This window comes from Cupriavidus sp. R6-3 (assembly GCF_059772245.1).
The window spans coordinates 1-52,448 of sequence record NZ_JCBAJO010000012.1 but is presented as its reverse complement, the minus strand read 5'-3'; the positions used below and the strand labels follow the sequence as shown (position 1 = coordinate 52,448).

Sequence of the window (52,448 nt, the reverse complement as noted above, 5' to 3'; positions counted from 1 at the left end):
GCGAAGGCGCGGGCCTGCGTCTGCATGCGGGCGAGCCGTTCGCGATCGGACAGCAGCACCGCGGCGGTATGCATCAGCTGCTCGGCGCTGTCGACGCGCAGGCAGGCGCCCGCGGCAATCGCATCGTCGGTGGCCTGGGCAAAGTTGAAGGTATGCGGGCCGATCAGCACCGGCGTGCCGACGGCGCAGGCCTCGATCAGGTTCTGGCCGCCCAGCGGCAGCAGGCTGCCGCCGATAAAGGCGACATCCGATGCCGCAAAATACATGGCCATTTCGCCCATCGAATCGCCCAGCAGCACGTCGGCCTCGATGGGCTGATCGAGCCCGTCCTCGCCCAGTGCACTGCGGCGCTGCAAGGTGAAGCCGGTCTGCGTGACCATCGCCGCCACCGCATCGAAGCGTTGCGGATGGCGCGGCACCAGCAGCAGCGCCGGCGGACGCGCCGTGTCCGAACCCTGGTCCCACACCTCGCCGCACAGCTTGCGCCAGCGCGACAGCGCGTCGAGCAGCATCGCCTCCTCGCCCTCGCGCGTGCTCGCCGCCGCCAGCACCGGCCGCGTGCCGAAGGCCCGGCGCAGCCGTCGTCCGCGTTCGATCTGCTCGTCCGATGGCTGCATGTCGAACTTCAGGTTGCCGGTCACGCGCACCGCCGCGACGCCCAGCGCGCGAAAGCGCTCGGCATCGGCCTGGGTCTGCGCCAGTACCTCGGTGAAGTCCGCATACATCGCCGCCGCGGCGCGACCGAAGCGGGCGGTACGGCGAAAGCTGCGCGGCGACAGCCGGGCATTGACCAGATACAGCGGCACGCCGGCCAGGCGCGCGCCGCGCACCAGGTTAGGCCAGACCTCGGTCTCCATCAGCATGCCGGCCTCCGGCCGGAAATGCGCCAGGAAACGCCGCACCAGCGCCGGCACGTCGTACGGCAGGTAGCACTGCACCAGCCGCGGCTCCTTGCCGAACAGTTCGGCGCCGGTCTGCCGGCCGGTCGGGGTCATATGGGTCAGCACGATGCGATGGCCGGGATAGGCGGCCAGCAGCCGCGCGATCAGCGGCTGCGCGGCGCGCGTTTCGCCAACGGAGACCGCATGGACCCAGATCCAGGGGCCTTGCCTCGGCAGCGCGTCGTAGCGTCCGAGCCGTTCGCCGACATGCTGCAGATAGCCGGGCTCCTTGCGCGCGCGCCATGCCAGCCGCGCCAGCGCGGCCGGCAGGATCAAACCCCAGGCCAGGTTGTACAGAACACGCAACAGCATCAGCCTTCCCGTCCGAGCCCACGCACGCGGCGCGCCGCCGCGTGGACTTCCTCGACCGTCGGCGCCTCGCCGTCGTCGCCGACATTGGCGATGCGCGGCGACCAATAGCCCTCGGTCTTCCAGCGCCAGGTCGCGGTATAGATTTCAACGGTCGGCCGGCACAGCGCCGCGGCGATATGCACGAGCCCCGTGTCGACGCCGACCACCAGTTCGGCGCGATTGATCAGGCCGAAGCCCTGCATCACCGTGAAGCGCGGCAGCACGCGCGAGCCCGGCACGCCCGCGGCGATGCGCTCGGCGGCATGCCGCTCGGCCTCGTTGCCCCAGGGCAGCATCACCGCCAGCCCCTCGGCGAACAGGCGCCGGCCCAGCTCATGCCAGTGCTCCAGCGGCCAGCGCTTCTTCGCGCCGGCGGTCGCATGGAAGCAGACCGCGTAGCGCGTCGGCAGGTCGGACCACAGCGGATCGTTGGCATGCAGCACGCGCGCCTCGTCGCCGAAGAAACGCGGCGGCTCGGCCGGGGCGACGCCGGTCAGCGCGGCACCGAGCAGGCGCGAGCGACGAACGGAATGGGTCTGCAGCGGGACCTGGATCGGATCGGTGTAGAACAGCCGCGCCGCCGGCTCGTACCCCGAGCCCTGCGTCGCATTGGCGAGTCCGATCACCGGCGCGCCCGCATGGCGGCGCGCGATGCGCGAGACCACCGCGGTCTTCAGCAGCCCCTGCGTCTCGATCACCGCGTCGTAGGCGTCCTCGCGCAGCGCGCGGCGGAACGCGCCCAGCTCGGTCCACACCGCGCCCGAGAACAGGCCCTTGCGCCAGCGCCGCAGCGCGAACGGAATCACGCGCCGCACCTGCGGCAGCAGGCGCACCAGTTCGACATAGCCCTCCTCGACCACCCAGTCGATCTCGCAACCGGGCCAGCGCGCGCGCAGATCGTGGATCAGCGGCATGTTGTGCACGACGTCGCCGAGGGAGGACACCTTGACCACCAGGATGCGCGGCCGCTCCGGCATGCGCACGCCCAGCGGGCGCGGCATGCCGGCGGTCTCGATCGCCTCGGGGGCGGCGCTGTCCTGCAACGGTACTGCCGGATCGACCGGCATCCGCTCAGAACGGCAGCTGGGCATCCGGCTTCTCGGCCAGGATCACGCGCTTGAACTCCGCCTGGATGCGGGCCAGCGCGGCGTCGTTATCGGCCTCGAAGCGCATCACCACCACGGGCGTGGTGTTCGACGGGCGGGCCAGCCCGAAACCGTCGGGGTATTCGACGCGCACGCCGTCGATCGTGATGACCTCGCGCGCGCCCTCGAACTTCGCATTGGCGCGGATCCTGTCCAGCAGCGTGAAGGGCTCGCCCTCGGCGCACTTGAGCTGCAGCTCGGGCGTGCAGATCGAATTGGGCAGCGCGTTCAGCACCGCGCTCGGATCGTCGTGCCGCGACAGGATCTCCAGCAGGCGCGCGCCGGTATAGAGGCCGTCGTCGAAGCCGTACCAGCGATCCTTGAAGAACACGTGGCCGCTCATCTCGCCGGCGATCGGCGCGCCGGTTTCCTTCAGCTTGGCCTTGACCAGCGAATGGCCGGTCTTCCACATCAGCGGCTCGCCGCCATGCTCGCGGATCCACGGGGCCAGCTTGCCGGTGCACTTGACGTCGTAGATGATCTGCTGGCCCGGATGGCGCGACAGGATCTCCTGCGCGAACAGCATCAGCTGGCGGTCGGGGAAGATGACCTGGCCGTCCTTGGTGACCACGCCGAGCCGGTCACCGTCGCCATCGAAGGCCAGGCCCAGCTCGTTGTCGGTCTCGCGCAGGCAGCGCATCAGGTCCTGCAGGTTTTCCAGATGCGCGGGGTCCGGATGGTGGTTGGGGAAGGTGCCATCGACGTCGCAGAACAGCTCGGTCACTTCGCAGCCCAGCGCGCGGAACAGATCGCCGACGAAGGCGCCGGCCACGCCGTTGCCCGCATCGAGCGCGATCTTCATCGGCCGCGCCAGCTTGACGTCGCTGACGATGCGGTCCAGATACAGCTGGCGGATGTCGACCTCTTGATAAGCGCCCGCGCCGCTGGCAAAGCGCTCGTCGACGATGCGCTGGCGCAGCCCCTGGATCTGCTCGCCGTAGATCGCCTTGCCGGCCAGCACCATCTTGAAGCCGTTGTAGTCGGGCGGGTTATGGCTGCCGGTGACCATGATGCCCGAGGTCGCGCGACGGCCGGCGAGTTCGATATTGGTGCCGAAGTACACCATCGGCGTGGCGACCATGCCGAGGTCGATCACGTCCATGCCGGCGGCGCGCAGGCCCTCGACCAGCGCCGACAGCAGATCCGGTCCGGACAGGCGCCCGTCGCGGCCGACGACTACCGCGGTCTCGCCGGCCTCGGCGGCAGCGGAACCGAAGGACAGGCCAATGGCACGGGCGACGTCGCGAGTCAGGGTCTTGCCGACGATGCCGCGGATGTCGTAAGCCTTGAAGATGGAGGAGTCGATTTGCATGCAGCTTCCTGGAAGTGAAGGGAGCGGGCGCCCCGCCGCGGGGCATGGAACCGCGGGACTTCGTGATCCCGCCATGTGCCCAGAACGGCGCGCCAAAACCTGTATTTTGCCGGATTGCGATCAGGCACGGCAGTTATAATCGGTTCGGCCGGGCAGTTCGGTGTCCTGACACACGCCATCGCACGCACGATTTGCTGCGCCGCCCGCCGCCATTCCCGCCGCCATTCCGATATCGCGCCCTCCTGCCACCGTGCCCCTGTCGCCGCGCTCGTTTCCCCATTCTCCGGCGCGCCGGTCTCAGCGCCGGTCCCTGCGTTGGTCCCTGCGTTGGTCCTTGCGTTGGTCCCCGCGTTGCGCCGAACCCGAGCGCTTGCCTGCCTCCGCCTCGGCGGCGGACCTGGGACAGGCCGAGCGGCCCCGCATCGCCTACCTGATCACCAATTCGGAGATCGGCGGCGCGCAGGCCCATGTGGCCACGCTGCTGGAGGCATTGGGCGAGCGCGTGGAAGCGATCGTGCTGGCCGGCGGCGACGGTCCGCTGCTGCCGGCCGCCGGGGCATTGGGCGCGCGCACGGTCCGGCTCTCCCGGCTCGACAACGCGTTGTCGCCGCTGCGCGCGATCGCGGCCTTGCGCGAGCTGATGAAGGCGCTGCGGCAGGCCGATCCGGACCTGATCCACGCGCACAGCGCCAAGGCCGGCGCCCTGGGCCGGCTCGCCGGCTGGCTGCTCGGCATCCCGGTCGTCTATACCGTGCACGGCTTCGGCTTCAAGGCGGCCGCGCCGCGCCGGCAGCGGATGGCGGCCCGCGTCGCGGAATGGCTTCTGGCCCCGCTGACCGCACGGCTGATCTGCGTGGCCCAGGCCGAGCGCGAACTGGCACGCAGCCTGCCGCTGCCGGCGCGGCGGATCGCCGTGATCCACAACGGCATTGCCGATGTGCCGGAACGCGCCGAGCCTGGCGCGCCAATGCATCGCATCGTGATGGTTGCGCGCTTTGCGGCCCCGAAGCGGCCCGATCTGCTGATCCGCGCCTTCGCCAAGCTGGTCGAGCTGGTCGAACGTGCCGAACGCGCCGGACGTGGCGATGGCGCGCTGGCCCGCTGCGAGCTGGTGATTGCGGGCGATGGCCCGCAACTGCCCGCCATGCGAGCGCTGGCACAACGCCTCGCACCCGGCCGAGTGGTGTTTACCGGCAACGTCGCCGCGGTGCCCGCGCTGCTGGCATCGGCGCAGGCCTTCGTGCTCGCCTCCGACCACGAGGGCTTTCCGCTGTCCATTCTCGAAGCGATGCGCGCCGGCCTGCCGGTCGTCGCCACCGACCTGCCCGGCATTCGCGAGCAACTCGACGACGGCCGTTGCGGACTGCTGTGCGCGGCCGGCAGCGTGCCGGCGTTGGCCGATGCGCTGGCGCGCCTGGCCGGCGATGCCACGCTGCGGACGTCGCTCGGCACGGCCGCACGCGAACGCTGGGCGCTGCAATATGGCGTGACGGCGATGGCCGATGCGACCTGGGCAATCTACCGCGAGCAGCTGCCCGCCGCCGCGCCTGCCAACGCGCCGCTCGCGCGGGACCGGGCCTGAGGGGATGCGCATGAACAAGGCATCGGGCACCGCCCGCCCCGCCCTGGCCATCCGCGCCCGTGGCTCCGAAACGATGCGCCGCGCCAGCCGGATGCTCGGCTGGGCCCTGCTCGGCCTGCTGCCGTTCGCGCTCAACATGGGACTGGCCGAGGCCGCCCATCAGGCCGGCTACGTGACGCACGTGTTCCCCCGCACGCTGCTGTGGTCGATCGCGCCGTATCTGCTCGCCTTCGTGCTGCTGCATCGCTCGCTGCATCTGCCGGCGATGGAAGGCAACAGCCTGGTCGGCCTGGCGGCGACCCTGCCCTTCGTCGCATTGCTGTTCGCCTTCGCCGCCTTCCAGATTCCCTATTCTCGCGGCGCGCTGCTGCTCGGCTACCTGACCACGCTCGCGTGGATCTGGGTCGGCTACCGGCGCTATGTGCAGAACTACGTGCCGGTGTTCGGCTACACCGATCCCGCCGCGCTTGCGCAGCTGCAGCAGCTGCTGGCGATGCCCGGCGCGCTGCCGCCGGGACGCACCCGCTTCGAGCAGATCGGCTCGATCGAGGAAGCGGTGCACTGCGACGGCCTGATGCTGGACCGCAGTGCCGCGGCCGATCCGGAACGGACCCGGCTGCTGGCGCGCTACAAGATGAGCCACGTGCGGATCTACTCGGTCGAGCGCGTGGGTGAGATGCTGACCGGCCGGCTGGGGCTCGACCATATCGACGAGAACTTCCTCGACGATCATGCCGCGCACTATTTCTACGGCTATCTGAAGCGAATGATCGATGTGGCCACGGTGCTGTGCCTCGCGCCGCTGGCCCTGCCCGCGGCGCTGGTGGTGGCGCTGGCGATCCGCCTCGATTCGCCCGGCCCGGCGCTGTTCCGGCAGGGTCGCGTCGGCCTGCTCGGCAAGCCGTTCACGATGCTGAAGTTCCGCAGCATGGAGACCGCGCCGCAGGACACCGCGCGCTTCGCCGCCCGGCGCGATCCGCGCGTGACCCGCGTCGGCCGCGTGATCCGCAAATACCGGCTCGACGAGATTCCGCAGCTGTGGAACGTGCTGACGGGCGACATGAGCCTGATCGGGCCACGACCCGAGCAGGTGCCGATGGTCGAGCGCTTCGCCGACACGATCCCCTATTACCCGTACCGGCATCTGGTGAGGCCGGGGCTGTCGGGCTGGGCGCAGGTCCAGCAGGGCTATGCGGGGACGCACGAGGAGACGGTTACCAAGCTCAGCTACGACCTGTATTACGTCAAGCATTGCAGCTTCGCGCTGGATTTGCTGGTGGCGGTGAAGACGGTGCGGACGCTGCTGACCGGGTACGGGGCGCGGTGATGCGGGCGCGTGGCCACGTTGTGGCGCCGGTGCCGCGGCTGTCGCCGGATGCGGCCCGTTCGTCGGGCTCGACTGACTCGCCGTTCGCGCCGGCCTCGTCCGCCTCGTCCGCCTCGTCCGCCTCGTCCGCCTCCACGGAATGGCCGCTGTTGCCGCGGTCGCCGATGCGCATTCTGCTGCTGACCACCGGCCTGCGCCTTGGCGGCGCCGAGCAGCAGGTCGCCGCGCTCGCGCGCCGCTTCGATGCACTGGGCCACGCGGTGGCGGTGGCCAGCCTGACGCCGGGATGCGAGGTCGCATTGCCGCCGGGCATCGAGACGTTGGATCTCGCCATGCGCAAGACGCCGTGGTCGATGGCGCGGGCCCTGCGGCAGATGCGCCGTTTCGTCCAGCACTGGCGGCCGGACGTCATCCACGCGCATATGGTCCATGCCAACCTGTTCGGCCGCGCCTTGATCGCGACCGGTCCGGCGCGCGCGATGCCGCCGCTGATCTGCACCGCGCACAGTGCCCGCGAGGGCGGCACGGCGCGCATGCTGGCCTATCGGCTGACCGATCGCTGGGCCGGCCTGACGACGCATGTCAGCGCCGAGGGCCGGGAAAGAATGATCACGGCTGGTGCGGTGCCGGCGGGGCGCATCGCGGTGATGCCCAATGGCATCGATACCGCACGGTTCCGGCCCGATGGCACGGCGCGGGCGCAGACGCGCTCGGCGCTGGGCCTCGATGCGGCCACCCCGCTGCTGCTTCATGTCGGACGACTCGTCCCCGAGAAGAACCAGGCTTTGCTGCTGGAGGCATTTGCCCGCCTGCCGTCGTCGCTTGCCTCCGCACAACTGCTGATCGCGGGCGACGGCCCCGAACGCGCCGCGCTGGAACGCCGCATTGCCGCCCTCTCGATCGGCGACCGCGTCCGTCTGCTCGGCACGCGCGCCGATATCCCGGCCCTGCTCAATGCGGCGGACGTGTTTGCGCTGTCGTCCGACATCGAGGGCATGCCGCTGGTCGTCGGCGAAGCGATGGCCTGCGGCTGCCCCGTAGTGGCGACCGATGCGGCCGGTGTCGCGCAGATGGTCGACGGCTTTGGCCAGGTCGTACCGCGCGGCGATGCCGACGCGCTGGCAGCCGCCCTCGCTCGCGCCCTGCGCGACGGACGCGGCGACATCGCACAGCAAGCGGCAAGGCATCGGCATATCGCGGATTCGCTCGGCCTCGAGGCCATCGCGGACCAATGGCTGGCCCGCTACGCCGCGCTTGCCGCTGCAAAGGCCCACGCACGCATGGGGACCGCCTGATGCGCAGACGGGTCGCCGGCAACCTGCTGTGGATGCTGACCGAGCGCGGGCTGCAGGTGGTCACCGGCATCGCCATCGTCGCGATGCTGGCGCGCGCGCTCGGCCCCGAAGGCTTCGCGCATTTCCAGTATGCCCAGGCCGTGGTCACGATCGCGGCGTCGGTCGCGCTGATCTGCGGCAGCGAAGTGGTGGTGCCGCGGCTGGTCGCCGATTCCGGCAGCACGGCGCAGCATCGCCTGCTGGCGCACGCCTTCGTGCTGCGCGCGTTCGGCGGCCTGCTCGGCTATGCGCTGATGTGCGGCTACCTGGCCGTGGCAGGCGCCGCCGCCGAGGTCTGGGCCGTGGCGCTGCTGCTCGGCATCGCCATCCTGCTGCGCGAACCGTTTGGCGTGGTCGGCGCCTGGATGCAGGCGCATACCAACAACCGGCCGGCCACCGTGTTCAGCCTGATTTCGCTGACCATCAAGGCCGGCATGGTGGCGCTGCTGTTCACCGCCGGCAGCCGCGCCGCACCGGCCTTCGCCAGCGCCTTCGCGGTCGAGGCGGTGGTGCTGGCGCTGCTGCTCGCCGGCTACTACCTGAGCCGCGTGCCGCACCGACGCATCGCGGTCGATTCCGCGCTGGCGGGTCAACTGCTGCGCGGCGGCACGCTGTTCTGGGCCAGCTTCATGATGATGATGGCCGCGCGCCGCGTCGATCAGCTGATCCTGCAGCCGCTGGTGCCGCTCGCAGACTTCGGCGCCTATGCCGCGACGATGCAGATCCTCGACAACTACGCGGCCGCGGCGACCATCATCGCGGCAGGCGCCGCGCCGGTCTATGTCTACGGGCAAGCGGATCCCGTGCTGGCACGACGCAATGTCGGACGCCTGGCGCTGCTGCTCGGCGCGGTGGGCCTGGCCGGCGCGGCGGTGATTGCCGCTGCCGCCGACTGGATCATCCATCTGCTCTACGGCGAACAGTTCGGCGCGGCCGTCGGGCTGCTGCGCGTCGCGGCATTCGCGACCGCGCTGGTGTTCGTCGATGTCGGCCTGACCCTGCTGCCGGTGTATCTGCGCAAGCCCGAATGGGTCGCGCTGAAATGGGCCGGCACGCTGGCGATGATCCTGATTTTCGACCTGATCGCGGTGCCGCGTTATGGCATCTGGGGTGCGGTCGCAGGGTATGCGTTGGCCAACGGATTCGCGGTCCTGATCGGGCTCGCGCTGTGGTGGCGCTGCCGGACGGCCACGTCGCTGCGGACGGCAAGGGCAGCGCATGAGCACTAAGCCGACCCTCTGCTTCCTGACCGGGACGCTGAACGCATTCGCCGGCGCCGAGCGCATGACCGCAGTGATCGCCAACGAGCTGGCGCGGCGCGGGTACACGGTGCATATCCTGAGCCTGTGGGACGCCGCGAGCTGCTTCGAACTCGAACCGGCGGTGCGACACGATGCGCTGTTCGCGCAGCGGCCTTCGTTCAAGACGCGGTATCTGTCGACGGTCCTCGGCATTCGGCGGTATCTGAAGCGGCATCGGATCGAGGTGCTGATCGAGGTCGATACGATGCTGACGTTGTTTACGCTGCCGGCATGCGTGGGCCTCGGCGTGCGCCGCATTGCCTGGGAGCACTGCAACTTCGACCAGGATCTCGGGCGACGGGCGCGACGGCTGGCGCGGCGGCTGGCGGTTCGCAGTTGCGAGCATGTGGTGGTGCTGACGCAGCGGGATCGGGAGAAGTGGGAACGGGCGCTCGGCGCGCGGAATGTGGTGGCGATTCCGAACGCGTTGCCGTTTGCGATGCCCGCCGAGCCGGCGCCGCGGACGTCGAAGGTGGCGTTGGCGGTCGGAAGGTTGACGTATGCGAAAGGCTTCGATGTGCTGTTGCGCGCCTGGAAAATCATTGCGCGGGAGCATCCGGATTGGCGGCTGGATATCGTCGGGGACGGGGAATTACGCGATGCGCTACTGCATTTGCGGGACCAACTGGACTTGTCGGAAAGCGTTCGACTCCTGCCGGCACGCCGCGATTTGCCGGCTCTGTACCGCGGCGCGTCGCTGTTCTGCCTGTCGTCCCGCTATGAGGGCTTCGGCCTGGTTCTGATCGAAGCCATGGCCCATGGCCTGCCCGTCGTGGCAACCGATTGCGAAACGGGACCCAGAGAGATACTGGGACCGGCGGCGCACGGGACATTGGTACCTGTCGACGACGCCGACGCACTGGCTCACGCCATTTGCCGAACCATCGCGAATCCGGACAACGCGACCCGAATGGCGGACCGTGCGATCGAGCGCGCCCGATATTACGAGGCAAACAGGATTGCGGAAACCTGGCTTTCGCTACTCGAACGTACCGAAATGGGCAGCGCGCACCAAAGCGGGGTCAAGCCTCAATCCTGATATTCGCGTGCTAACATTCGAGTCCAGAAAATAAGCAGTATCGAGTCCCTCGGCAATGCATTTGTTTAAATCTGCATTGCACGGCAATTAACACGGCAATATGGAGCGGCTGTCCCGGCGCGTTTTTATCCGAGCGTCCGACTCTCGGGCTGGCAGAACCATCCGCTCAGGCCGCACCGCGCAAGCTCCGCACGGTTTTTCCCGTGAGCCAGCGCCAATACCAACGATGACGAACGAAGCTCCCCCATCGTCCGATGCCAACGCGGTCGATGCTCCCCCGCCAATGCGTTCCTATCCGATCACGCTATGGCTGACCGGCCTGAGCGGCGCCGGCAAAACGACGCTGGCGAGGAATCTGCAGCGACGGCTCTACGACCGCGGCATCACGGCCTTGCGCGTGGACGGCGACGAACTGCGCGCCGGACTGACCAGCGATCTGGGCTTTTCCGCAGAAGAGCGTCATGCCAATGTCCGGCGTGCCGCTCATATGGCAAAGCTGCTGAACGATCAGGGCGTGCTGGTTCTCGCTTCATTGATTTCCCCCGCCGCGCGCGATCGCCAGGCGGCGCGGGAAATCGTCGGCACGGACCGCTTTGCCGAGGTGTACGTTCACGCGGACCTGGAGCGCTGCCGTCAGCGCGATCCCAAGGGTCTCTATCGCAAGGTCGCGAGTGGAGGCATTGCGCAATTCACCGGCATCAGCGCACCGTATGAGCCTCCCGCCGAGCCGGATTTGACCGTCGACACCACGACGACAAACGTCGAAGAATGCGTCGAAGTGCTCGCCGCCTTCCTGGACGGGCGTCTTTCCCGCTAGCGAAACGCTATCCACGCCTTTTCAATGACGAAAGGCGTTACCCATTTGCCAAGATTCAGCAATACCGGTTGCGGAAGGATCCATTTTCGCATCCCTGGATGAACGCCATGCACGCACCCATCTTTTTCATTCATCCGCCCAAGAGCGGGGGTTCCACCGTCATTTCCTTCTTCGAGCTGAATCGCGGCGAGCGCCAGTTTGTTCATTTCGAATGGGACCGTGAACCGGATTGGCGTACCAGCTTCGGCCGGCTGATGGAAACCGGAGTCGGCGGCGGCCATCATCCCTTCGGCATGCACCGGCTGCTGAAAAAACCGCTGGGCTACTGCACCATTCTCCGGGATCCGCTGGCGCGTCAGATTTCGCATTACTGGTACGCGTTCAATGGCAAGAATGGGGAGGTGGAACGCGGCGCCAGCGTATCCACGGTAGAGGCCATGGTCAGGCGCGGCGAAATTTCGCTCGACGAGTGGGTGGCAGGATCGTACGCCGGCAAGAACCTGTACGTTCACATGCTGAGCGGCGATCCGGCATTGAACGAGCACAGCCTCGACCTCGCCCGATATAACCTGCGGCAGCATATTCCCGTCGCGGGGCTGTGCGAGGACATGAGTGCATTTCTGTTGAGGCTGTGTGGAAAGACAGGGTATGGCCTTCCCTTCTACGCCGAAACCAACGTGACCAACCTGCCGGGCAGCCGCAAGCAACACCTCAGCGAGTCGGCGCGCGCAACATTCCTCGCCGACAATGCATGGGACTACGCGCTGTATCGGGAGGTCTGCGAGTCCAACGAGCGCGAGAAGGCAGCGGGTGGCGAGCTGTTCGACAAGGCGTTGGCCCTGGTCCGTACCGTACAGGCCGAGCTGAACAAGGTGGAAAACCCGCACGCGCATGCGTCGATGATCTTCGGCTACGACCACACGCATCTCGGCAAGCTGCGCGATATCGCGCAGGGTTTCGACCTTGGCCCGATCCGCGACTATATCGAGCATTGCCGGCAATCGAGTGCCGCGCCCGCCGACATGTACGAGGGCTTCGTCGATGCCGTGCGGGAAAACAGTGTCAGCGGCTGGGCGATCAATCTGACATGCCCCGAGCGACCGGTCTCCATCGAGGTGTGGAGCGCAGACGAAGTGGTGGCGACCGGAACGACCGGCCAGCCACGTCCGGATGTCGCTGCCGCTGGCTATGGCAGCAGCAATACCGGCTTTTCCATCCCGCTCCCCGAACTACACGGCACGACCTTCCACGTGACTATCGCGGGCGCTCTCGATCGCCTTCAGAACGCGGGACCCTGGCGCCAGGGATGGCATATCGGCTAGCAGCCCTGGGTTCCTGCGGGCCGCGACGCGGGCTCCGCAAGGAGCCGGCTCTCAGCCGGTCCGGTGCCAGGCCCGCTCGGGCACCGGCTGCAGCGTCGGCCGCACGCTGGGCGTGTATTCGACGATCCAGCGGCGCAGATCGCGCCGTACCTCGTCGTCGGAGGGAATGCGCCGTTGCATCAGCCACGGCAGCACCTCGCTGAGCAGATGCTCGGGCACCTCGCGCGCCCGGGCGACACGCAGCTTGTCGTGAGGCGTCGGACGGGTGGTCTCGTCATCCATCAGCAACTCCTCGTACAGCTTCTCGCCGGGCCGCAGGCCCGTATAGACGATCCGGATCTGGTTCTCGTCGAAGCCATACAGGCGGATCAGGTCCCGCGCCAGGTCGGCGATCTTGACGGGTTGTCCCATGTCCAGCAGGAAAATTTCCCCGCCCTCTCCCATGCTGGACGCCTGGAGCACCAACTGGGCCGCTTCAGGAATCGTCATGAAATAACGGATGATTTCCGGGTGCGTCACGGTAACGGGACCACCGCGCGCAATCTGCTGCTGGAATTTCGGAATCACGCTGCCAGCACTGCCGAGCACGTTGCCGAAACGGACCGTTTCCAGCTGGGTCGTCGTGGTCGTCTGCTGCAGCGCCTGGCAGACCATTTCGGCCAGGCGCTTGGACGCGCCCATCACATTGGTCGGATTGACGGCCTTGTCCGTGGAAATCAGTACGAAACGCCGGACTCCGTGATCGATGGCCGCGCGGGCCACCCGGTAGGTGCCGAGCGTGTTGTTTCTGACCGCCTGCCAGGTGTTGAGCTCCTCCATCATCGGAACGTGCTTGTACGCGGCAGCGTGGTAGACGATGTAGGGCGCAAAGCGCCGCATGGTCTGCTCGAGCAGTAGCGTGTCCTTGACGTCCCCCACCACCGAAATCACGTTCAGCCGCGGGAAGTGCTCGTGCAACTCCTCGGCCAGCCGATAACTGGCGAATTCGGAGATCTCGTAGGCGATCAGCGTCGCCGGGTGGAAGCGCGCGATCTGCCGGCACAGCTCCGAACCGATCGAGCCGCCTGCGCCCGTCACCATGACGGCTCGGCCCTCGAGCAACTGGGCGATGTGCGGCGTGTCGATGGTCACCTCTTCGCGGCCCAGCAGGTCTTCCAGATCGATCTGCCGCACGCGGGACATGAAAGGCTGGCCCTGCGTCAGCGGGGTCAGCGCCGGCAGTACCAGCGCACGGACATTGGCGCGCACGCACAGGCGCGCCACGCGTCGATGAATCGGCGCAGGCGCGGACGGCATCGCGATGATCACGTGCTCGATCTTGTGGCGCTCCGCCACCTCCTTCAGATCGCTGATGCGGCCGAGTACCTTGTAGCCGTGGATTTCGCGCCCGAGCTTGCGCTCGTCGTCGTCCAGCAAGCCGACCAGCCGCCATTGCGGCGAACGGCGCAACTCGCGGGCCAGACTGGCGCCCGCCTCGCCAGCGCCCAACAGCAACACCGGCTTTCCTTGGCCGATCAAGCCACCATAGCGATAGAACTCCTTGGTGGCGCGATATGCCGCCCGGCTTCCGCCCATGATGAAGAACAGCATCACCGGCATCAGCAGCAGCACCGAGCGCGGGATCGGCGGCGACGGCTGCAGCATCGTGGACGCGACCGTCACGACGATGGCACCCGCCACGATCGCCTTGGCGATGCGGAACAGGTCGGGCAGGCTGGCGAACAGCCACATTCCGAGATACAGCCCGAACACGCGGAACATCACCGCGTACACCGGCACAACCCAGGCGATCGCGGTCAATCCGCTCTCGCGGAAATCGGCCGGCGGCATGCCATTGAAACGGATCACATAGCAAAGGAGCCATGCGAAAGCCACGGAACCGACATCGAAGGCGAATGCGGCCAGGGACAACCAGCGCGCACCCACGCGTGAGGCTTTGAGAATCGGCATCTTGGACATCTCTCGGTAAATCTAACCGGACTTAAATTGACGCCAGCGACGATCGATCATCAGGCCAAGACCGATCAGCAGCAATCCCCATGTCACCATCACCGCACCTGCTTCCCACCCGGTCATGTCGACCGACATGACGGCAAGAATTGTACCGACGAGCATCAAGACATACCACCGCAGCACCACGCCGCGATGGCCGGCGGACATCTGCACCATCCGTTGATAGTAGTGCGTCCGATGGGCTTCCCAGAAGCGCTCCCCATTGACGAGGCGGCGCAACAGGGTGACGGTCGCATCGGCGACGAAGGGCCCGAACACGAAGGCGGGGAACCAGAACGGCCAGGCCTGTTCCTGCCAGCCCCAGTAGCCCAGCGCCGCCGCCAGAAAGCCGAGCGGCACGGAGCCGGCATCGCCGAGAAACATGCGGGCCGGCGGATAGTTGTAGACAAGAAACCCCGCGGCGGCGGCGGCCACGATGATCGAGGCGATCGCCAGGTCGACATGTGCCGGGCCGGCGCATACGGCGTAGGCGCCGAAGCCGATCACGGCCATGCCTCCAGCCAGGCCATCCGCTCCATCCATGAAGTTGTACAGATTCACCGCCCACACGACGGCGACCGCCAGCACCGGCGCGAGCATCCAGAGCCCGGGCGGCAGCGGCAGCAGCCAGAGCAAGGCGGCGGCGGCGGCCAGATGCGCGGCGAAGCGGTAGCGTGCCGGCATGCCCCATCGATCGTCGGCCAGGGACAGCATGCCGAGCGCCAGCGCGAGTCCCGCCAGGGCGCTCAACGCGGGCGCAAACACGGCGATCGATATCGCGCTGACAAGCGTCACGCCAACACCGCCAACCCGCGGCGTCGGACGCTGATGCAGCGAGCGTGCGTTCGGCACGTCGAGGGCCAGCCGCCACGCGAGGCCGGTACGAAGCAACAGATAGAGCAGTGCCGCGTTGGCGACGAAGGCGAGCGCCGCAGGCAGCAGCAAGTGGCTAGCGAACGGCATGCGCGATCTCGCTCCCCGTTTGTTCCCGATACCAATCCGCCGTCTGCTTCAGTGCCTCGCGCAATGTCAGTGGCGGGCGCCAGCCCAGTTCGCCGGCGATCTTGCCACTGTCGACCCGAAGCGGCTCGACCAGCCGGGCGACGGCATCGCGCCGGCCCGTCAAGGCCCCGGCGAGGTTGAGCAACGTCAGCGGCACCGGCACCAGGCGGGCAGGCCGGTCCAGCGCCTCGCCCATCAACCGGGCCAGTTGCGCTACCGTGACGTCCTCGCCATCGGTCACATGGAAAATCTGGCCTGCCGCGGCGGGGTGGCGCGCACAGGCCAGCAGCGCGTCGGCGAGGTTGTCGACAGCCACCAGGCTGCGCGGCGCATTGGCGTATGCCAGCGGCAGCGGTACGCCGCGTGCGACCGCGCCAAGCAGGCTGCGGAAGTTCGCGCTGACGCCCGGGCCGTAGACGAGCGGCGGGCGCACCACGGTCCATTCCATCCCATGGTCCTGGCACAGTGCAGCCAGGGCTTGCTCCGCTTCCCGCTTCGATATGCCGTAGGGATCGACCGGTTCCGGCGTGTCGCTCTCGCGGAGCGGACGTCCGGGATCCACCTCGGCCACCGCCTTGATGCTGCTGACATAGACAAAGCGCCGTACGCCGGCCCGCGCCGCGGCACGGGCAACACGCAACGTCCCTTCGACGTTGGTCGCGCGGAAAGCGGCCAGCGGATCGGGCGCACGATCGCGCATGACATGGACGCGTGCCGCCAGATGGATGACACAATCCGGCCGCAACGAGTCGGGCCATACGGCCTCGATATCGGCGAAGTCATCGGCGACGACGAGTTCGCGCCGCTGTTCTGCCGGCTGCCGTGCGACACCGCGGACGACGCAGGTGGTCCGCGCCTGAACGGCTGCCAGCGCACGCAATAACGCCGCGCCGACGAACCCGCCAGAGCCCGTCAATAGAACATGTTCCATCGCGCCTCCATGTTTGTCGTCCCTGCGTAGACGCGCGCTACGCCTGCTGCGTGGAGCGGCCGGCTGCGCGCGCTGCCACGACCTCTTGATAGAGATCGCTGTACGCGCGCCCGAGCGCCGCGCCCGAGAACAGCTGCTCGTAACGCGAGCGCGCGGCACGGCCCATGCGCTCGGCGAGCGCGTCGTCATCCAGCAACCGGGAAGCGGCGGCCGCCAGTTCGGACGGAGATTCCGGCGGCACCACGAAACCCGTCACACCATCGGCATTGACGTAGGAGGTCCCGGTACCGATCTCGCAGGAAACCATCGGCCTGGCGAACATGGATGCCTCCACCAGCACCATGCCGAATGCCTCCGATCGCAATTGCGACGCCAGCACCAGCGCGCGGCAGCCACGCAGCAGCGCAGCCTTCTCGGCATCGGAAACCTGGCCGGCAAAGACAACGTTGGTGGCGCCCTTCCGGGCCGCCAGCGTGCGCAGCCGCTCCATCTCCGGACCGGACCCCGCGATGACGATATCGCCGGCGATGGCCGGTGCCGCCTCGATCAGGGAATGCAGTCCCTTGTAGTAGCGCAGTACGCCGAGCGCGAGGAGAAACGGCCTTCCGCTCAGGCGGAAGCGCTGCAACAGGGACTCCGCCTCGCCGGCATTCGGCGCTGTCTCGGCAAGGTCAGCCATGCCGAGTGGAATGACGCGCAGCCGTTGCGGCGCGACGTTGGCCTTCAGCACCTCGCTGGTCTGGGCGTATGCGGGCGATGTCGCCACCACGGCGTCCATCGCCCGCAACGTGCGACGCATCAGCGGGCCGTAGACCTGGCCCAACAGGCGTTGCCGCACGATATCCGAGTGGTAGGTCATCACCGCGGGACGGCTGTTGTCGCCGAGCAGATGAAGGACATCGCCGAACGGCCACGGGAAGTGGAAATTGACCACATCGGCCCAGCTCGCCGCCTGCCGATAGCGCAGCACGGCCCCGATTCCCCCGAGATCGCACGACGCCGGCGCGGCCCAGGAGCGACTGCGCAGCACGGCCCCTTCCGGAAGAGCGATCCGCGAGGGCGCCGGATTTGGCGACAGCGTGAAGATGCGGCTCTCGACGCCGTAAGCCTGGCAACCGAGCGCGATCTGCCGGATGGCTTCCTGCAGCCCCCCGGGCGGATCCGGGAAATAGGTCCGATAGACGTGCAGCACCCGCAGCGGTCGCCGTTCTCCCTTTGCCACGGTGGTTGCGGCCATCATCGCTGGCCTCATAGCACGGCGGCGAGCGCCGCGGCGCTCGCTTCCACGTGATGGCTGCGCACGACGTCGTCGAACGCCGCATCGCGGATCCGGTGCCGCAGCTCACGGTCTCCGGCAAGGCGCTCGAGCGCGTCCACCCACTCCTGGAAGTCGTTGCCAACCAGCAGGCCGGTGCGTTCGGGTACCACGCAACCCTGGTAAATCGGTGCCGACGAATAGATGCCCGGCACGCGCGCGGTACCGTAGTTCAGATATTTGAACGGGTTCTTGCAGGCGTTGAACTCGGCAGCCTCGGCGTCCTCGCTTCCGCCCAGCGGCGTGATGGCGAACTGATAGCGGCCCGAAACCAGTGCGCGCATGTAGTCGGCGTACGGCATCCGGTTGGTGAAATGCAGGAACGGCAGCGAGAACATCTCCGGGAAAGGGTCGCCATAGAAGTCCAGGGCGTAGTCGGGATGGCGCAGGAAAAAGACCTGGAGCGCGGTCAGCAGCATGTCTTTCGCGCTCTGCATCTTCAGGAAGTCTGCGTTGGTGAAGACGATGCGCGGCGGCATGGCTTCCTCGACCGGGCCCGCCGCATATTTCTCCACCCACATTCCATTCGGCACCAGCACGGGTTCCGCGACATACGGACGGACCTTGTCGAGCAGGACGGCGTTCGCCACCGTCACGACATCGCACAGCCCCAGAATTTCGCGGATCAGCGCGACCTTGCTGTTGTGAGCCTGGGCGCCGCTGTAGCTCGGAAAGGAAAAGATCCAGTCGTCGATGTCGTAGATGACGCGCACGCCGCGGGCGCGGGCATGGCGAACGAGATCCAGAGCACGTTGAGAGCTGTGCTTGCTGAGAATCAGTACATCGGCCCAATCGACGCCGTTGCGCGCCGCTTCGTCGTTCTCGGAAATCGCCGTGAACACCAACTGGCCGCGCGATTCCATGAACTCGAGCACCTCGGTGATACGGGCCGCGACGGACAACGACGGTACGCCCTGCGCCACGTGCGACTCGCGATGCAATGCGACGACCTTCACGATGCCGCCCTCCCCCGACTCCCATGGATCGAGACCGGCAGGTTCTCCAGGGGCCCCAGCGCGAAGCCGAGCAGGCGGCCGTGCCACGCGTCGTCGCCGCGCACCATTTCGATCGCCGACAGGCTGGCATGGGCCGGCAGGAAGGCCGGAAAGCGCGCCATGTCCACACCGTGGATATGCTGCAGGATGCAGGAGATCGGGCCGGAATGAGCCACCACCATCAACGCATCGGCCGGCCGCGCCAGTTGATCGTCGAGCCAACCCAGCACGCGGCTGTTCAGCTCGAGATGCGACTCGCCGCCCGGATAGCGATTGCCCGGATCCGCGTAAAAGTCAGGCCATTGCGCAAGAAAGCGCGCGAGCTGCCAGTCGGCAACTTCGCCGGCATCGGTCTCACCCAGCCGGGCGTCGATCTCCCAATCCACGCTTGGCATCAGCCCGCGCGCGGTCTGCTGGGCTCGGCGCCACTGGCTTGTCATGTAACGATCGGCCACGATGCCGGCACGGGACAACCACGCCGCCATGCGCTCCACCTGCGCGAGCCCGATGGCGTCGAGCTCGTCGGCGGTGGTGCCGGTGACCAGCCCGGCATCGTTGGCCACGGAACGGCCATGGCGCACCAGATAGAGCATCATCTGGCGATGCTCCGCAGGATATCGATCAGCGGATTGATCGCGCCGGGAAGGCAGAAGCGGCGCATGTCATCGACCAGCGAAGTGGTATCGGTGGGCAACGCCAGCACCTGGTCCACGGCACCGGCGATCGCCTCGTCGCTGCCAGGATCGGCGTAGACCGCATGATCGCCGAAGTGCTCCCGCGACCAGGCCGAGTCGCTCAACAGCAGGCGGCAGCCGGACAGGCCCGCCTCGATGGCGGACAATCCCGGCGGCTCATGAGAAACCTCTATGTAGAACAGGGCCTCCTGCAGCGCGCTGCGGACGATTTCCGACTTTTGCGGCAGTCCCTTGATGAACAGCACGTTGTCACCGCCGGCGTCGCGGCACTGGCGGAAGTACGCTTCCTCGCGGCTACGTCCGACCAGCACCAGCGGGATGCCCTTTTCGCGCAGCACACGGATCGCGGCCAGCTGGTTCTTGTTCGGCTCGATCACGCCAAACCAGATCGCGTAGCGGTCCAGGCCGTACAGGCTGCGGAACAAGCCCTGCGGCGCCTGCTTGATGTAGGCCGCGTCGGCTCCGACCGTGACACGGCGCTCCTTTTCGGCGGGCAGCCTGAAGCGCTCGCGGAAGTGCGCGAGTTCCGCGTCCGACTTGAAAATCACCGCGTCGGCAAGATCAACATGCCGATTGACCAGATCGACCGGCGCATTGCCAATGTCCCTGACCCACAGGTTGGGCCACAGCGCGACGGGCTTGCCGGTAGCCTTCAATTCCTGCAACAGCTCGATGCCGCCACCGTGCACCGAAAAATGCAGCACGACATCGTAGTTCTCCATGTCCCGGGAATAGGGCCCATAGATATCCACGATCAGACCGCGCTGCTTCAGGCTGTCGGCCACCGAGAAGATTTCGTACTCGCCGCCGCCGCGCACCAAAAACGCTTGGTGATAGGTGGTGATCAATACACGAGGATCGGACAAGATGATATCCAGCTAGAAGTTGTTCGCCTGGCGCGGCACCGACAGCACCGCGGCGAGGGCCTTGTCGTCGGCCTGCGCCAGCACGGCCGCGGCGCGCCGTTTGCCCGCCTGGACCATGGCGGCGCGGCGTGCCGGGTCGCCATGCATCTGCAGGATCGCCGCGCGAGCCTGGTCCAGCGTGTCGAACGAGATGGTGGCTTCGGCCCCGACCTCGCTCGCGGCCGTGCCGGAGCGCACGAAGGTCGGCACGCCCAGATGCATGGCCTCGAGTACCGGCACGCAGAATCCTTCGTGCTGGCTGACGGACAACAACGCGCCAGCGCGGTCGAAGCGCGCGAACAGGCTCTCGTCGTCGATCATGCCCGTGATCTCGACATGCTCGGCCACGCGGCGCTGCAGCGCGCGCTCGCGCAGGAAAGCGAGATAGACGCCATTGGGCGCACCGCCGACGATTTCAAGCCTTGCGTCGACACCGGCTTCGCGGACCAGCGCCAGGATCTCGATGGCGTCCTCGACCCGCTTGTGCGGGACGACCCGCCCGACCACGAGCAACGTCAGCTGGCCGTCGCGCTCGGCCTGCTCGGCGGGGACATGGCGAAACAGAGGCATATCCGGCCATACCGGCGGAATCACCAGGATCTCGTCGGCCCGCAGATGCGGCGCCAGCGATGCCGCAGTGAGCCGGGAATTGGCCATGACCAGGTCGAACTGGCGCAGCAGCGGGTACTGCTCCAGCGAGCGGGCGCACAAATCTGCCGTAACGGGCTCGAACTCACGCAGCAGCTCCGGCTCCGTCACGCCATGGAAATAGCACAGCTTGCGATTTTCCAGCGCGAGCAGGCGCTCGAGCATCGGGTCGTAGATCGAATAGCTGACCAGCAGCGTATCTTGCGGCTGGATCTGCTCGAACAGCGCATCCAGCGGCTCGACGTCGCCAGTGAAGTGTTTCGCGCAGGCTCGCGCAGGCACGCCCAGCCGCTGCGCGGCACGGGCAATACCGAGGCAGTGATTGCCTACGGCGTCGCCGACGTGGATGTCCGGTGCGGCGATGAATAGCGTCATGCGGCCCCCTTGCTCGCGGCGTCCAATTGCTGCAGCCGTTCGAGATAGTTGCGCCCCACCGCTTCCGGCGAATAGTGAGCCAGCACGAAATGCTTGCCCGCCAGTGCGCGCTGCCGGCGCTCTGCCTCGTCCTCGACACAACGCCGCATCTGCGATGCCGCCGACGCGACGTCGGCATCCCACCAATGCTGGCCTTCCGCGAAGGCATACTCGCCGGCGCCAACCGCAACCGCTTCGCCACCGACCATGAACGCCGTCGTGTCGTTGGTGAAGTCCGTATTGCCGGAGAACGCCGATGCGATCACCGGCTTTTCCAGCAGCATGGCTTCGGCGATATTGCGACCAAAGCCCTCCGCCCGATGCAGCGACACGAAGCAATCGCAGACGGATTGCAGCCCGATCACCGCCTCGCGCTCAATCGCTTCGGAAATGATGGAAACACGCGGATCGTCTCGACAGAGCGACAGCACCTCGGCCCATTGGCCCGACGCATTCCCCATGTTCATGGTCTTGAACAGCAGGTGAACACCGGGCGTGCCGGGGGGGAACGCACGCTGGAACGCCTTGATCACTGCGAGGGGATTCTTGCGATGAACGCTGGAATTGCCGTCCAGAATATTGAGGAAGACAAACGCGTCCTCGGGCAGGCCGAACTCCGCCCTCGTGTAGGCGCGGCTCAACGGCGGCAGCGCGACCGCCATCGGCATCACCAGCACAGGCTTGTCGGTGGCACCGCGCATCGCCTCGGCGGTGAAGCGCGTGCTCGACCAGACCTCGTCGACCAGTTCAAGCGCCAGTTCCATGCCGCGCGGATAGGCGGGCAACTCCCACTGCCAACAGCCAATGTTGTAGCGGTCACCGAACATCGTCTCGCCGGTGGCGCCTACCAGCCGGATCGTCTCGTAATGCGGCAGAAACACGAGGTTGGTGTTGTACAGCGGCGCCTCCACCTCGTAGGCGCGCAGCGACAGATCCTGCTGGCGCGCCCCGATCGCCAGCGGGATGGCAGGCGCGCACAGGTCCATGTCGACGTGCCGCAGCGCCAGCGCCGCCATTCTGACGTCCTCGCCGATGCCGAGCTCGCCGCGGCCGAAACCGACGATATTGACGCCGCCGCGCAGGAACTTGCCGGCGGTCGCGCCATCCTGCGGACGCCGCGCTTCATGCATCGGCGGCGCTTCGTCCTCGATATGCAGGCGCAGCTCGTACTTGCCGAAGTTGAACAGCCACAAGTTGAGCGCGCGGCGGCCTTCGGCCGTGCTGGTGTCGAAGGCATCGCGCAGATCCGACCGCTGGGCATACGCGGCTGCGGCGAGCGGATGCACCGCGTCGCTTTCATTGCCCGGCTGCGTCGGATCGGAGATGCCGAGCGTCGCATCGGTGGGCAGCAACGCGCGGGGAACCGCGCCGCGCAACAGCTGCTCGCTCCACCACGCCACCAGTTCGGCGCGGCCTTCCGCTTTCTGCAAGGCCTTGTCGGTTCCCGGCCCGCCAGCGAGCGCCGTGTACATGGCTCGCATCGCCCGCGTAATGGGAACCTGCTGGTCCTGCGTCACCGTGGCGTCGGGCTGCTGCAGCTGGTCGCGGGAGATCAGTTGGGCAAGAAACGCGTTACCTGGCACCTCGCGGATCCACCACGACACGAACGCCGCGCGCCCTTCCGTACTCGACAGATCGGCGAACTCGCGCAGATCGTCCCGGGCCGCATGCAGGGCCTGGATGCCGCGCGTAATCGGCAGCGGCGCATCCTGCGCGATATTGCGCGCCAGTTCATGATAGAAGGCGATCGGCATGAAGCCGTCGAATGCCGGCGTGCCAGCGCCCTCGCGAATCCACCATTGGACCAGCCTGGCCCTGCCTTCGGATGTCGCCAGGTCGATCTGGCCGCGCAAATCCGAGCGCGCCATGCAGACGGCATGGACGCCCTTGGTGATGGGCAGCAACGCGTCCTGCACGATCGCCGGGTCGACCTCCGCATACTCCTCGGGCCGCACTATGGAGATGGGCCGGGATTCGTGGCGTCCGTCCAGTACCCACCACGACGCGAGCCGCTCGCGCCCTTCCTGCGTGGCCGGATCCATGCCACTCAGATCCTGCCGCGCAGCGCGAAGCGCGAGCAAACCGCGCGTCAGCGGAATGGCGGCATCCTGCGGGACCTGCGCGGACGGCTCGGCGTACAGCGCCGCGGGCATGCATGTCCTCAGTGCGGAATCATGGATGCCTTCGAGCATCCACCAGGAAAGCAGCGTTCGCCGGCCCGCCTCCGTCGAGAGATCGGCCTGCTCGCGCAAATCGTCACGAGCTTCGCACAGTGCGTGCAAGCCGCAGGTAATTGGCAAGGGCTGGTCCTGCACCACCGTTTCATCGACGCGCGCATACATGTCATCGCGCATGAAGCCAACGTAGCGCGCATCGCGCAGCCCTTCCAGCAACCACCATGACACCAGGCGGTGCCTGCCACCTCGGGTGGCCAGGTCGAACGACGCACGCAAGTCGTCGCGGGCCAGGTAGATTGCATGCAGGCCACGCGTCAGCGGCAGCCAACCATCCTGCGGCAGCGTGCTATCGGGGCGGGCCAGCCAGTCGCGCTGCTCGCCATCGATCGCGACCCCCTGGTTCAGGTGGATGGCAGCGCAATGAAGCGGGTCGTCGAGATCGAACTGCGACCGCAGCACACGGTTGCCCAGCCACAGCGCTTCGAGCACCGGCGTGCGGCCGAACGGCGTCTCGCTCTGCTGCCGGCGCTGGAACAGCGTCGCCAGGCTCCGGGGATGCCGATGATCCGAAAGATCCAGGCCGCGGTCGACGATGGGATTGTCGAACAGATACCGGTTGCGTTCCTGCACCTGCTGGATCTCGTCGGGGATGCTGCCGACATCCTGCTCGAGGCCGCGGGAATGCAACCACGTGTAGTCGACAATGCGAGCGCCGGTCTCGCGCAGCCGCATCGACAGAGCATGTTCGTCGAGAATCGAGATTGCCTTCGCCTGGAAGCGCTGCAGGTTCTGCGGCGAGAGCTCGAATACCGAATGCCATCTGCCGTGCGGCAGGCCGTCGCCCGTCAGCCATTCGAGCAGATAAGACTGGTAGTTCGCCGACAAGGGCGCGTCTTCGCGGAAGGGACGGTCGGACGACGGTGCGAACAGCGCCTCCGGGCCGAACCGGCCCACGAAGCTGCCCAGCCTGCGGATGCGCTCGGGCACCGCGATCAGGAACTTGGAACAGCCCCAGGTCTGGAACCTGCGGCCGAACTGCCGCACTGCGTCCGGATAGGCATCGATATGGGCGAGCACGACATCGTCGTGGCTCGCCGCGTAATCGAACATCTCCCGATTGATGTACGGATAGAAGCCGTTGTACTCGTTCTCAAACGCGGACGTCACGATATGGACGAGGTCGTACTCGTCCAGCAAACCGGGAAAGCGCGCCAGCGCCGTGTCCCAGCCGCTGAACTCACGGCGCGAGTTGTCGCCGCCGATCATGACGATGTTCGGGCCGAGGTTGACCGTGAGGTCCGTCGGCAGCGCCGTGTCGATCAGGACGGCATCGTAGTCCAGTCCTTCGATGCGCTGGTAGAGCTGGCACAGGCGCTTGAACGCGCCCTGGTAGTCGGCATCGCCATAGCGCACGAACAGGGTAAGCAGCTTCATTCTTCCATCTCCACTTCGAAGATGACCTTGTTCTGCGCCGCGTTGGCCCATCCGGCCCGCTCCACGTCGAATTGATCGATCCGATAGAAAAACTCGAGCCGCTGCAGGCAGCGCCCGGCATCCGCATCGCGCAGCGACGCGTCCACCAGCGACAGCACCTCGCGAGCGGCCGCCTCCCAACCGAAGACCTGGGCCGGCCGTTGCGGTTGCGTCCGGCAATTCCGCCAGTGTTCCTTGCGTTCCAGCACCTCGCTCACCGCCTGCAGCAGTTCCGTCCGCCGCGAGAACGGCACGATGCCATCGACCGGACTGACGCGCGACCGTATCTCGTCGATCAGCTGGCTTTGCCGCGCAATCACCGGCTTACCGAACGACAGCGCCTTCAGCACGGGAAGGCCGAACCCTTCATAGAACGAGGGGAAAACCAGGCAGGCGCATTCGCGGAACAGCGTATCGACCGCTTCGTTGGACAACATGCCGGAGGGCAGTTGCTCGACGTTGGGATACTGCTCGCCGACTTCGCCGAGAACACGAATCCGGGCCTCCGGGAAGCCCGCCGCGAGCACGCGCACGGCTTCGTGCAAGCCCTTGTGGTAATACTGGTTGCCGACCACCAGTACATACGGCTCGCCCTCCGGGGCAGCGTCCGCAGTTGGCGGTGCGTAGTATTCGGCCGGATCCAGCGAGCAGTACGAGATGGCGCTGGGCACATCGCGTGACGCCGGGAAGCGCTCTTGAAATGCGTTGCGCGTATAACCGCTGTTGAAGACGAAGCCATCGGCATAGCCGGCAGCCGCGCGCCATACGCCGTCGATATGCGGCATGCGGATGTAATGGCAATCCCAGGCGATGGCGTCCATGATCAGATACAGATTCACGGTCGAGCGGCGCGCCTGATCGCGCAGTTCGCTGAAGCTCCACGGTTGCGACAGACGGATGGCCGCGTCGAAGATGGCATCGTCGGGCATCGTGTGGATCAGTGCATCGGGCATGGTACGGTCCAGCCCATGGAACTGCGCGGCCTCGGGAAGCACCCAGAAACGCGGGGATACCGACACGCTGGCGGCAAGCCTGACGATCGGGTCAAGCAGGGAAAGGATGTGTTGCGCGGTGCCGTTGTAGCCCGGAGCGAGATTGCGAATGTCGAACAAGACGGTACGCGTCGCCTTCGGCTTGAGCCGTTGCCACAGCAGCGCCTCCCAGCGCTGCTCCGGGAACTCGGCACGGCGCGAGATCGCGCGCGCATAGTCGGCTGCCCGTTCGATCGAGGGCGGCTGGGCCGGGCCCGGATAGGGCGCGGACTCGGCGGCGAAGAACAACGCGCGGTTGCACACCACGGCGCTATAACCTCGGCGGTTGGCACGAATGAACAGCCTCCCGAGCGCATCGCTCAGTCGCTCGTCCTTGCCGTCGAGCCGGCCGAAGTGGTAGAGCATGTCGCCTCGTACGAGTACAGGGGCAGCCGTGACGATGCCTCCGCCCCAGCGTGACGGCAAGGCCTGCAGAAAAGGCGCGAGCGGTTCGCGGCTGGTGAGCGCTTCCTCGCCGCACTGGCGCGGAACGGGCGCCGAGCCGCCCGTATTGGTGCGCGGCACGGCAAAGCCGTATAGCGGATCCGCGGACAGCGTCTCGAGCAGCTGTGCGACCGCCTCGCCATCGAACTCGTAGTCGGGCGTGGTAAACAGGACCGGCGTGCCGGCTTCCGCCAGCGGATGCACGACGCGGTTCAACCGGGCAATGTAATCGCCGGCGTCGCGAACCGGGATCGTCTCGATCATCGGGTCGTCCGAGATCGGCGTGGCGCCCGCCGGCACGAAGACATGGACGCGCTCGACGAGCTGGCGCAACGGCGCAGCGGCCAGCGCGCCCAGGCAGGCGACGGCCTGCTGCTGCGGCTGCGCGGCGTCAGGCAGGGTAATGACGATGGCAATCTTGCTGGTCAAGCTGGCACCTGTTCGATGTCGTGGTTGCGGCATGCGTCGATCCGGCCGGTCAGGGCGGCATAAACGCTTTCGGAACCGAAATGTTGTTCGATGAAGGCGTGGGCGGCCTGCTGCAAGGCGATGCGCTCGGGCTCCCGGGCCAGCAGGCGCGCGATCTCGCGCGCGAACGCCACCGCGTCGTGGACGATTACCGCCGGCACGTCGCCGAGTTCCCGAAGACCATCCGCGGCGGAAGGCCAGGCGACATGCGCCTTGCCCCATGCCAGCGCCTCGATGGTCTTGATCTTCAGGCCGGTACCGACGCGGCAGGGATTCACCACTACCGCGGCCTGCTCGTACTCCGCCTCCAGGCTCTCCACAAAACCCAGCAGCGATACGGTCGGATCGTCGCAATGCACGAACTGGCAGACCTTGCCGATCACCCGCAGGCGCGCGCCGGGACGCGCCGCACGCACCAGCGGCCACGTATAGTCGAGGAAATCCTGCGTTCCCTTGACGTTGAATTCATTGCTCGATGCGACGATCAACACCTGGTCGGTCACCACCTCGGCGGGGTCGCCATGGTGGATGTCCAGATCGAACGACGTCAGCAACGCCTCGACTTCAGGCACCAATTGCCGGAGCTCGTCCTGTTCGGCCTTCTGGATCGCGAGCACGATGTCGGCGCGGCGAAGCAAGGTGCTTTCCTGCGCCTCGGTCAGACTCAGGCTGTAGTTCTTGATTCCGTACTGTTCGACGGTCTTCTGCTTGTGGCAGAACAGATCATGGGCGTCGATGATCTTCAGCGCATCCCCGCATTCCGGCAGCGCGAGGATCCGGCTCATGAAGACGTATTGGGCGATCACCACGTCGGGCCGTACGGCGGCGACGATCGGCGCCACCTCGGCGGCAAACCAGTCGGGACAGAAACCGTCCTGGATGCGGGACAGTTCGGCGTCGGCAACATCGGTGTCGACCTGCACCGGCTTGGCCATCGTGCCACCGGGCCGCGGGAGCACGATGCGGTTGTCGAACACATGCAGATCGTCGACCACATCGCGCAGGCCGAGAATGCATTGATTGCTGACCTCGGTGTCGCCCAGCGGCTTCAGAACCAGCGTCACCGCATATCCTTTGCGCCGGAACCACGACAGCATCTTGTAGATCCGGATCTCGTTGCCCGCCGCGGGCGGGTACGGCATCACATGCGTGACCATCAGGACACGAGGTCTGGCGCTGCTCTGGGGGATGGAAGCGAAACTCGGTTTCATCATCGTTCTAAAGGCGTATGGCCCTTCTTTTGTATGTGCGGCGTCGAGGCGGCGTCGGCAGTCAGGCGGCTACACGAGTTGCCGGTAGACATCGCGCAGCGCGGCCGTGGTCGACGACCAGGTGAACGCCTCCGGTCGGAAGGCGGACGCCGCAGCACCTTGCCGTCCCGGCGCACCCGCCCGCCCGCCAGTCGACAGCATGGCGCGCAGGGCGTCGGTGATCGCGTCCACCGATCCCGGATCGACATACATGGCCCGGTCGCCGAAATACTCCTGACAGGAACCTTCGCGCGTCAACAATAGCGGAGCTCCCTGCGCGGCCGCCTCCAGCGCCGCCAGGCCGGGCGTTTCGAGAGTACTGGGAAGCGCGAACAGTTCGCATGCGGTGTATGCGGACAGCAGCGTTTCGTCGTGCGGCATCGGTCCCAGGTAGCTGACCTGCGCACCGCCCTCTTCCAGCACCTGGCGAGCATATTCCGGATCGCGCTGATGACCGATCAGGACCAGCCGGCACTGCGGCAGCCGCTTCATGGCGCGCACGAGCGCCAGCTGGTTCTTGCGGGGCTCGATATTGCCGACGTTCAACACGAAGGGACCGTCGATCCCGAAGCGTTGCCTGAACCCTTCCGGGCCGACCTTCTGCAAGAAAAACTCGTCGATGCCGTTGTAGACGGTGGCGAACTTCGAGCGCGGCAGGTCCAGGACGCTGGCCAGCATGTCGCTCTCGATGTCCGAGTTGGTGACGGCCCGGTCCGCCAGCGCCAGCTGGGCACGAATCTCGTCCACCGGGTACAGATGCCGGGTGCTTTCGGTGATCCACAGGCTGGTCGACACCACCAGCGGCAAACCCAACTGCTTGACGAAATGGCAGAAGTGCACCGACCCACCGATGCACGAGAAGAAGTGCACCACATCGTGCTCGAGAAAACGCGGTGCCCATTGGTCGAACAGCGCGACTTCGACGCCATGCGCGGGCAGATGCTTGCGATAGGCGAGCAGCTGGATCTCCCCACCGCCCGGCGTATGGAACGCCATCGGATACGTGGCGAACATCACCTTCATGGTCTGGCCTCCAACGTCCGGATGCGTTCGAGCATGCGCGCGGTACGCGCCTGCCATGTGTTGTCGCCGACGAAGCGGCGTGCCTCGTCCTGGCTCAGCCGTCCGCGCCGCAGCTGACGCTCGATCGCAGCTTCGAACGCCGCCGCGTCGGCGCCGATTTCCAGGCCGGCCGGACCGCTCTCGGCGAACGCCAGCGGGGTGGACACCACCGGCAGGCCAGCCCCCAGATATTCGAAGAACTTCATTGGAAACATCGATCTGGTGTATTCGTTGATCAGTGTCGGCAGCAGGCCGACCTGCATGCCGCGCAGATAGTCCGGCAATTGCGCATAGCTGCGGTAGCCCAGCAGATGCACGTTGGGCAACGCTGCAAGTGCATCGACCAGCGGACTCTGCTGCCCCTCGCGCTGCTCGCCGATCAGCACCCATTGCCAATCCGGCCGCCGCCGGGCGACCTCCAGCAGCAGCGCAAAGTCGACCTTGAAGTCCGACAACACGCCGTGATAGACGAGGCGCGGGGTCGGAATCGCAGCGAGGTCACCGGGCAGCGGTCCGGCATTCATCGCCTTGCCGAAGTGGCGATCGTCCGCCACATTGGGAAGAAAATACGTGTTCGGATTGAAGGGGCGGCAGCGCTCCTCGAGCGCACGAGCCGTGACGAACACCGCATCGCATGCCTGCAGCAGGCTTCGCTCGGCGGCGTCGAACGCCGCCACATCGACGCCGGGCACCGCCGACAGATCGTCGACACAGTGATAGACCAGCGGACCGCGCGGCATGTGCGCGATCGCGTTCTGCATGTATGGGTGGTAGGTCCACACCAGAGGACGCGCGAAACGCCTGGCGCGCAGGAATCGGCCCAGCGCGTGCCGCAGCAATCCCTGGTTGATCCAGCGGACAACCGGCCAATGATGCTTGGCCGGCACGATCAGCGGCGACAGCACCCAGATATTGTCGCGCCGCCGCGGTGGGCCGATCACGACCGACTGCATGCCGCGCCAGAGCCGCCGCCAGAGCCGCTTCCAGTCTCTGCCGCTGGCCATGCGGGGCGTACGCAGGCCCACGCTTTCGACATACAGCACCCGCCAGCCGAGTCCCGCCAGCTCGCAGGCCATATGCTGCTTGTTGGTCCAGTAGGGCTCGTCCCAATCGGCGGTCGAGAACAGCACGCAATCGCCCGCTTCCGCGCGGGCTGCCGCCGGCGCGGACCGAGGGGCGTTCGCCGCTTGCTGCCTGTCGATCGCCTCAGCCACCGAAGTCCTCCAGCGGCCGACCGAGCAGGCTGGCCACCACGCGCGCCGAGGCTCGACCGTCGCCATACGGATTGGTGCGATCGCGCAACGCAACGACGCGCTCCGGATTATCGAGCCACTCCGCAGCCGCCTTGCAGATCGACTTCGGGTCCTGACCCGCCAGCGTGGCGAAGCCCGCATCGACGCCTTCGCGCCGCTCGGTATGGCTGCGCATCACCACCACCGGCACGCCGAAGGTCGGCGCCTCCTCCTGGATGCCGCCCGAATCGCTGACGACCAGGTCGCTGCGGCTGATCAGATAGAGACTGGTCGGATAGTCGACCGGCTCGATCAGCGACAGATTCGAAACGCCGGCCAGTTCGCGCAGCACCGGCTCGCGTACCGCCGGATTGAGGTGCACGGGAAAGATCCAGCGATGGTGCGGGTAGCGTTGGCACAGCTCGCGCAGCGCGGTGCAGATGCCGAGCATCACGTCGCCGAAGTTCTCGCGCCGGTGGCATGTGACCAGGACCTGCGGACCGCCATGGCGTAGTTCGGGGGGCAACTCCGGCGCTCGATGCGCCCAGCCGGCGCGGACCATCTCGATGGCATCCACGACCGTGTTGCCGGTCGTAACGACGGTATCGGTGCCGACGCCTTCGTTCAGCAGGTTGGCCCTGGCCGACCGGGTCGGCGCAAAGTTGCGGGTGGCGATGCGGCCCAGCAGGCTCCGGTTGGCTTCCTCGGGAAAGGGACTGGCCAGATCGCCGGTGCGCAAGCCCGCCTCGACATGGCCGACGCGTACGCCGCGATGAAATGCGGCAAGGCCCGCGCAGAAGGCCGTCGTCGTATCGCCCTGCACCAGCACCCAGTCGGGCCGCTGAGCGGCAATCGCCTCGTCCAGTTCCGCCAGCAGGCGCGATGCCAGACCGTTCAGCGATTGGCCGGGACGCATGCAGTCCACGCGGATATCCGGCGACAGCGCGAAGTACGACATGGCCTGCTCGAGCATCTCGCGATGCTGACCGCTGCTGCAGACCGTGACATCGACGGCCTCGCGCAAGGCCGCGACGACTGGCGCGAGCTTGATCACTTCGGGGCGGGTGCCCATCACCACCATGACTTTCACCGCGATGCCTCCCATCCGGCCGCGCACATCCGGCGGCCGTGATATTCGATCGCGAGCTGCAGTCCGTTGGACGTCCCGGCCGGCAAGGCAACATGATAGACACCGTCTTCGTCGCGCACCGACGCCTGGGCGCGATACCGGAGGAAGTCCATCGCCGCATCCTCATGCAGGAAAAGCGGCGCCTGGGCCCGCTCGCGTATATGCGCGATCAATTGCCGGTGGGCGTCGATGCGGGCCGCTTCATCGGCCCAGCCGTAGGCGTAGCGGGCGGAAAACGGATGATCGAGATAACCGAACAGCGTGCCGGTCGCGTGGGCATGGTCGAATGCCTGACGATAGACCGCCAGCGGATCACCATCCGCGAGCAGGCAGTCGCCGTGAAGCATGCATTGCTGGCTGTGGCCGACAAAGCCGGCCGGCAGATCGGCCAACTCGCCGCCCCGCGCGAGCACGAATTCGGGATCGTTGCGGATGATGCCGCCGATGCAGCCGGCGTAGCCAAGATCGGCCAATGCCTGCAGCGCGTAGTGCGGAGTCTGGTGAAACGGCGAGACCGCATAGCGGACCTCTCGCCCCGTCACCGCATGCAAGCGTTGCGCGGAGGCCCAGCCTTCGTGCAGCGCCGCTTCGTAACTCCCGCCCCATTGCGGGGCGTGAGTCGCCGTATGCGACAGCAAGGCGCCGCCTTCGGCAACCAACTCGCGCAGCAGCCCGTGCTGGCGCTCGTCCGCCAGCGTGCTGGTATGGACGGCCAGCGAAAACGGCACGCCGGCCTCCCGGTAGGCGCCCCACAAGGAGCGGGCCGACTCGACGTCTTCATCGCAATCGAGCCGCGACGTAATGGCGGCGTCATGCCCCCAAGGCACTTCGGACAGTACGGGATGGCAGGGAAGCGCCTCCGCGCCGTGCATCGACAGGAATTGCTCGACGATGCGCCATTCCCACGAATCGCATGGGCCGGCGGCGCGGTTGAACCACAGCACGCTGCCCTCGTCGCGCTGTGCGAGCGCAGCATAGCTGCCGTGGCGCTGGCCATCGATCTCGATGGCGGCCAGTTCGTCGGCGCCGGTCTCCATCCCGACCGCGATGCTCCAGCACGAACCGTCCGCGCGGATCGCGCCATAACCGAGGTTGTTCCACTCGTCGGCAAAATCGAAGCGCTCGAACGGGCGATGCCATGCCGGCACCCCAAGCGCCTGTGCCGCGGCCCCATAGCGCACTGCGGCACGGCTCGCAGCCATGCCCGAGCGCGGCGCCGGCTTGCTGCGGCTGGCGCTTTCGAGCCCGGCCGGCAACGCGTCCGGTTGCCAGCCCAAGTGGCGCGCCAGCACGTCGGAGAGACGGCCAAACACGATCAGTTTGCGCCTTCCCCGAGCCAGCCACGCGATCAGGTCGTCCGTCCAGGCGTCGGGCATATCGACCGCGACCAGCGTCGAGACGGATGCCAGCGCGCCGCGCGACAACGGCGCCGCTTGCGCGGCGCTGACGGAACGGCGCAGGGCCGCGAGCACCAGTTGCCCGACGGGCCGCGCGGGATAGGGAAAGGCGACGCCGATCATCCCGTCACCACATGCCTGAACTTGGCGCGGGAGCCGACACGCACGAAGTCGTCATGGCCGACGAACGCGACGGTGAACGCATCACCCCAGAACGCCTTGAGCTTGGCCATGGTGTCATCCGCACTGGCCCAGGGCTCCAGGACGATACGGAGCGTCGGCGGCGAAGTACGCAGATCGATCTGGAATTCCTGGATCCCGCCAACCCGGTGATCCAGCATGTCCTGGATATGGTGAGTGGGATGATCGACGCCGTTGATCGGCACGACGTCGTGGATGCGGCCAACCACATCGGTCAAATAGAAGCCGGTCGGACGCTCCTCCACCCGGGCCAGGTCACCGGTGGCATAGCGCACCAGCGGCATCAGCCGGTTGCGGAAACCGGTGAACACCAGTTCGTGCGCGCCGTCCGCGTTGTTCTCTACCGTGCGGGATTCCGGCCACCCTTCGGATTCCAATACCTGGAACCCGCCCTGTTCGCCGTCGAGCTCGTAGGCCATCACGCCAAGTTCGGCCAGGCCGTAGCGGTCGACCACCCGGCATTGCAGGGCGGCCGCAATGGTTTTCCGGGCGTGCGGCTCCAGCAGTTCTCCGCTGGATTCGAACACCTCGAAGGTCTTTCCGCCGCCGTATTGGCGTTGCACGTAGCAGGCCAGTGCATAGATGGTCGACGGATGTGCATGGACCAGGTACGGCCGGCGGCGCTGCAGGGTACGCCAGATCTCTTCCAGCCCAACATCGTCGATGCGGTCGAAGAAGATATTGCTCCGGTTATTGACGAAGCATTTGAAGTCTTCACGCGACGGCCATTGCGGAACCGCCATATCGGGAAAACGGCAGGCGAAATGCAGTTCCGATCGATGGCCCGACTTGCCGATACGCTCGCGCGCGTAACGCGTGACGGCCGACGAATAGTCGGCCGCTTCCTGATCGTAATAGATGGTGCACGACAAGCCGGTCGAGCCGCCGGTCTTGCAGGCATGGTGCCGCAGTTCCGCCAGCGGGCGGGAGAGCATGCGCTCGCCCTGCTCGCGGATGATGTCCTTGGTCAGGTAAGGCAGGGCCTCGAGGCGACGCGGGTCCTCGGCCGCACGTTGCGGATCGAAGCCGATCTGGCGGAACAGGTCGCGATAGTACGGCACATGGGTGCCCGCGAAGCCGAGGATATCTCCCAGCCGCTGCTGGGCGATGCGGCGCCTCTCGGCCATGGGCTTGGCGTAATAGCGGCGAAGCTCGGCCACCTTCGGTGTGACGCTGCGGCGCTCGCGCCGCTCCGCAATCGGATAGCCGATATACCCGCCGACCACGCCCTTCAGCGTACGCAGCGGCTGGCGAGCAAAAACGAGTTCGCCATAACGAAGCAGGGGATGATCAGCTCGCATAGTAAATGTCATGTCGCTCATAGGGCTGACCGCACTGTGTTCGGGAAAGCCGCCGATGGTGAAGCCGCGCTTTCCGTGGCGCCCGTCGATACGCGGGCGTCCTTGTTATCGATATCCGGCGAGCCTCAGCCGACCGAGCTGGCAGCGAGGCCGGCAACCGCCGTTGTCGCCGCCTCCTCCTTGGCCGGGGCCGCGGCCACCACCGGCTCGTCCGCGACGATCCGGCCGTGTTCCATCTTGATCTGCCGATTGCAGACCCGCGCCACCAGCTTCGGGTCGTGCGATGCCAACACCAGGATGGAAGCCTTGCCAACCAGCTCGTCGAGGCGTTTGGCCGCCTTCAGGCTGAAGTCGGCGTCGCCCACGCTGAGCCATTCGTCCATGATCAGGATGTCGGCCTCGACGCTGGTCGAGATGGCAAAGGCCAGCCGCAGCATCATCCCGCTCGAGTACGTGCGGACGGGCAGATTCAGGTAGTCGCCCAGTTCGCTGAACTCGGCGATCTCGTCGATCTTGCTTCGAATGCGTGCGGGCCGCAGGCCGTCGAGAATGCCTCGCAGATAGATGTTCTCGAATCCGGTCGCATCGGGGTCCAGCCCCATCGATACGTCAAGCAGCGAAGCGATCTTGCCACGCGTATGCAGTTCGCCGCTGACCGGCGCATAAACGCCCGAGAGGGTCCGCAACAGCGTGGTCTTGCCGGAGCCGTTGTGGCCCACCAGTGCAACGCGCTCACCATCCGAGAAGCGAAAGCTGAGCCGGTCCAGCGCGGTCACGATCGCGTGCTTGCCGGCATCCTGTCCAATCCGGCCGCCTGTCGTCAGGTTCAGCACGGCCTTCTTCAGAGAACGGTGCGAGTTCTCGTAGATCGGAAACGCGACGGAGATGTCTTTTGCAACGATGGATGAGGTCACGATGTTACAGCCAGTATGGAACGCGATTGCGGTATCGGCTCATCAGATACTGCGCAAACGCGAAACCCAGAATCAGCAGCCCGAACGACCAGCCCCACGATTCCCAATGCATGGGGCGGCCGGTAATGGGCGCGCGGATCGTTTCAATGAGGTGATAAAGCGGATTCATGTGGGCGATCCAGGAGCGATCCTTCAGGATCTCGGGCATCCACATCACCGGCGTGAAGAAAAAGATCACCTGAACCAGGTTGGTCACGATCGGCGGAATATCCCGGAAGCGGGCGCACAGCACGCCGAGCGCGACGCCGACCCAGATGCCATGCAGCAGCAGCATGACCAATCCGACCGGCACCAGCAGGAATTCCCATGTCGGCCAGTGGCCGAAGCCCACCATCAGGATGATCACCACCGGAAGGCTGTGCAGCAGGATGACGAAATTCCGCCAGGCAATGCGGCACACATGGACGGTCAACGGGATGCGTATCTGCTTGATCAGATAGGCCGAGCCGATGAACGCGGTACAGCCCTCGTTGGCAACCGAGGCGAGGTATTGCCAGACCACCAGACCGATCGCCAGATACGGCAGATAGTCCGAGATTTCCTGCTGCAGCAGCGTCGAGTACAGCGCGCCCAGCACGATCACCATGATGGCCGTGCTCAACGTGAACCAGAACGGCCCGATCACGGAGCGCCGATAGCGTTGGCGGATGTCATGCCAGCCCAGCGTGCCCCAAATGCGGGACGCACGCATGCCCACCAGCATGTCGTCGCTATGGCTATGCCGGGTAATGTCGTCGGTGTCGTAGCTGTGTTCAGCCGCTGCGGTATCAGCCATGTCACGCACGTCCGTAAATGTCCTCGAAGCGGACAATATCGTCCTCGCCGAGATACTCGCCGCTCTGCACTTCGATCATGACCAGATCGACCACGCCCGGATTTTCGAGCCGGTGCTTGTGGCCCGCCGGGATATAGGTCGATTCGTTGATCGCGACGAAGAACTCCTTGTCGCCGTTGACGACCTTCGCCATGCCGCTGACGACGATCCAGTGTTCGCTGCGATGGTGGTGCATCTGCAGACTGAGGCTGGCGCCCGGCTTCACTTCGATGCGCTTGATCTTGAAGCGCGGCCCTTCCTCCAGCACCGTATAGGTGCCCCAGGGCCGATGCACGGTCCGATGCAGGCGGTGAGCCTCATGGCCCTGCGCCTTGAGCTTCGCGAACACATGTTTGACGTCCTGCGCGCGTTCCCGGTTGGCGATCAGCAGCGCATCGGGCGTATCGATGACGATCAGGCCTTCCACGCCCACCGCCCCGATCAGCCGGTCGCGGCTCACCAGATAGCAGTCGCTGACGTCATGCAGCAGCGCCTCGCCTTCGACGCGGTTGCCCTTGTCGTCGGCCTTCGACAGTTCGCTCAGCGCGGCCCAGGAGCCGATGTCGCTCCAGCCGATCGAACACGGCACCACCGCGGCGCGCGTGCATTTCTCCATCACGGCGTAGTCAATCGAATCTTCCGGCACCGCGGCAAAGCTCTCCGGCTCCAGCTCCACCTGGGTCCAGCCCTTCGCCGTGGCGACACGCGACTTGGCAAGGCTGGCCTCGGTGGCCTGCAGGATATCCGGCGCATGCTCCTTCAGCTCCCGCAGCATCGCGCCCGCGGTGAAGCAAAACATGCCGGAGTTCCAAAGGAACCGCTGGGATGCCAGATACTCGCGCGCCTTTTCCAGCGACGGCTTCTCGACGAAGCGCAGCACGGTATTGCCATCGGCCTCGATATAGCCATATCCCGTTTCCGGCGACTCCGGATGGATGCCGAAGGTCACGATGCGGCCCTCGCGAGCCAGCGCTTCCGCCTGTTGAACGGCATCGCGGAATGCGTCCTGATCGGCGATCAGATGGTCGGCGGCCAACACCAGCATCACGGTGTCGTCGCCATGGGTCTGCGCGACGCGCAGCGACGCTGCCGCGACCGCGGCGGCGGTATTCCGGCCGAGCGGCTCGAGGATGTAGGAGGTGGCGCAATGTTGTTCATTGACGGCACGGAATTCGTCCTCCGTCTTGAAGAACAGCTCCCGGTTCGTGACCGTGAGGATTTCCGCCACGCCCGGTAGAGCCGCCGCCCGCAAGAATGCTTTCTGCAGAAGGCTCTGACCATCCGACAGACGGATGAACGGCTTCGGATGCAGTTCACGCGACACAGGCCACAGCCGGGAACCGGCGCCACCGCACAGGATGATGGGTACCAAACTCACATGTTCCTCACAATGCGCGTCAATCGTTGCGCTTGGTATTGCGTTTCAAATGTCGACGTTGGATCTGGGCCGCAAGGCACACTCCCGTCGGAATGCTGGATCGGGTCAGCCGCGTCGGGGCCCTTGCAGCGCCGGATCGTCCACCGCAAAGACGTCCGCTTCGGCGAGTGGCTTGCCGGCGGCGTCCTTCGCTGCCAGCACGGGCTCCCCACTGATCGGCCAGTCGATGCCCAGGACCGGGTCGTTCCACAACAAGCTGCGCTCGTATTCGGGATACCAATAATCGGTGGTCTTGTACAGGAACTCGGCATGATCGGACGTCACCAGGAATCCATGGGCAAAGCCTTCGGGCACCCACAACTGGCGCTTGTTCTCCGCCGACAGCGTGACGCCCACCGATTTGCCGAAGGTGGAGGAACCCTTGCGGATGTCCACCGCCACATCGAACACCTCGCCGGCTACCACGCGGACGAGCTTGCCCTGTGGATGCTGGATCTGATAGTGAAGGCCGCGCAGCACGCCCCGCGCCGAACGCGAATGGTTGTCCTGCACAAAGTCCCGGTTCAAGCCCGTCGCCTCGGCAAACTGCCTGGCATTGAAGCTCTCGAAGAAAAAACCGCGTTGATCGCCAAAAACCTTCGGCTCCAGGATCAGCACTTCCGGAATTTCGGTGCGAATGACGTTCAGGCTCATTTGATGGCCTCCGACAGGATCTGTATCAGGTAGGCGCCATAGCCGTTCTTCGACAGCGGTCGCGCCAGTTCTGCAACCTGATCGGCGGTGATCCATTTATTGCGGAACGCGATTTCCTCGGGACACGCGACCATCAATCCCTGCCGGCTCTGTAGCGTCGCGATGAAGCTGGCGGCCTCCAGCAGCGAATCGTGCGTGCCGGTGTCGAGCCAGGCATAGCCGCGACCCATGATTTCGACCTCGAGTTGCGCCATCGCCAGATAGCGCTTGTTGACGTCGGTGATCTCGAGTTCGCCGCGCGCGGACGGCTTGATGTCGGCGGCGATATCGCAGACCTGGTTGTCGTAGAAATAGAGCCCCGTCACCGCGTAGTTGGAACGCGGCTTCACGGGCTTTTCCTCCAGCGACATCGCGCGGAAGTTCTCATCGAACTCGACCACGCCGTAGCGCTCGGGATCGTGCACGTGGTAAGCGAACACCGTCGCGCCGTCTTCCTTCGCGCACGCCCGCGTCAGCTGGCTGACCAGATCGTGGCCGTGGAAAATGTTGTCGCCCAGGATCAGGGTGGAGGGATCGTTGCCAATGAAATCGCGGCCGATCAGGAAGGCCTGTGCCAGCCCATCGGGCGAAGGCTGAACCGCGTATTGAAGATTCAGCCCCCACTTGCTGCCATCGCCCAGCATTTCGGCGAAGCGAGGCGTGTCTTCCGGCGTCGATATAACAAGGATGTCACGAATCCCCGCCAACATGAGCGTCGACAAGGGATAGTAGATCATCGGCTTGTCGTAGACAGGCAGCAGCTGCTTCGACACCGAGCGGGTGATGGGATAAAGGCGGGTGCCGGAGCCCCCGGCCAGGATGATGCCCTTGCGCATGGCGAACCACTCAGGAAAGGATCTGGTCCAGCAGGTGGGCGATGCCCTGCTGCCAGTCCGGAAGATGAATGCCGAACGTATCGCGCAACTTGCTGGTATCCAGGCGCGAATTGGCCGGCCTGGGCGCGGGCAGCGGATACTCGGCGGACGCGATCGCCGCCACCCGGTCGGATGCGACCTTCAGCGCGATGCCCTTGGCTTCCGCGTAGCGCAGCACGGCCGTCGCATAGCCATGCCAACTGGTTTCGCCCGCGGCGGCGAGGTGGTAGATGCCCCCCGCAAAGCCCGCGCGATCGCCGTGCAGCCAGTGGCGCGCGACGATCTGGGCGGTCACGTCGGCGATCAGCGACGCGGTGGTCGGGGCGCCGAACTGGTCGGCGATGACACGCAGCGCGTCCCGTTCCGACGCGAGCCGCAGCATCGTCTTGGCAAAGTTGGCGCCGTGCGCGCCGGCCACCCAGCAGGTACGCAACACCAGCGCATTCGCACCGGCTGCCGCGATGGCCTGCTCTCCGGCAAGCTTGCTCTTGCCATAGACCGATTGCGGGTCGACCGCGTCGTTCTCGACATACGGGCTCGTCTTGCGGCCATCGAACACGTAATCGGTCGAGTAATGGACCAGCAGGCCGCCGAGCTCGCGCACCTCCTCGGCCAGCACGCCGGGGGCCACGCCATTGATCGCGTGAGCCAGGTCACGCTCGCTCTCGGCCTTGTCGACGGCGGTATAGGCGGCGGGATTGACCACGACGTCCGGACGGAACTCCCGCACGACGCGACGAAGCTGGTCCGGATCCGCCAGGTCGCAAGCGCTGCGATCCAGCGCTACGACACGGCCAAGCGGAGCCAGGCTGCGGCGCAGCTCGAAGCCGACCTGGCCATTGCTTCCAGTGACGAGAAGGGTCGGGACACGGGAGCTTTCACGCCGCATACTGCTTCGCCACCCAATTCCGATATTCGCCGGACATCACATCCTGCACCCAGGCCTGATTGTCCAGATACCACTGCACCGTCTTGCGCAGGCCGGTCTCGAAGGTTTCCGCCGGCTTCCAGCCGAGCTCGCGCTCCAGCTTGCGGGCGTCGATGGCATAGCGCCGGTCGTGGCCGGGGCGGTCCTTGACGAAGGTGATCTGGTCCCGATAGGAGCCCGAGGCCTTTGGCTTCAGTTGGTCCAGCAGGTCGCACAGCGTGTGGACCACGTCCAGATTCGTCTTCTCGTTCCAGCCGCCGACGTTGTACGTTTCGCCGAGCCGGCCACGCGCGAGCACTTCCCGGATCGCGGAGCAGTGGTCGCCCACATACAGCCAATCACGCACGTTCAGGCCATCGCCGTAGACGGGCAGCGGCTTGCCGCCGAGCGCGTTGGCGATCATCAGCGGGATCAGCTTTTCGGGGAAGTGGTACGGCCCGTAGTTGTTCGAACAGTTGGTCGTCAGGACCGGCAGGCCGTAGGTGTGGTGGTAGGCGCGGACCAGGTGGTCGGAGCCGGCCTTCGAGGCGGAGTACGGGCTGTTGGGCGCGTAGGCCGTGGTCTCGGAGAACGGCGGATCGTTAGGACCGAGCGAGCCGAACACCTCGTCGGTCGACACGTGCAGGAAGCGGAAGGCGGCCTTGCGGGCGTCGTCGAGGCCGCTCCAGTAGGAACGCACGGCCTCGAGCAGCGTGAAGGTGCCGACGATATTGGTCTGGATGAATTCGCCGGGACCATGGATCGATCGGTCGACGTGACTTTCGGCGGCGAAGTGCAGGACCGCCCGAGGCTGATACTCGGCCAGCAGCCGGTCCAGCGCGGCGCGATCGCAGATGTCGGTGCGCGAGAATACGTGACGCGGGTCGCCCTCGAGCGACGCGAGCGTCTTCAGGTTGCCGGCGTACGTGAGCTTGTCGACATTGACGACGCTATCGGCGTCGGCGTTGCTCAGCCAGTTCAGAACGAAATTGGCGCCAATGAAACCAGCGCCGCCAGTCACGAGAATGTGCGGCAAACCCCTTTCTCCCTAACTATCGATATGTTTCGAAAACGGGACAATAGCCCGGCGCCCGCCTTGATCCGTGGGTGGGACGGCAGGATCATCAGTGTTCTCAGAAGTGGCGGTATTCTATCCGAGCGCCCCTCCGGGGTTACCCGGGCCGGTCATCTTTTTGTAGCCTGTTGTAACGGCTCACGCCCCCCCTCTTTACAATCGACAAAAAGCCGCCTCCGGCTCTCTTTTTTACCTCTATGCCCCATCCCTCTGTGCCATCGCCCTACCCCTACGCCGTCGGCGACCTGCAAGGTTGCGACCCTTCCCTGGAACAACTTGTCACCAAAATCCCCGACGATGCGCCACTTTGCTTCGTCGGGGATCTGGTAAACCGTGGGCCGGCATCGCTGGCGACATTGCGCAGGGTCCGCACGATGGGCGAGCGGGCCGAGTCGGTGCTGGGCAACCACGATATCCATCTATTAGCGGTCGCCGCGGGTGTGCGCAATCCGGGTTCGTCTGACACGCTGAACGACGTCCTGCAGGCGCCGGACCGGGAGGAGCTGCTGCACTGGCTGCGCCATCGGCCGCTGGCCCTTCACCGGGGCGGTTTCCTGCTGATCCACGCCGGGGTGCTGCCGCAATGGACCGTCGAACAGACGCTGGAACTGGCCGGCGAAGTCGAACGGGAACTGCGGGGGCCGGGATGGAAAGCATTTCTCGCGGATATTTTTGGCAATGCGGCGAACCGGTGGCACGAGGGGCTGCGTGGCATCGAGCGGCACCGGGTCGTGATCAACGCATTGACCCGTTTGCGCTTCTGTACCGTTGACGGAGTGATGGACCTCAAGACCAAGGAGGGATTGGGAAAGGCGCCCGACGGCCTCCTGCCGTGGTTCGATGTGCCGACACGCCGCACCCGGGACACCACGATCGTCTGTGGCCACTGGTCGACGCTGGGCCTGGTGATGCGGCCCGACCTGATGGCGCTCGATACCGGCTGCGTCTGGGGCGGCCGGCTGACCGCGGCCCGCCTGGCACCGGACCCGGCAGACCGTGAGGTCATCCAGGTCGATTGCCCCCAATATTGTGATCCTTTAGGCTGATATTGTCATCCCCTTGCCGGGGATGTCGGTGCGCTGGCGTACCGACGATCAGGCTGGATTGCCGGTGGCCGTGCTTCGCGCCGGCGTATCGGACGGCTCGCCGGCGGGCAACACCGCTTCGCTCTCCGATTCGCCCTGCGGTTCACCCTGCAGTTGCCGGCACAGCGCGAGCACCGCTTCGCGCGACTGTTCGGCCAGGGCACGCCGCTCGCACTCGTCTGCCTGCAGCGGCGGGCCGAATGCGACCTGCGCGGTGATCGGCGGCGCCTGCAGGATCGCGTCGAGCGTCTGCAGCAACGTGAGGTCGCCGATATAGGCCGGTGCCACCGTGCGTTCGCCGGTGGCGGCGTCGCAATAGCGCAGCGCCACCGGCAGCACCGGCAGGCCGGCAGAAATCGGCGCCTGCATCAGATTGGCGTGGAACGGCAGCACGTCCGTGCCATCGGTGGTGGTGCCTTCGGGGAACACGCAGACGCGGTCGCCCTGCAGCATGCAATCGGTGATGTCATGCAGCACCCGATGTGCGTCGCGCTTGCGGCCGCGTTCGATGAACAGCGTGCCGGTCTGCGCGCACAGCCAGCCGATCAACGGCCAGTCGCGGATCTCCGACTTGGCGACGAAGCGGGACGGCTCCCAGCTGTGGATCACGAAGATATCGAGCCAGGAGATATGGTTGGCGACCACCATGGCGCCACGCCCGGTCTCCGGCACCGGCCCGATCAGTTGGATGTCGACGCCGCAGATGCGCAGCAGCCGGCGCGACCAGCGGCGGATATGCCATTGGCGCGCCGCCTTGCCAAGCCACGGGAACAGGACCGCGCAGGTCAGCAGGCCGCGCAGCAGGTGCAGGCAGAGGGCGAGCTTGCGCAGGGCGATCATGGGGTCGATGGAATCAGCGGGCGTCGGAACCGTCGCGGTGGGTCAAGGGCTGCTGCCCTCTCCCCGGCCCTCTCCCGCAAGCGGGCGAGGCGAGTGTCGGTCTGCGAGGGCCGACGCCTAGCCCCGGGATCAGCGGGCGGCCACGGCCTCGCCGTTGCGCGACTGGCCGGCCAGCTCGTAGACCAGCTGGCCGCCGACCAGCGTGGCCGTGACCCGGCCGCGCATCTCGTACCCCAGCCATGGCGAGTTCTTGCCCTGGCTCTTCAGCGTGCGCCGCTCGACCTTCCACACCGCCTCGGGATCGAACAGGCAGACGTCGGCCGCGCCGCCGACCGTCAGGCGACCGGCCGGCAGGCCGATCACCCTGGCCGGCTCGCTGGTGATGCGGCCCAGCGCCTTGACCAGCGGCACCTTGTGTTCGTCGGCCCAGCGCAGCGTCAGCGGCAGCAGCAGTTCCAGGCCGGTGGCGCCCGGCGAGGCCTCGGCGAACGGCAGCAGCTTCTCGTCGTCGTCGACCGGCGTATGGTCCGAGCACAGCGCGTCGATGGTGCCGTCGGCCAGCGCGGCGACGATGGCGTCGCGATCGCGCCCGCTGCGCAGCGGCGGCGAGAAGCGCATCTGCGAGTTGAAGTAGCCGATGTCCATGTCCGTCAGGCCGACATGGTGGATGTTGACGTCGCAGGTGACCGCCAGCCCTTCGCGCTTGGCCTGGCGCACCAGCTCGATGCCCGCCGCCGAAGACAGCCGGCACAGATGGACGCGTGCGCCGGTGGAGCGCATCAGTTCGAAGATCGTATGCAGCCGCACGGTCTCGGCGATCACCGAGACGCCCGACAGACCCAGCCGCGACGCGACCGCGCCGCTGGCCGCGACGCCGCCGCCGAGATACGGGTCTTCCGGCCGCAGCCAGACGGTGAAGCCGAAGGTCTGCGCGTACTGCAGCGAGCGCAGCAGCACCTGCGTGTTGCGGATCGGCGCCTCGGCCTGCGAGAAGCCGACGCAGCCGGCTTCCGTCAGCTGGGACATCTCGGTCAGCACCTCGCCCTTCAGGCCCAGCGTCAGCGCACCGAGCGGGTACACATGGGTCTGGTTCAGCGTGCGGGCGCGGTACTTCAGCATTTCGACCAGGCCCGGTTCGTCGAGCACCGGGTCGGTATCGGGCGGGCACACCAGGCTGGTGACGCCGCCGGCGGTGGCCGCGGCCACTTCGGATTCGAGCGTGGCCTTGTACTCGTAGCCCGGCTCGCGCAGCCGGGCCGACAGGTCGACCAGGCCGGGGCAGACGATCAGCCCGCGGGCGTCGATGGTCTTGTTGGCCTGGAAGTCGGCCGGCGCGTTGCCGATGCCGACGATCTTGCCGGCGGCCAGGAACAGGTCCTGCTGGGCATCGATATTGCCGGCCGGGTCGATCAGGCGGCCACCCTTGATGTGGATCTTCATATCGTGTCGCTTGCTATCGCTTGCCATTGCGGCTTGTTTTGGTGCCTGGCGGCCGTCGTCAGGCCGACGATTGCCTGGCGGATCGCGCTTTTGTCGTTTCAGTCGTTGTTGCCGGCGACGATGCCCATCACTGCCATCCGCACCGCGATGCCGAAGGTGACCTGGTTCAGGATCACCGACTGCGGACCGTCGGCCACGGCCGAATCGATCTCGACGCCGCGGTTCATCGGCCCCGGGTGCATCACGATGGCGTCGGGCCTGGCCAGCGCGAGCCGCTCCGGCGTCAGGCCGAAGGCCTTGAAGTATTCCTGCGCCGACGGCAGCAGCGCGCCGCTCATGCGCTCGTTCTGCAGCCGCAGCATGATGATCACGTCGACGCCCTTCAGGCCCTCTTCCATGTTGTGGAAGACGCGTACCCCCATCTGCTCCAGCCCCGACGGCAGCAGCGTGCGCGGACCGATCGCGCGCACCTCGGGCACGCCGAGCGTGGTCAGCGCGTGGATGTCCGAGCGCGCCACCCGCGAGTGCAGGATGTCGCCGACGATCGCCACGGTCAGCCCGGTGAAGTCCTGCTTGTAATGCCGGATCGTGTACATGTCCAGCAGGCCCTGCGTCGGGTGCGCATGGCGGCCGTCGCCGGCGTTGATCACGTGCACGTGCGGGGCGACGTGCTCGGCGATCAGATAGGGGGCGCCCGAGCTGGCATGCCGCACCACGAACATGTCGGCAGACATCGCCGACAGGTTGTTGATGGTGTCGAGCAGCGATTCGCCCTTGCTGGTCGACGAGGCATTGATGTTCAGGTTCAGCACGTCCGCGGACAACCGCTTGGCGGCGATCTCGAAGGTGGTGCGGGTGCGCGTGGAGTTCTCGAAGAACAGGTTGAACACGCTCTTGCCGCGCAGCAGCGGCACCTTCTTGACGTCGCGGTCGGAGTCCGACAGCGACACGAACTGGCTGGCCGTGTCGAGGATGTGCGTGATCATGTCGCGCGACAGCCCCTCGATGGACAGCAGATGCTTGAGCTCGCCGTTCCTGGTGAGCTGCGGGTTGCGGAACGTCTTGGTCATGGGTGAGGCGTGGGCGGGTGCGGTTTGGCTCGGTACGGGTGCGCGGGTGCTGGTACTTGTGCTGGTGCTTGCCCTGGCTCGGGCTTGTGTGCTCGTTCTCTACTGCGGTAATGCGTGCCGGTCAGCCGGCGGCGGAATCGTGGTTGCCGTTCAGCGTTTCGGTGGCAAAGGAAAAACGGATGCCGGCCCCCTCGCCTTCGCGCGACAACACCAGGTTCGTGCCGCGCGGCAGCGTGATCCGCTCGCCGACGAAGTCCGCCCCGATCGGGAGCTCGCGGCCGCCGCGATCGACCAGCGTGGCCAGCGCGACGCGCGCGGGCCGACCGTAGTCGAACAGTTCGTTGACCGCGGCGCGGATGGTGCGGCCGGTGGCCAGCACATCGTCGATCAGCAGCACATGGCTGTCCTGCACGGAAAACGGCAGCGTGCTCGGTTGCGCCTGGCTGTGCAGGCCCTTCTTCGCGTAATCGTCGCGGTGGAAGGCCACATTGATCACGCCGTAATGCGGCAGCTGCAGATCGGCCGCCAGCCGCTCGGCGATCCACGCGCCACCCGAATAGATGCCGGCGATCGACCAGGGCGCGCCGCCCGAGGCAGAGCCCGAGGCCGAGCCCGATGCCGCGGACAGCATCCCTTGCACGTGGTCGCGCAGCGCGCGGTAGAGCGCCTCGGCGTCGAGGGTGACGTTGGAGATCATAGCGGGAGTTGGTCGAAATACTGTTGCAGGATGATGCGGGCGGCTTCGTGATCGAGCGCCCCCGGCCTGGCGCCGGCGGCCTGGGCCTCCAGCGAACTGTAGCGCTCGTCGACCCAGGTCACCGGCAGATTGAAGCGGCCATTGAGCTGATTGCCGAAGCGACGCGCCAGCTTGGTCGCGGGCTGTTCGCCGCCTTCCGGGGTCAGCGGCAGGCCCACCACTAGATGCACCGGCGCCCATTCGGCGATCAGCGCGGCGACGGCCTCAAAGCGCCCTTCGACGGTGATGTTCGGCAGGATGGTCAGCGGCCGCGCCTCGCGCGTGATGAAGTTGCCCAGCGCCACGCCGATCTTGCGCTCGCCGTAGTCGAAACCCAATACGGTGCCGTCGGTTGGCACGGCAGACACGGGCGCGCCTTGCGGCGCCGGCTTGTGGAGCGGCGTGGCCGCGTCCGCGCTAGGCATGCCCCGCCTCGCCGGAGAGCATGGTGATGTCGATGCCCAAAAGGCGAATGGCGGCGGCGAAGCGTTCCTCGGGAGGCACGCTGAACACGATCTCGGGGTCGGCCTGCACGGTCAGCCAGCCGTTGCGGCTCAGCTCTTCCTCCAGCTGGCCTGCGCCCCAGCCGGCATAGCCCAGCGTCAGCAGGAAGCGATGCGGGCCGCTGCCGTTGGCGACGGCCTCGAGCACATCCTTGGAGGTGGTCATCTCCAGGCCGCCGGGCACGGTCAGCGAGGACACATAGACGCCGACCGGGTCATGCAGCACGAAGCCGCGCTCGGTCTGCACGGGGCCGCCGAAATAGACGGGCTGCTGCGCGACGGGCTGGATTTCGAGCTTGAGATCGATCTTGTCGAACAGCGTGGCCATGTCGATGTCGATCGGCCGGTTGATCACCAGGCCGAGCGCGCCACGCTCGTTGTGTTCGCAGATGTAGACGACGGCGCCGGTAAAAGTCGGATCCGCCATGCCGGGCATGGCGATCAGGAATTGATTCGTCAGATTGATGGGGGCTGCGGACGTCGCCATGCGTTGCATTTTATCAAATCAGCGCCAATGTTCCGGAAAAGATTCCCTCGTCCGGGCCCGCGCAGGGAGCTGGACGGTGCGCGCCGCCCCACAGCCGTTGCGCCGCAGCATCGCGGCCGCGGTTGGCCCCCGCCTCAGTCCTTGCGCGCCAGTTCGGCCAGATCCGCCGGCGTCAGCCAGCGCCATTCGCCGGGCGCCAGCGCCGGGTCCAGCGCCAGTCCGCCGATGCGGCTGCGGTGCAGCGCGGCGACATGGTTGCCGGCCGCGGCGACCATCCGCTTGACCTGATGATACTTGCCTTCGGCCAGCGTCAGCCGCAGCGCGCGTTCGCCGACGATCTCGCAGGCCAGCGCGGCAATCGGGGCCGGTTCGTCCTCCAATTGCACGCCTTCGCGCAGCGCCGCGGCCTGGGCCTCGGTGACCGGCTCGGCCGTCGTCACCTCGTAGATCTTGGGCACCTTGCGCTTGGGCGAGGTCTGCGCGTGGATGAACTGGCCGTCGTCACTGAGCAGCAGCAGCCCGGTGGTGTCCTGGTCGAGCCGGCCGACCGCCTGCACGCCGCGCTCGCGCAGCGGCACCGGCAGCAGCGTGTAGACGCTGGGATGATGCAGCGGCCGCTGCGAGCATTCGTATCCGGTCGGCTTGTGCAGCATCAGATAGGCCTTGTCGTGGCAGACCCAGTCCTCGCCATCGACGGTCAGCCGCAGCCCTTCGAGCACGAATTCGGCGCGCGGGTCCTCGCACAGCTCGCCCTCGACCTCGACCATGCCGGCCGCCACCAGATCCCCGCAATAGCGGCGCGTGCCGAAGCCCTGCGATTGCAGGATGCGGTCCAGCGGCGTGGTCTTGGGCGGTTTGGCGGTCTTCGCGTTCATCGGCGGTAAGGAGGGAGTGAGGGAGTGAAGGGAGTCAGGGCGGTCAGCGGCGAAGCGGCGCGTTGCAGGGGAATGGCGCAGGGGGTCATGCTACGGTAAACGATCGCGCGACCGGCGGCGCGGTGCTCACGGAGAATCGAGCTTGAACCCATCCCCCCATCGCGGACCGTACCGCGTCGGCCGTTCGTTCGCCCGCGCGCTGGTCTGGTTTCGCCGCGACCTGCGCGTGGACGACCACGCGGCGCTGCATTATGCCCTCAAGCATGCCCGCCAGGTGTGGTGCGTGTTCGTATTCGATCGGGAAATCCTCGACCCGCTGCTGGCGCGCAGCTTGGCGCGCGGCAAGGCCAGCGATCGTCGCGTGGCCTTCATCCTCGCCTCGCTGGCCCCGCTGGACGCCGCCTTGCGCAAGGCCGGCGGCGGCCTGATCGTGCTGCACGCCGCGGCCCGCACGGCGATCCCCGCGCTCGCCCGCGAACTCGACGTGCAGGCCGTCTTCGCCAACCATGACTACGAGCCCGCGGCCATCGACCGCGACCGCGCCGTGGCGAACGCACTGGCGGCCGATGCGCGCGTCTATTTCAGCTTCAAGGATCAGGTCGTATTCGAGCGCGACGAGATCCTGAACGGCCAGGGCAAGCCCTTTTCGGTCTTCACGCCGTACAAGAACGCATGGCTGAAGGCGTTGCAGCCCTTCGATCTGCGGCCCTACCCGGTCGCGCCCTATCTGCCGGCGCTGGCGCCGCTGCCCGCGGCGCACGACCGGCCGCTGCCGACACTGGACGCGCTCGGCTTCGCCCCGGGCGAGCCGGAAGCAGTGCCGCTCGCGCCGGGCAGTCCGGGCGCGCACGCGCTGTTCGATGCCTTCCTCGACCGGCTGGGCGACTATGCGCGCCGGCGCGATTTCCCCGCCGTGCGCGGACCCAGCTATCTGTCGGTGCATCTGCGCTTCGGCACCATCTCGATCCGCACGCTGGCGCGCGCGGCGCATGCGGCCATGCTGCAGGGCGGTGCCGACGCCAACGGCGCGGCGACGTGGCTGTCGGAACTGATCTGGCGCGATTTCTATTTCATGGTGCTGCACCACCGGCCGGACCTGGCCGATGGCCGCTCGTACCACGCCGCCTATGACGCGATCCGCTGGCGCACCGGGCCCGTTGCGGAGCAGTACTTCGCCGCATGGCGCGAGGCGCGGACCGGCTATCCGCTGATCGATGCGGCGATGCTTCAGCTGCGCCAGAGCGGCTATATGCACAACCGCCTGCGCATGGTCAGCGCCAGCTTCCTGGTCAAGGATCTGGGCATCGACTGGCGCCGCGGCGAAGCGGTGTTCGCCGACCTGCTGAACGACTACGACTTCGCGGCAAACAATGGCGGCTGGCAATGGGCCGCATCGACGGGATGCGATGCGCAGCCGTGGTTCCGGATCTTCAATCCCGTTACGCAGTCGCGCAAGTTCGACCCGGAGGGCGCTTTCATCCGGCGCTATCTGCCGCAGCTGGCCGCGCTGCCGGACAAATATCTGCACGCGCCGTGGACCGCGCCGGAAGCGGTGCTGGCGGCGGCGGGAATCACGCTGGGGAAGGACTATCCGCGCCCGGTCGTGCAGCACGACCTGGCGCGGCAGGAAACGTTGGAGCGGTATGCGGTGGTGAAGGCGGGAGTGGGAGCGCCCGCGGCAGCGGCCGCGAGCGAGCGATCGGGATAGCAGCCACCTTGCGCTCTCCCCGGCCCCGCTCACGCGCGCGGGAGAGGGAGCAAACCACGGCTGCCCGGGGATTCGCGTGACGCGACCAGCCCTGTTACTCCTCAGCCGTGTCAGGCCCCAAGGCGTGTTACGCCCTCAGGCTGGGGTACGCCACCAGCAGTGCCACACCACCAGCGGTGTTACACCACGCGCGGTGTCACACCACCAGCAAGCGTTACGCCGCCAGCAGCGCGCTCTCCCGATAATGCCGCTGCGCGTCCTCCGGCCGTTCGGTCTGCTCGAACAGCCGCGCCAGCGCCAAATGCGCGCGCACGCGCAGGCGGCGCTGTTCCTCGCTGGTGGCGTACTTCAGCGCGCGCTCGAAATTGGACTGCGCCTTGCCCCACAGCTGTTCGCCCAGGCAAAGCACGCCCAACGTGAAATGCAGCTCGGCATCGTTCGGATGCTGGGCCAGCCATTTCTCGGCCTGCTGGATCTGCGGCAGCGCCTGGCCGGGCTCGGCGCAGTCGGCGTAGCGCAGCACCAGCCGGCTGTCCCAGTTGACCTTCAACGCGTCCTCGACGATCCGGCGCGCTTCCTGCTGGCGGCCCAGCGCCGAGAAATAGCGCGCGGCCGGCTCGGCGATGCGGGCGGCGCGGCGCTCGTCGTTCGACAGCGAACGCCAGAAGTCCTGCAACGCGTCGGCGTCGTGGCGGCGTTCCTCCAGCATGGCCTCGCAGGCCAGCTGCTTCAGACGCAGTGCCAGCACCGGATGCAGCGCGTTGCGCTTCTCCAGCGAACGCGCGAGCCGCAGCACCTCGCTCCAGTTCTTCAGATGCTGATGCGCACGCAGCGCGATCCGTTGCACATGGATCTGCCGCCCGCCCTGCGCCTGCAGCTGGGCGATGGTTTCCAGCGCGCCATCGGCATCGCGCGCGTCGACCAGCATCTCGGCCAGCGACACCAGCCGGGCCTGCTCGCGCTCGGGTGCGGTGACCTGGGCCAGCCAGCCGTCGCGCCGATCGGCCTCCTGCATCTGGTGCGCGGCGCGGGCGCCGATCAGCGCCGCGGTCTGCGCCTGCTCGGGCCAGACCTGGGCCTCGCGCGCGGTGCGCTCGGCGCGGGCGAAGCGGCCGGCGAACAGGTTCTCGATCGCCTCGCGCAACGCGGCCTGGGCCTTCAGCATGCGGTTGCGCTCGCGATAGGCCGCGGCGCGCCGGGGCATCTCGGACAGATGCCGGATCGCCGACAGCACGGTCCAGGCTATGAAGAACAGCAGCAACAGCAGCGCCAGCGCCAGATTGAGCGACAGCTCGACCCGATACGGCGGGTAGAACAGCACCACATTGCTTTGATTGAACTGCGTGAACAGCGCCAGGCCGACGGCGCCGCCAAACAGGATCGCCACCCAGAATAGAAGTCGCATGCGCTACTCCTTCTTCAGGGAACGCAGCGCGCCGAGGCTGTCGGACATCGTCGGCAGCTGCACGGCCACCGCGCCGGCCTGCGCCTGCTTCAGCAGGGTCTGCACGGCCTGCACGCGGCGGCTCTTGGTATCGAAATAGCGTTCGATCATGCCGTGCGCCGCGGCCAGATCGTTGCGGAACACCTGCTCATTGCGCGACAGCAGCGCGAGCCGCGCGTTGAGCAGCCGCAGCTTGACGTTCTCGCGCAGGAACCAGCCCTGGTCGCCGGTCAGCAGCAGCGCCTCGGTATCGTCGACCCGGCGCACGCGGATCACGCGCATCAGCTCGTCGCGCACGGTACCCCAGACGCCGGCGAACCACTGCGTCACGCGATTGCCGGTGCCGTCGCCATTGCCTGCGGCAACGGCCGAGGCCGCGCCGGGCTGGGACGCGGCCGCCGTGCCGCGCGGCGTGCCTTCGCTGCGTTCGAGCATCCGTTCGCTCGACAGCAGCGGCAAGGCGTCGATCTGGTTGATGGCTTCGTCGAGCTTGATGGCGGCGCCGGTCAGGTCGGTGTCGGGCATCGCCTTGAGCCGGCCGATGTCGCGCGCGATCGCCCGGCGCAGCTGGTTGTATTCGGGCTTGTCGGAGCGGGCCAGGCGAACGTCGGCGCTCTGCAGCGCGGACAGCGCGACCTGCACGTTGCCGGTCAGCTGCAGTTGCTGGCCGGCGTTGGTCAGCAACTGCTGGATCTCGGCGATCTCCCAGTCGTCGCGGTTGCGCATCAGGTCCTGGTAGACCTGCTCGAGCGTGGCCTGCTTGTCGCGGGTCTCGCCGACCTGGGCCTCCAGCGCGCCGACCTTCGCCTGCATTTCCTTGACGGTGGTCTGCGCCTCGCGGGTCAGCACGCGAGACTCCTGTACCAGCGCGTCGTTGTTCTGCTGGCGGCGCGCCAGTTCCTCGGTCAGCCGGTCGACCCGTTGCTGCAGCCACCAGAACGCGCCGCCGGCGACCAGCACGAAGATCGCCAG

General features: G+C 66.7%; 44 protein-coding genes. 9 read left to right on the top strand and 35 right to left on the bottom strand.

Going from position 1 to position 52,448, the window contains the following annotated elements; translation table 11 throughout:
* The 3 genes from waaA to AC6EI8_RS04440 all read right to left on the bottom strand — a co-directional run.
* A partial coding sequence (gene waaA, locus AC6EI8_RS04450) for a lipid IV(A) 3-deoxy-D-manno-octulosonic acid transferase (RefSeq protein WP_498381383.1) occupies positions 1-1,250 on the bottom strand: 1,250 nt, incomplete at its 3' end.
* 2 nt (positions 1,251-1,252) lie between these two features.
* Entirely contained in the window at positions 1,253-2,293 is a 1,041-nt protein-coding gene (gene waaC, locus AC6EI8_RS04445; RefSeq protein WP_226108627.1) for a lipopolysaccharide heptosyltransferase I, read from the bottom strand.
* A gap of 70 nt (positions 2,294-2,363) precedes the next feature.
* The gene (locus tag AC6EI8_RS04440; RefSeq protein ID WP_498381382.1) at positions 2,364-3,749 is read right to left on the bottom strand and encodes a phosphomannomutase/phosphoglucomutase; all 1,386 of its coding nucleotides are present in this window, start codon (positions 3,747-3,749) and stop codon (positions 2,364-2,366) included.
* 370 nt (positions 3,750-4,119) lie between these two features.
* Between AC6EI8_RS04440 and AC6EI8_RS04435 the strand changes: the two genes are divergently transcribed.
* The 7 genes from AC6EI8_RS04435 to AC6EI8_RS04405 all read left to right on the top strand — a co-directional run bounded on the left by AC6EI8_RS04435 (position 4,120) and on the right by AC6EI8_RS04405 (position 12,471).
* A complete protein-coding gene (locus AC6EI8_RS04435; RefSeq protein ID WP_498381381.1) occupies positions 4,120-5,331 on the top strand; it encodes a glycosyltransferase family 4 protein in 1,212 nt (403 codons plus the stop codon).
* Positions 5,332-5,341: 10 nt separating this feature from the next.
* Complete coding sequence (locus AC6EI8_RS04430; RefSeq protein WP_498381380.1) at positions 5,342-6,658, top strand: exopolysaccharide biosynthesis polyprenyl glycosylphosphotransferase; 1,317 nt, start codon at positions 5,342-5,344, stop codon at positions 6,656-6,658.
* Between the two features lie 164 nt (positions 6,659-6,822).
* On the top strand, positions 6,823-7,953 hold the full coding sequence (locus AC6EI8_RS04425; protein ID WP_265633303.1) for a glycosyltransferase: 1,131 nt from the start codon (positions 6,823-6,825) through the stop codon (positions 7,951-7,953).
* The gene (locus tag AC6EI8_RS04420) at positions 7,953-9,221 is read left to right on the top strand and encodes a lipopolysaccharide biosynthesis protein (RefSeq protein WP_265633302.1); all 1,269 of its coding nucleotides are present in this window, start codon (positions 7,953-7,955) and stop codon (positions 9,219-9,221) included. Before AC6EI8_RS04425 ends, AC6EI8_RS04420 begins: the two co-directional genes overlap by 1 nt.
* The gene (locus AC6EI8_RS04415; RefSeq protein ID WP_498381379.1) at positions 9,211-10,332 is read left to right on the top strand and encodes a glycosyltransferase family 4 protein; all 1,122 of its coding nucleotides are present in this window, start codon (positions 9,211-9,213) and stop codon (positions 10,330-10,332) included. Before AC6EI8_RS04420 ends, AC6EI8_RS04415 begins: the two co-directional genes overlap by 11 nt.
* A gap of 226 nt (positions 10,333-10,558) precedes the next feature.
* Complete coding sequence (gene cysC / locus AC6EI8_RS04410) at positions 10,559-11,149, top strand: adenylyl-sulfate kinase (protein ID WP_498381378.1); 591 nt, start codon at positions 10,559-10,561, stop codon at positions 11,147-11,149.
* 98 nt (positions 11,150-11,247) lie between these two features.
* On the top strand, positions 11,248-12,471 hold the full coding sequence (locus AC6EI8_RS04405; RefSeq protein WP_498381377.1) for a chondroitin 4-O-sulfotransferase: 1,224 nt from the start codon (positions 11,248-11,250) through the stop codon (positions 12,469-12,471).
* 51 nt (positions 12,472-12,522) lie between these two features.
* Here AC6EI8_RS04405 and AC6EI8_RS04400 read toward each other — a convergent pair whose 3' ends face one another.
* The 23 genes from AC6EI8_RS04400 to rfbB all read right to left on the bottom strand — a co-directional run bounded on the left by AC6EI8_RS04400 (position 12,523) and on the right by rfbB (position 41,249).
* Entirely contained in the window at positions 12,523-14,430 is a 1,908-nt protein-coding gene (locus AC6EI8_RS04400) for a polysaccharide biosynthesis protein (protein ID WP_498381376.1), read from the bottom strand.
* Positions 14,431-14,442: 12 nt separating this feature from the next.
* On the bottom strand, positions 14,443-15,426 hold the full coding sequence (locus AC6EI8_RS04395; protein WP_498381375.1) for an MraY family glycosyltransferase: 984 nt from the start codon (positions 15,424-15,426) through the stop codon (positions 14,443-14,445).
* Complete coding sequence (locus tag AC6EI8_RS04390; RefSeq protein ID WP_498381374.1) at positions 15,413-16,396, bottom strand: NAD-dependent epimerase/dehydratase family protein; 984 nt, start codon at positions 16,394-16,396, stop codon at positions 15,413-15,415. The genes AC6EI8_RS04395 and AC6EI8_RS04390 overlap by 14 nt, the downstream gene beginning before the upstream one ends.
* 37 nt (positions 16,397-16,433) lie before the next feature.
* Positions 16,434-17,594, bottom strand: a complete 1,161-nt coding sequence (locus tag AC6EI8_RS04385; RefSeq protein ID WP_498381388.1) for a glycosyltransferase — start codon at positions 17,592-17,594, stop codon at positions 16,434-16,436.
* Positions 17,595-17,644: 50 nt separating this feature from the next.
* Positions 17,645-18,667 (bottom strand): glycosyltransferase family protein, encoded by a 1,023-nt coding sequence (locus tag AC6EI8_RS04380; protein ID WP_498381373.1) that lies wholly within the window; start codon positions 18,665-18,667, stop codon positions 17,645-17,647.
* Positions 18,664-19,302 carry a histidine phosphatase family protein gene (locus AC6EI8_RS04375; RefSeq protein WP_498381372.1) on the bottom strand — a complete coding sequence of 213 codons (639 nt, stop codon included), beginning with the start codon at positions 19,300-19,302 and terminating at the stop codon, positions 18,664-18,666. The genes AC6EI8_RS04380 and AC6EI8_RS04375 overlap by 4 nt, the downstream gene beginning before the upstream one ends.
* Positions 19,299-20,267, bottom strand: a complete 969-nt coding sequence (locus AC6EI8_RS04370; RefSeq protein ID WP_498381371.1) for a glycosyltransferase — start codon at positions 20,265-20,267, stop codon at positions 19,299-19,301. The genes AC6EI8_RS04375 and AC6EI8_RS04370 overlap by 4 nt, the downstream gene beginning before the upstream one ends.
* A 12-nt stretch (positions 20,268-20,279) precedes the next feature.
* A complete protein-coding gene (locus AC6EI8_RS04365; RefSeq protein WP_498381370.1) occupies positions 20,280-21,329 on the bottom strand; it encodes a glycosyltransferase in 1,050 nt (349 codons plus the stop codon).
* A complete protein-coding gene (locus tag AC6EI8_RS04360) occupies positions 21,326-25,030 on the bottom strand; it encodes a glycosyltransferase (RefSeq protein ID WP_498381369.1) in 3,705 nt (1,234 codons plus the stop codon). The genes AC6EI8_RS04365 and AC6EI8_RS04360 overlap by 4 nt, the downstream gene beginning before the upstream one ends.
* Positions 24,976-25,803 carry a glycosyltransferase family 4 protein gene (locus tag AC6EI8_RS04355; protein ID WP_498381387.1) on the bottom strand — a complete coding sequence of 276 codons (828 nt, stop codon included), beginning with the start codon at positions 25,801-25,803 and terminating at the stop codon, positions 24,976-24,978. Before AC6EI8_RS04355 ends, AC6EI8_RS04360 begins: the two co-directional genes overlap by 55 nt.
* 1,115 nt (positions 25,804-26,918) lie before the next feature.
* On the bottom strand, positions 26,919-28,103 hold the full coding sequence (locus tag AC6EI8_RS04350; RefSeq protein ID WP_498381368.1) for a glycosyltransferase family 4 protein: 1,185 nt from the start codon (positions 28,101-28,103) through the stop codon (positions 26,919-26,921).
* Positions 28,104-28,241: 138 nt separating this feature from the next.
* Positions 28,242-29,234 (bottom strand): glycosyltransferase family 4 protein, encoded by a 993-nt coding sequence (locus tag AC6EI8_RS04345; protein WP_498381367.1) that lies wholly within the window; start codon positions 29,232-29,234, stop codon positions 28,242-28,244.
* Positions 29,231-30,349, bottom strand: coding sequence for a glycosyltransferase (locus tag AC6EI8_RS04340; RefSeq protein ID WP_498381386.1), 1,119 nt, complete (start codon positions 30,347-30,349; stop codon positions 29,231-29,233). The genes AC6EI8_RS04345 and AC6EI8_RS04340 overlap by 4 nt, the downstream gene beginning before the upstream one ends.
* Positions 30,350-30,479: 130 nt before the next feature.
* The gene (gene wecB / locus AC6EI8_RS04335) at positions 30,480-31,595 is read right to left on the bottom strand and encodes a non-hydrolyzing UDP-N-acetylglucosamine 2-epimerase (protein WP_498381366.1); all 1,116 of its coding nucleotides are present in this window, start codon (positions 31,593-31,595) and stop codon (positions 30,480-30,482) included.
* Complete coding sequence (locus AC6EI8_RS04330; protein ID WP_498381365.1) at positions 31,592-33,154, bottom strand: polysaccharide deacetylase family protein; 1,563 nt, start codon at positions 33,152-33,154, stop codon at positions 31,592-31,594. Before AC6EI8_RS04330 ends, wecB begins: the two co-directional genes overlap by 4 nt.
* Positions 33,151-34,533, bottom strand: coding sequence for a phenylacetate--CoA ligase family protein (locus AC6EI8_RS04325; RefSeq protein ID WP_498381385.1), 1,383 nt, complete (start codon positions 34,531-34,533; stop codon positions 33,151-33,153). Before AC6EI8_RS04325 ends, AC6EI8_RS04330 begins: the two co-directional genes overlap by 4 nt.
* Positions 34,534-34,658: 125 nt before the next feature.
* A complete protein-coding gene (locus AC6EI8_RS04320) occupies positions 34,659-35,450 on the bottom strand; it encodes an ABC transporter ATP-binding protein (protein WP_498381384.1) in 792 nt (263 codons plus the stop codon).
* A 1-nt stretch (position 35,451) separates the two neighbouring features.
* Positions 35,452-36,282 (bottom strand): ABC transporter permease, encoded by an 831-nt coding sequence (locus tag AC6EI8_RS04315; protein WP_498381364.1) that lies wholly within the window; start codon positions 36,280-36,282, stop codon positions 35,452-35,454.
* A gap of 1 nt (position 36,283) precedes the next feature.
* Positions 36,284-37,699, bottom strand: a complete 1,416-nt coding sequence (locus AC6EI8_RS04310) for a mannose-1-phosphate guanylyltransferase/mannose-6-phosphate isomerase (RefSeq protein ID WP_498381363.1) — start codon at positions 37,697-37,699, stop codon at positions 36,284-36,286.
* 105 nt (positions 37,700-37,804) lie between these two features.
* On the bottom strand, positions 37,805-38,392 hold the full coding sequence (rfbC, locus tag AC6EI8_RS04305; protein WP_498381362.1) for a dTDP-4-dehydrorhamnose 3,5-epimerase: 588 nt from the start codon (positions 38,390-38,392) through the stop codon (positions 37,805-37,807).
* Positions 38,389-39,267, bottom strand: a complete 879-nt coding sequence (gene rfbA / locus AC6EI8_RS04300) for a glucose-1-phosphate thymidylyltransferase RfbA (RefSeq protein ID WP_498381361.1) — start codon at positions 39,265-39,267, stop codon at positions 38,389-38,391. Before rfbA ends, rfbC begins: the two co-directional genes overlap by 4 nt.
* A 10-nt stretch (positions 39,268-39,277) precedes the next feature.
* Positions 39,278-40,195, bottom strand: a complete 918-nt coding sequence (gene rfbD / locus AC6EI8_RS04295; RefSeq protein WP_498381360.1) for a dTDP-4-dehydrorhamnose reductase — start codon at positions 40,193-40,195, stop codon at positions 39,278-39,280.
* On the bottom strand, positions 40,185-41,249 hold the full coding sequence (rfbB, locus tag AC6EI8_RS04290) for a dTDP-glucose 4,6-dehydratase (protein WP_498381359.1): 1,065 nt from the start codon (positions 41,247-41,249) through the stop codon (positions 40,185-40,187). The genes rfbD and rfbB overlap by 11 nt, the downstream gene beginning before the upstream one ends.
* Before the next feature lie 236 nt (positions 41,250-41,485).
* On the opposite strand from rfbB, the gene AC6EI8_RS04285 reads away from it, so the two are divergent.
* Positions 41,486-42,334 (top strand): symmetrical bis(5'-nucleosyl)-tetraphosphatase, encoded by an 849-nt coding sequence (locus AC6EI8_RS04285; RefSeq protein WP_498381358.1) that lies wholly within the window; start codon positions 41,486-41,488, stop codon positions 42,332-42,334.
* A 48-nt stretch (positions 42,335-42,382) separates the two neighbouring features.
* Here AC6EI8_RS04285 and AC6EI8_RS04280 read toward each other — a convergent pair whose 3' ends face one another.
* From AC6EI8_RS04280 to AC6EI8_RS04250, 7 genes are all read right to left on the bottom strand, one after another.
* Positions 42,383-43,213 (bottom strand): lysophospholipid acyltransferase family protein, encoded by an 831-nt coding sequence (locus AC6EI8_RS04280; RefSeq protein ID WP_498381357.1) that lies wholly within the window; start codon positions 43,211-43,213, stop codon positions 42,383-42,385.
* 129 nt (positions 43,214-43,342) lie between these two features.
* A complete protein-coding gene (locus AC6EI8_RS04275) occupies positions 43,343-44,653 on the bottom strand; it encodes a dihydroorotase (RefSeq protein ID WP_265633279.1) in 1,311 nt (436 codons plus the stop codon).
* A gap of 98 nt (positions 44,654-44,751) precedes the next feature.
* Positions 44,752-45,723 carry an aspartate carbamoyltransferase catalytic subunit gene (locus AC6EI8_RS04270; protein ID WP_149317741.1) on the bottom strand — a complete coding sequence of 324 codons (972 nt, stop codon included), beginning with the start codon at positions 45,721-45,723 and terminating at the stop codon, positions 44,752-44,754.
* A 121-nt stretch (positions 45,724-45,844) separates the two neighbouring features.
* On the bottom strand, positions 45,845-46,420 hold the full coding sequence (gene pyrR / locus AC6EI8_RS04265; protein ID WP_226108441.1) for a bifunctional pyr operon transcriptional regulator/uracil phosphoribosyltransferase PyrR: 576 nt from the start codon (positions 46,418-46,420) through the stop codon (positions 45,845-45,847).
* Positions 46,417-46,884, bottom strand: a complete 468-nt coding sequence (ruvX, locus tag AC6EI8_RS04260) for a Holliday junction resolvase RuvX (protein ID WP_223819794.1) — start codon at positions 46,882-46,884, stop codon at positions 46,417-46,419. Before ruvX ends, pyrR begins: the two co-directional genes overlap by 4 nt.
* Positions 46,877-47,449 carry a YqgE/AlgH family protein gene (locus tag AC6EI8_RS04255; protein WP_006575892.1) on the bottom strand — a complete coding sequence of 191 codons (573 nt, stop codon included), beginning with the start codon at positions 47,447-47,449 and terminating at the stop codon, positions 46,877-46,879. The genes ruvX and AC6EI8_RS04255 overlap by 8 nt, the downstream gene beginning before the upstream one ends.
* A 134-nt stretch (positions 47,450-47,583) precedes the next feature.
* Positions 47,584-48,324: a 16S rRNA pseudouridine(516) synthase gene (locus tag AC6EI8_RS04250; protein WP_226108442.1), complete on the bottom strand. Its 741-nt coding sequence runs from the start codon at positions 48,322-48,324 to the stop codon at positions 47,584-47,586.
* A 142-nt stretch (positions 48,325-48,466) separates the two neighbouring features.
* On the opposite strand from AC6EI8_RS04250, the gene AC6EI8_RS04245 reads away from it, so the two are divergent.
* A complete protein-coding gene (locus tag AC6EI8_RS04245) occupies positions 48,467-50,032 on the top strand; it encodes a cryptochrome/photolyase family protein (protein WP_498381356.1) in 1,566 nt (521 codons plus the stop codon).
* Positions 50,033-50,246: 214 nt separating this feature from the next.
* Here the strand turns inward: AC6EI8_RS04245 and AC6EI8_RS04240 are convergent, their stop codons facing one another.
* The gene (locus AC6EI8_RS04240; RefSeq protein WP_149317736.1) at positions 50,247-51,437 is read right to left on the bottom strand and encodes a heme biosynthesis protein HemY; all 1,191 of its coding nucleotides are present in this window, start codon (positions 51,435-51,437) and stop codon (positions 50,247-50,249) included.
* A 3-nt stretch (positions 51,438-51,440) separates the two neighbouring features.
* Positions 51,441-52,448 (bottom strand): fused uroporphyrinogen-III synthase HemD/membrane protein HemX (hemDX, locus tag AC6EI8_RS04235; RefSeq protein ID WP_498381355.1); only part of this gene is annotated, 1,008 nt, incomplete at its 5' end.

What these genes read in the sequence shown, in the direction of transcription:
- AC6EI8_RS04330 (WP_498381365.1), bottom strand. Translation starts at nt 33,154, where the DNA reads ATGATCGGCGTCGCCTTTCCCTATCCCGCGCGGCCCGTCGGGCAACTG.
- AC6EI8_RS04390 (WP_498381374.1), bottom strand. Translation starts at nt 16,396, where the DNA reads ATGGAACATGTTCTATTGACGGGCTCTGGCGGGTTCGTCGGCGCGGCG.
- AC6EI8_RS04285 (WP_498381358.1), top strand. Translation starts at nt 41,486, where the DNA reads ATGCCCCATCCCTCTGTGCCATCGCCCTACCCCTACGCCGTCGGCGAC.
- AC6EI8_RS04240 (WP_149317736.1), bottom strand. Translation starts at nt 51,437, where the DNA reads ATGCGACTTCTATTCTGGGTGGCGATCCTGTTTGGCGGCGCCGTCGGC.
- AC6EI8_RS04430 (WP_498381380.1), top strand. Translation starts at nt 5,342, where the DNA reads ATGAACAAGGCATCGGGCACCGCCCGCCCCGCCCTGGCCATCCGCGCC.
- AC6EI8_RS04425 (WP_265633303.1), top strand. Translation starts at nt 6,823, where the DNA reads ATGCGCATTCTGCTGCTGACCACCGGCCTGCGCCTTGGCGGCGCCGAG.
- AC6EI8_RS04405 (WP_498381377.1), top strand. Translation starts at nt 11,248, where the DNA reads ATGAACGCCATGCACGCACCCATCTTTTTCATTCATCCGCCCAAGAGC.
- AC6EI8_RS04250 (WP_226108442.1), bottom strand. Translation starts at nt 48,324, where the DNA reads ATGAACGCGAAGACCGCCAAACCGCCCAAGACCACGCCGCTGGACCGC.
- AC6EI8_RS04400 (WP_498381376.1), bottom strand. Translation starts at nt 14,430, where the DNA reads ATGTCCAAGATGCCGATTCTCAAAGCCTCACGCGTGGGTGCGCGCTGG.
- AC6EI8_RS04395 (WP_498381375.1), bottom strand. Translation starts at nt 15,426, where the DNA reads ATGCCGTTCGCTAGCCACTTGCTGCTGCCTGCGGCGCTCGCCTTCGTC.
- AC6EI8_RS04315 (WP_498381364.1), bottom strand. Translation starts at nt 36,282, where the DNA reads ATGGCTGATACCGCAGCGGCTGAACACAGCTACGACACCGACGACATT.
- rfbD (WP_498381360.1), bottom strand. Translation starts at nt 40,195, where the DNA reads ATGCGGCGTGAAAGCTCCCGTGTCCCGACCCTTCTCGTCACTGGAAGC.
- AC6EI8_RS04280 (WP_498381357.1), bottom strand. Translation starts at nt 43,213, where the DNA reads ATGATCGCCCTGCGCAAGCTCGCCCTCTGCCTGCACCTGCTGCGCGGC.
- rfbC (WP_498381362.1), bottom strand. Translation starts at nt 38,392, where the DNA reads ATGAGCCTGAACGTCATTCGCACCGAAATTCCGGAAGTGCTGATCCTG.
- AC6EI8_RS04365 (WP_498381370.1), bottom strand. Translation starts at nt 21,329, where the DNA reads ATGACGCTATTCATCGCCGCACCGGACATCCACGTCGGCGACGCCGTA.
- AC6EI8_RS04420 (WP_265633302.1), top strand. Translation starts at nt 7,953, where the DNA reads ATGCGCAGACGGGTCGCCGGCAACCTGCTGTGGATGCTGACCGAGCGC.
- waaC (WP_226108627.1), bottom strand. Translation starts at nt 2,293, where the DNA reads ATGCCGCGCCCGCTGGGCGTGCGCATGCCGGAGCGGCCGCGCATCCTG.
- AC6EI8_RS04255 (WP_006575892.1), bottom strand. Translation starts at nt 47,449, where the DNA reads ATGGCGACGTCCGCAGCCCCCATCAATCTGACGAATCAATTCCTGATC.
- AC6EI8_RS04350 (WP_498381368.1), bottom strand. Translation starts at nt 28,103, where the DNA reads ATGCCGTACCCGCCCGCGGCGGGCAACGAGATCCGGATCTACAAGATG.
- AC6EI8_RS04275 (WP_265633279.1), bottom strand. Translation starts at nt 44,653, where the DNA reads ATGAAGATCCACATCAAGGGTGGCCGCCTGATCGACCCGGCCGGCAAT.
- AC6EI8_RS04325 (WP_498381385.1), bottom strand. Translation starts at nt 34,533, where the DNA reads ATGCGAGCTGATCATCCCCTGCTTCGTTATGGCGAACTCGTTTTTGCT.
- AC6EI8_RS04345 (WP_498381367.1), bottom strand. Translation starts at nt 29,234, where the DNA reads ATGAAGGTGATGTTCGCCACGTATCCGATGGCGTTCCATACGCCGGGC.
- AC6EI8_RS04270 (WP_149317741.1), bottom strand. Translation starts at nt 45,723, where the DNA reads ATGACCAAGACGTTCCGCAACCCGCAGCTCACCAGGAACGGCGAGCTC.
- AC6EI8_RS04340 (WP_498381386.1), bottom strand. Translation starts at nt 30,349, where the DNA reads ATGGCCTGCGAGCTGGCGGGACTCGGCTGGCGGGTGCTGTATGTCGAA.
- AC6EI8_RS04375 (WP_498381372.1), bottom strand. Translation starts at nt 19,302, where the DNA reads ATGATGCTCTATCTGGTGCGCCATGGCCGTTCCGTGGCCAACGATGCC.
- cysC (WP_498381378.1), top strand. Translation starts at nt 10,559, where the DNA reads ATGACGAACGAAGCTCCCCCATCGTCCGATGCCAACGCGGTCGATGCT.
- AC6EI8_RS04360 (WP_498381369.1), bottom strand. Translation starts at nt 25,030, where the DNA reads ATGGGCCAACGCGGCGCAGAACAAGGTCATCTTCGAAGTGGAGATGGA.
- AC6EI8_RS04440 (WP_498381382.1), bottom strand. Translation starts at nt 3,749, where the DNA reads ATGCAAATCGACTCCTCCATCTTCAAGGCTTACGACATCCGCGGCATC.
- pyrR (WP_226108441.1), bottom strand. Translation starts at nt 46,420, where the DNA reads ATGATCTCCAACGTCACCCTCGACGCCGAGGCGCTCTACCGCGCGCTG.
- AC6EI8_RS04415 (WP_498381379.1), top strand. Translation starts at nt 9,211, where the DNA reads ATGAGCACTAAGCCGACCCTCTGCTTCCTGACCGGGACGCTGAACGCA.
- AC6EI8_RS04355 (WP_498381387.1), bottom strand. Translation starts at nt 25,803, where the DNA reads ATGCCGCATATCGACGGCGTATGGCGCGCGGCTGCCGGCTATGCCGAT.
- rfbA (WP_498381361.1), bottom strand. Translation starts at nt 39,267, where the DNA reads ATGCGCAAGGGCATCATCCTGGCCGGGGGCTCCGGCACCCGCCTTTAT.
- ruvX (WP_223819794.1), bottom strand. Translation starts at nt 46,884, where the DNA reads ATGCCTAGCGCGGACGCGGCCACGCCGCTCCACAAGCCGGCGCCGCAA.